63 protein-coding genes and 2 tRNA genes (2 of these 65 cut by a window edge) are annotated in these 52242 nt (G+C 65.6%); 32 read left to right on the forward strand and 33 right to left on the reverse strand.

What is annotated here, in order from left to right; genetic code table 11:
- Positions 1-731, reverse strand: the 5' portion of a protein-coding gene (locus tag HACJB3_RS04050; protein WP_049934275.1) for a phosphate ABC transporter substrate-binding protein PstS family protein. The gene continues 244 nt to the left of window position 1, outside the view; the window shows 731 of its 975 coding nt (coding positions 1-731); the start codon lies at positions 729-731; its stop codon lies beyond the left edge, outside the window.
- A gap of 237 nt (positions 732-968) precedes the next feature.
- Between HACJB3_RS04050 and HACJB3_RS04055 the strand changes: the two genes are divergently transcribed.
- The gene (locus HACJB3_RS04055; RefSeq protein WP_008414250.1) at positions 969-1967 is read left to right on the forward strand and encodes a phosphate uptake regulator PhoU; all 999 of its coding nucleotides are present in this window, start codon (positions 969-971) and stop codon (positions 1965-1967) included.
- A 40-nt stretch (positions 1968-2007) separates the two neighbouring features.
- Here the strand turns inward: HACJB3_RS04055 and HACJB3_RS04060 are convergent, their stop codons facing one another.
- Complete coding sequence (locus HACJB3_RS04060; protein ID WP_008414251.1) at positions 2008-2379, reverse strand: 30S ribosomal protein S8e; 372 nt, start codon at positions 2377-2379, stop codon at positions 2008-2010.
- 79 nt (positions 2380-2458) lie between these two features.
- Here HACJB3_RS04060 and HACJB3_RS04065 point away from each other — a divergent pair, with 79 nt between their 5' ends.
- Together HACJB3_RS04065 and HACJB3_RS04070 are read left to right on the forward strand one after the other, a co-directional pair.
- On the forward strand, positions 2459-2911 hold the full coding sequence (locus HACJB3_RS04065) for a DUF2240 family protein (RefSeq protein WP_008414252.1): 453 nt from the start codon (positions 2459-2461) through the stop codon (positions 2909-2911).
- Between the two features lie 24 nt (positions 2912-2935).
- Positions 2936-3313 (forward strand): hypothetical protein, encoded by a 378-nt coding sequence (locus HACJB3_RS04070; RefSeq protein WP_008414253.1) that lies wholly within the window; start codon positions 2936-2938, stop codon positions 3311-3313.
- On the opposite strand, the gene HACJB3_RS04075 is transcribed toward HACJB3_RS04070, so the two are convergent.
- Complete coding sequence (locus HACJB3_RS04075; RefSeq protein WP_008414254.1) at positions 3301-3951, reverse strand: HAD family hydrolase; 651 nt, start codon at positions 3949-3951, stop codon at positions 3301-3303. The two genes, HACJB3_RS04070 and HACJB3_RS04075, sit on opposite strands and share 13 nt — an antisense overlap.
- Before the next feature lie 76 nt (positions 3952-4027).
- On the opposite strand from HACJB3_RS04075, the gene pyrF reads away from it, so the two are divergent.
- Positions 4028-4834: an orotidine-5'-phosphate decarboxylase gene (gene pyrF, locus HACJB3_RS04080; RefSeq protein ID WP_008414256.1), complete on the forward strand. Its 807-nt coding sequence runs from the start codon at positions 4028-4030 to the stop codon at positions 4832-4834.
- 43 nt (positions 4835-4877) lie between these two features.
- Positions 4878-5675 (forward strand): inositol monophosphatase family protein, encoded by a 798-nt coding sequence (locus HACJB3_RS04085; RefSeq protein WP_008414258.1) that lies wholly within the window; start codon positions 4878-4880, stop codon positions 5673-5675.
- A gap of 5 nt (positions 5676-5680) precedes the next feature.
- Here the strand turns inward: HACJB3_RS04085 and hisS are convergent, their stop codons facing one another.
- Genes hisS through HACJB3_RS04110 form a run of 5 tightly spaced genes read right to left on the reverse strand, consistent with a single transcriptional unit; the run spans position 5681 to position 9379 of the window.
- The gene (gene hisS, locus HACJB3_RS04090; RefSeq protein ID WP_008414259.1) at positions 5681-6979 is read right to left on the reverse strand and encodes a histidine--tRNA ligase; all 1299 of its coding nucleotides are present in this window, start codon (positions 6977-6979) and stop codon (positions 5681-5683) included.
- 46 nt (positions 6980-7025) lie between these two features.
- Positions 7026-7886, reverse strand: a complete 861-nt coding sequence (locus tag HACJB3_RS04095) for a DMT family transporter (protein ID WP_008414261.1) — start codon at positions 7884-7886, stop codon at positions 7026-7028.
- A gap of 36 nt (positions 7887-7922) precedes the next feature.
- A complete protein-coding gene (locus HACJB3_RS04100) occupies positions 7923-8513 on the reverse strand; it encodes an alpha hydrolase (RefSeq protein WP_008414262.1) in 591 nt (196 codons plus the stop codon).
- 7 nt (positions 8514-8520) lie between these two features.
- On the reverse strand, positions 8521-8874 hold the full coding sequence (locus HACJB3_RS04105) for a DNA-binding protein (RefSeq protein WP_008414264.1): 354 nt from the start codon (positions 8872-8874) through the stop codon (positions 8521-8523).
- A 43-nt stretch (positions 8875-8917) separates the two neighbouring features.
- Entirely contained in the window at positions 8918-9379 is a 462-nt protein-coding gene (locus HACJB3_RS04110) for a 30S ribosomal protein S19e (protein WP_008414265.1), read from the reverse strand.
- An 88-nt stretch (positions 9380-9467) separates the two neighbouring features.
- Here HACJB3_RS04110 and thiL point away from each other — a divergent pair, with 88 nt between their 5' ends.
- Entirely contained in the window at positions 9468-10331 is an 864-nt protein-coding gene (thiL, locus tag HACJB3_RS04115; protein ID WP_008414266.1) for a thiamine-phosphate kinase, read from the forward strand.
- Position 10332: 1 nt separating this feature from the next.
- Here thiL and HACJB3_RS04120 read toward each other — a convergent pair whose 3' ends face one another.
- From HACJB3_RS04120 to HACJB3_RS04130, 3 genes are all read right to left on the reverse strand, one after another.
- The gene (locus HACJB3_RS04120) at positions 10333-11439 is read right to left on the reverse strand and encodes a site-2 protease family protein (protein WP_008414267.1); all 1107 of its coding nucleotides are present in this window, start codon (positions 11437-11439) and stop codon (positions 10333-10335) included.
- 53 nt (positions 11440-11492) lie between these two features.
- Complete coding sequence (locus HACJB3_RS04125) at positions 11493-11738, reverse strand: DUF7123 family protein (protein ID WP_049934280.1); 246 nt, start codon at positions 11736-11738, stop codon at positions 11493-11495.
- Positions 11739-11981: 243 nt separating this feature from the next.
- Positions 11982-12797 (reverse strand): molybdopterin synthase, encoded by an 816-nt coding sequence (locus tag HACJB3_RS04130; protein ID WP_008414269.1) that lies wholly within the window; start codon positions 12795-12797, stop codon positions 11982-11984.
- A 90-nt stretch (positions 12798-12887) separates the two neighbouring features.
- On the opposite strand from HACJB3_RS04130, the gene pyrH reads away from it, so the two are divergent.
- From pyrH to HACJB3_RS04150, 4 genes are read left to right on the forward strand one after another with little or no spacing between them, the layout of a single operon-like run.
- On the forward strand, positions 12888-13613 hold the full coding sequence (gene pyrH / locus HACJB3_RS04135) for a UMP kinase (protein ID WP_008414270.1): 726 nt from the start codon (positions 12888-12890) through the stop codon (positions 13611-13613).
- Positions 13603-15288 (forward strand): lysine--tRNA ligase, encoded by a 1686-nt coding sequence (lysS, locus tag HACJB3_RS04140; RefSeq protein ID WP_008414271.1) that lies wholly within the window; start codon positions 13603-13605, stop codon positions 15286-15288. Before pyrH ends, lysS begins: the two co-directional genes overlap by 11 nt.
- 40 nt (positions 15289-15328) lie before the next feature.
- The gene (locus tag HACJB3_RS04145; protein WP_008414272.1) at positions 15329-15508 is read left to right on the forward strand and encodes a DUF7836 family putative zinc-binding protein; all 180 of its coding nucleotides are present in this window, start codon (positions 15329-15331) and stop codon (positions 15506-15508) included.
- Positions 15509-15550: 42 nt separating this feature from the next.
- A complete protein-coding gene (locus tag HACJB3_RS04150) occupies positions 15551-17299 on the forward strand; it encodes a site-2 protease family protein (protein ID WP_008414273.1) in 1749 nt (582 codons plus the stop codon).
- Here the strand turns inward: HACJB3_RS04150 and HACJB3_RS04155 are convergent.
- Positions 17288-17803, reverse strand: coding sequence for a PadR family transcriptional regulator (locus tag HACJB3_RS04155; protein WP_008414274.1), 516 nt, complete (start codon positions 17801-17803; stop codon positions 17288-17290). The two genes, HACJB3_RS04150 and HACJB3_RS04155, sit on opposite strands and share 12 nt — an antisense overlap.
- A gap of 78 nt (positions 17804-17881) precedes the next feature.
- On the opposite strand from HACJB3_RS04155, the gene HACJB3_RS04160 reads away from it, so the two are divergent.
- The 3 genes from HACJB3_RS04160 to HACJB3_RS04170 are packed head-to-tail and all read left to right on the forward strand — an operon-like array spanning position 17882 to position 20125.
- On the forward strand, positions 17882-18157 hold the full coding sequence (locus tag HACJB3_RS04160; RefSeq protein WP_008414276.1) for a hypothetical protein: 276 nt from the start codon (positions 17882-17884) through the stop codon (positions 18155-18157).
- Positions 18158-18191: 34 nt separating this feature from the next.
- Positions 18192-19931: a heme-binding protein gene (locus tag HACJB3_RS04165; RefSeq protein WP_008414277.1), complete on the forward strand. Its 1740-nt coding sequence runs from the start codon at positions 18192-18194 to the stop codon at positions 19929-19931.
- The gene (locus tag HACJB3_RS04170; protein ID WP_008414281.1) at positions 19928-20125 is read left to right on the forward strand and encodes a hypothetical protein; all 198 of its coding nucleotides are present in this window, start codon (positions 19928-19930) and stop codon (positions 20123-20125) included. The genes HACJB3_RS04165 and HACJB3_RS04170 overlap by 4 nt, the downstream gene beginning before the upstream one ends.
- Positions 20126-20140: 15 nt before the next feature.
- On the opposite strand, the gene HACJB3_RS04175 is transcribed toward HACJB3_RS04170, so the two are convergent.
- A complete protein-coding gene (locus HACJB3_RS04175; RefSeq protein ID WP_008414283.1) occupies positions 20141-21196 on the reverse strand; it encodes an aldo/keto reductase in 1056 nt (351 codons plus the stop codon).
- 137 nt (positions 21197-21333) lie between these two features.
- On the opposite strand from HACJB3_RS04175, the gene HACJB3_RS04180 reads away from it, so the two are divergent.
- The 3 genes from HACJB3_RS04180 to HACJB3_RS04190 all read left to right on the forward strand — a co-directional run bounded on the left by HACJB3_RS04180 (position 21334) and on the right by HACJB3_RS04190 (position 23622).
- Positions 21334-22242: an acyltransferase gene (locus HACJB3_RS04180; protein WP_008414284.1), complete on the forward strand. Its 909-nt coding sequence runs from the start codon at positions 21334-21336 to the stop codon at positions 22240-22242.
- 23 nt (positions 22243-22265) lie between these two features.
- On the forward strand, positions 22266-22973 hold the full coding sequence (locus tag HACJB3_RS04185) for an Nmad3 family putative nucleotide modification protein (RefSeq protein ID WP_008414286.1): 708 nt from the start codon (positions 22266-22268) through the stop codon (positions 22971-22973).
- A gap of 61 nt (positions 22974-23034) precedes the next feature.
- Positions 23035-23622 carry a hypothetical protein gene (locus HACJB3_RS04190; RefSeq protein ID WP_008414288.1) on the forward strand — a complete coding sequence of 196 codons (588 nt, stop codon included), beginning with the start codon at positions 23035-23037 and terminating at the stop codon, positions 23620-23622.
- Positions 23623-23625: 3 nt separating this feature from the next.
- On the opposite strand, the gene HACJB3_RS04195 is transcribed toward HACJB3_RS04190, so the two are convergent.
- Positions 23626-23916 (reverse strand): hypothetical protein, encoded by a 291-nt coding sequence (locus HACJB3_RS04195; protein ID WP_008414290.1) that lies wholly within the window; start codon positions 23914-23916, stop codon positions 23626-23628.
- 125 nt (positions 23917-24041) lie between these two features.
- Positions 24042-24112: transfer RNA gene (locus tag HACJB3_RS04200), tRNA-Gly, on the reverse strand.
- Positions 24113-24404: 292 nt separating this feature from the next.
- Here HACJB3_RS04200 and HACJB3_RS04205 point away from each other — a divergent pair.
- The gene (locus HACJB3_RS04205; protein WP_008414291.1) at positions 24405-25193 is read left to right on the forward strand and encodes an NAD+ synthase; all 789 of its coding nucleotides are present in this window, start codon (positions 24405-24407) and stop codon (positions 25191-25193) included.
- Between the two features lie 3 nt (positions 25194-25196).
- Here the strand turns inward: HACJB3_RS04205 and HACJB3_RS04210 are convergent, their stop codons facing one another.
- Positions 25197-25871: an enoyl-CoA hydratase/isomerase family protein gene (locus HACJB3_RS04210; RefSeq protein ID WP_008414293.1), complete on the reverse strand. Its 675-nt coding sequence runs from the start codon at positions 25869-25871 to the stop codon at positions 25197-25199.
- Positions 25872-25924: 53 nt separating this feature from the next.
- Between HACJB3_RS04210 and HACJB3_RS04215 the strand changes: the two genes are divergently transcribed.
- The 3 genes from HACJB3_RS04215 (at position 25925) to HACJB3_RS18700 (ending at position 28133) form a co-directional block, all read left to right on the forward strand.
- A complete protein-coding gene (locus tag HACJB3_RS04215) occupies positions 25925-26569 on the forward strand; it encodes a DUF7114 family protein (protein WP_008414294.1) in 645 nt (214 codons plus the stop codon).
- Between the two features lie 61 nt (positions 26570-26630).
- Positions 26631-26702, forward strand: a tRNA-Thr gene (locus HACJB3_RS04220).
- Positions 26703-26825: 123 nt separating this feature from the next.
- Entirely contained in the window at positions 26826-28133 is a 1308-nt protein-coding gene (locus tag HACJB3_RS18700) for a phospholipase D-like domain-containing protein (RefSeq protein ID WP_081461301.1), read from the forward strand.
- A gap of 133 nt (positions 28134-28266) precedes the next feature.
- Here the strand turns inward: HACJB3_RS18700 and HACJB3_RS04225 are convergent, their stop codons facing one another.
- From HACJB3_RS04225 to mbhE, 8 genes are read right to left on the reverse strand one after another with little or no spacing between them, the layout of a single operon-like run.
- Positions 28267-28620 (reverse strand): 4a-hydroxytetrahydrobiopterin dehydratase, encoded by a 354-nt coding sequence (locus HACJB3_RS04225; RefSeq protein ID WP_008414298.1) that lies wholly within the window; start codon positions 28618-28620, stop codon positions 28267-28269.
- A 42-nt stretch (positions 28621-28662) separates the two neighbouring features.
- Positions 28663-28995 carry a monovalent cation/H(+) antiporter subunit G gene (gene mnhG, locus HACJB3_RS04230; protein ID WP_049934524.1) on the reverse strand — a complete coding sequence of 111 codons (333 nt, stop codon included), beginning with the start codon at positions 28993-28995 and terminating at the stop codon, positions 28663-28665.
- Between the two features lie 8 nt (positions 28996-29003).
- Complete coding sequence (locus tag HACJB3_RS04235; protein ID WP_008414301.1) at positions 29004-29300, reverse strand: monovalent cation/H+ antiporter complex subunit F; 297 nt, start codon at positions 29298-29300, stop codon at positions 29004-29006.
- Positions 29290-29862 carry a Na+/H+ antiporter subunit E gene (locus tag HACJB3_RS04240; protein WP_049934285.1) on the reverse strand — a complete coding sequence of 191 codons (573 nt, stop codon included), beginning with the start codon at positions 29860-29862 and terminating at the stop codon, positions 29290-29292. Before HACJB3_RS04240 ends, HACJB3_RS04235 begins: the two co-directional genes overlap by 11 nt.
- A complete protein-coding gene (locus HACJB3_RS04245; RefSeq protein ID WP_008414305.1) occupies positions 29859-31442 on the reverse strand; it encodes a Na+/H+ antiporter subunit D in 1584 nt (527 codons plus the stop codon). Before HACJB3_RS04245 ends, HACJB3_RS04240 begins: the two co-directional genes overlap by 4 nt.
- Positions 31439-31792 carry a sodium:proton antiporter gene (locus HACJB3_RS04250; RefSeq protein ID WP_008414307.1) on the reverse strand — a complete coding sequence of 118 codons (354 nt, stop codon included), beginning with the start codon at positions 31790-31792 and terminating at the stop codon, positions 31439-31441. The genes HACJB3_RS04245 and HACJB3_RS04250 overlap by 4 nt, the downstream gene beginning before the upstream one ends.
- Positions 31789-32247 (reverse strand): MnhB domain-containing protein, encoded by a 459-nt coding sequence (locus tag HACJB3_RS04255; protein ID WP_008414308.1) that lies wholly within the window; start codon positions 32245-32247, stop codon positions 31789-31791. The genes HACJB3_RS04250 and HACJB3_RS04255 overlap by 4 nt, the downstream gene beginning before the upstream one ends.
- Positions 32244-34598, reverse strand: coding sequence for a hydrogen gas-evolving membrane-bound hydrogenase subunit E (mbhE, locus tag HACJB3_RS04260; protein ID WP_008414309.1), 2355 nt, complete (start codon positions 34596-34598; stop codon positions 32244-32246). The genes HACJB3_RS04255 and mbhE overlap by 4 nt, the downstream gene beginning before the upstream one ends.
- Before the next feature lie 147 nt (positions 34599-34745).
- Here mbhE and HACJB3_RS04265 point away from each other — a divergent pair, with 147 nt between their 5' ends.
- The 4 genes from HACJB3_RS04265 (at position 34746) to HACJB3_RS19570 (ending at position 37396) form a co-directional block, all read left to right on the forward strand.
- On the forward strand, positions 34746-35777 hold the full coding sequence (locus tag HACJB3_RS04265) for a DNA-methyltransferase (protein WP_008414310.1): 1032 nt from the start codon (positions 34746-34748) through the stop codon (positions 35775-35777).
- Positions 35778-35828: 51 nt separating this feature from the next.
- On the forward strand, positions 35829-36503 hold the full coding sequence (locus HACJB3_RS04270; RefSeq protein ID WP_008414311.1) for a potassium channel family protein: 675 nt from the start codon (positions 35829-35831) through the stop codon (positions 36501-36503).
- Between the two features lie 173 nt (positions 36504-36676).
- Positions 36677-37147, forward strand: a complete 471-nt coding sequence (locus HACJB3_RS04275; protein ID WP_008414313.1) for a DUF7384 family protein — start codon at positions 36677-36679, stop codon at positions 37145-37147.
- 48 nt (positions 37148-37195) lie between these two features.
- Positions 37196-37396, forward strand: a complete 201-nt coding sequence (locus HACJB3_RS19570) for a hypothetical protein (RefSeq protein WP_148258231.1) — start codon at positions 37196-37198, stop codon at positions 37394-37396.
- Here HACJB3_RS19570 and HACJB3_RS04280 read toward each other — a convergent pair whose 3' ends face one another.
- From HACJB3_RS04280 to radB, 6 genes are all read right to left on the reverse strand, one after another.
- Positions 37397-37927, reverse strand: coding sequence for an XTP/dITP diphosphatase (locus HACJB3_RS04280; protein ID WP_008414315.1), 531 nt, complete (start codon positions 37925-37927; stop codon positions 37397-37399). It lies immediately after the preceding gene.
- 37 nt (positions 37928-37964) lie between these two features.
- Complete coding sequence (locus HACJB3_RS04285; protein WP_008414316.1) at positions 37965-38243, reverse strand: DUF5808 domain-containing protein; 279 nt, start codon at positions 38241-38243, stop codon at positions 37965-37967.
- Between the two features lie 39 nt (positions 38244-38282).
- Positions 38283-39848, reverse strand: coding sequence for a bifunctional N(6)-L-threonylcarbamoyladenine synthase/serine/threonine protein kinase (locus HACJB3_RS04290; RefSeq protein ID WP_008414317.1), 1566 nt, complete (start codon positions 39846-39848; stop codon positions 38283-38285).
- Between the two features lie 15 nt (positions 39849-39863).
- The gene (locus HACJB3_RS04295; protein ID WP_008414318.1) at positions 39864-39998 is read right to left on the reverse strand and encodes a 30S ribosomal protein S27ae; all 135 of its coding nucleotides are present in this window, start codon (positions 39996-39998) and stop codon (positions 39864-39866) included.
- Positions 39998-40315: a 30S ribosomal protein S24e gene (locus tag HACJB3_RS04300; protein WP_008414319.1), complete on the reverse strand. Its 318-nt coding sequence runs from the start codon at positions 40313-40315 to the stop codon at positions 39998-40000. The genes HACJB3_RS04295 and HACJB3_RS04300 overlap by 1 nt, the downstream gene beginning before the upstream one ends.
- A gap of 316 nt (positions 40316-40631) precedes the next feature.
- On the reverse strand, positions 40632-41333 hold the full coding sequence (gene radB, locus HACJB3_RS04305; RefSeq protein ID WP_049934525.1) for a DNA repair and recombination protein RadB: 702 nt from the start codon (positions 41331-41333) through the stop codon (positions 40632-40634).
- A 77-nt stretch (positions 41334-41410) separates the two neighbouring features.
- On the opposite strand from radB, the gene HACJB3_RS04310 reads away from it, so the two are divergent.
- Positions 41411-42136: a hypothetical protein gene (locus HACJB3_RS04310; protein WP_169312204.1), complete on the forward strand. Its 726-nt coding sequence runs from the start codon at positions 41411-41413 to the stop codon at positions 42134-42136.
- Position 42137: 1 nt separating this feature from the next.
- On the opposite strand, the gene HACJB3_RS20115 is transcribed toward HACJB3_RS04310, so the two are convergent.
- Both HACJB3_RS20115 and larC read right to left on the reverse strand, forming a co-directional pair.
- A complete protein-coding gene (locus HACJB3_RS20115; RefSeq protein ID WP_008414324.1) occupies positions 42138-42284 on the reverse strand; it encodes a hypothetical protein in 147 nt (48 codons plus the stop codon).
- Positions 42285-42361: 77 nt separating this feature from the next.
- Positions 42362-43627: a nickel pincer cofactor biosynthesis protein LarC gene (gene larC, locus HACJB3_RS04315; RefSeq protein ID WP_008414325.1), complete on the reverse strand. Its 1266-nt coding sequence runs from the start codon at positions 43625-43627 to the stop codon at positions 42362-42364.
- A 198-nt stretch (positions 43628-43825) separates the two neighbouring features.
- Between larC and HACJB3_RS04320 the strand changes: the two genes are divergently transcribed.
- The 7 genes from HACJB3_RS04320 (at position 43826) to HACJB3_RS04350 (ending at position 51517) form a co-directional block, all read left to right on the forward strand.
- Complete coding sequence (locus tag HACJB3_RS04320; RefSeq protein WP_008414326.1) at positions 43826-46051, forward strand: CDC48 family AAA ATPase; 2226 nt, start codon at positions 43826-43828, stop codon at positions 46049-46051.
- A 111-nt stretch (positions 46052-46162) separates the two neighbouring features.
- Complete coding sequence (locus HACJB3_RS04325) at positions 46163-47662, forward strand: ATPase domain-containing protein (RefSeq protein WP_008414327.1); 1500 nt, start codon at positions 46163-46165, stop codon at positions 47660-47662.
- A gap of 62 nt (positions 47663-47724) precedes the next feature.
- Complete coding sequence (locus tag HACJB3_RS04330; protein WP_008414328.1) at positions 47725-49311, forward strand: bacterio-opsin activator domain-containing protein; 1587 nt, start codon at positions 47725-47727, stop codon at positions 49309-49311.
- Between the two features lie 49 nt (positions 49312-49360).
- Entirely contained in the window at positions 49361-49708 is a 348-nt protein-coding gene (locus HACJB3_RS04335; protein ID WP_008414329.1) for a DUF7344 domain-containing protein, read from the forward strand.
- A 40-nt stretch (positions 49709-49748) separates the two neighbouring features.
- Positions 49749-50057 (forward strand): MTH1187 family thiamine-binding protein, encoded by a 309-nt coding sequence (locus HACJB3_RS04340; RefSeq protein ID WP_008414330.1) that lies wholly within the window; start codon positions 49749-49751, stop codon positions 50055-50057.
- A gap of 45 nt (positions 50058-50102) precedes the next feature.
- The gene (gene mch / locus HACJB3_RS04345) at positions 50103-51035 is read left to right on the forward strand and encodes a methenyltetrahydromethanopterin cyclohydrolase (protein WP_008414331.1); all 933 of its coding nucleotides are present in this window, start codon (positions 50103-50105) and stop codon (positions 51033-51035) included.
- Positions 51032-51517 carry a hypothetical protein gene (locus tag HACJB3_RS04350; protein ID WP_008414332.1) on the forward strand — a complete coding sequence of 162 codons (486 nt, stop codon included), beginning with the start codon at positions 51032-51034 and terminating at the stop codon, positions 51515-51517. Before mch ends, HACJB3_RS04350 begins: the two co-directional genes overlap by 4 nt.
- On the opposite strand, the gene HACJB3_RS04355 is transcribed toward HACJB3_RS04350, so the two are convergent.
- On the reverse strand, positions 51486-52242 hold the 3' portion of the coding sequence (locus HACJB3_RS04355; RefSeq protein WP_008414333.1) for a GTPBP1 family GTP-binding protein. The gene runs 866 nt beyond the window's last position; the window shows 757 of its 1623 coding nt (coding positions 867-1623); the start codon falls outside the window, past its right edge; it ends in the stop codon at positions 51486-51488. The genes HACJB3_RS04350 and HACJB3_RS04355 overlap by 32 nt on opposite strands.

The following is a 52242-nucleotide window of genomic DNA, read 5'->3' on the forward strand; positions in this document are numbered from 1 at the left end:
CCGTCGCCGTCGTCGATGGCCAGTGCCTTGATAGAATCGGGATTCTCGCTGTAGTAGGCGAACCCGAAATAGCCGATCGCGTAGGGCGATCCCCGGACACCTCGGACGATGGTCCGGTCTTTCTCGGTCGCCGAGTAATCGTTGCGGTGGTTGGCGTCCTCGCCGATGACGGTCTCGCGGAAGTAATCGAATGTGCCGCTGACCGTCGCCGCCCCGTAGAACTCGAAGGGCTCGTCGGGCCAGTCTTCTCGAACGTCGCTCCAGCGCTCGGCCCCGCCCGTCTGCCAGATCTGTCTGAGCTCGTCGATCGTCACGCAGTCGACCCAGTCGGCCTCGGGGTTGACGACGACCGTCAGCGCGTCCGTCCCGACGGTGAATTCGATCGGCTCGATCCCGTTGTCGCTACACTGGGTCTGTTCGTCCTCGGCGATGGATCGGCTGGCGTTGTTCAGATCGGTCATCCCCGGACAGAAGAAGTTCGAGAACCCCCCGCCGCTGCCGGTCTGGCTGACAGAGACGTTGATGTCCGGGTTCTCTTGGACGAAGTCCGAGGCGACCGCCTCCGCGATGGGAAAGACGGTGCTGCTTCCGGCGATGTTCACTTCCTTCGGTTCGCTACTGGCCGCCCGCGTACAGCCGGCGAGACCGATCGCGCCCGTCACCCCGGTCGCGGCCAAGAAATCGCGCCTGGATACGGAGCGGGGCGCCCACCCCGATGAGTCTCTCGACATCATCCGTCTCTGGCCGTCTCCACACTAAATATCCTACTATTACTACTATATATTGCTAAATACCGAGGGCGGGCTGGCGGGACTTCGGCGGTCGGTTCCCCATCCAGTCGTCGACCCGACGGTGAGAGACCCGCTAGGCGACCCCACCGGTCCCGCCCGATTAGCGTTATTGGCGTCCACCGACACGAGCTATATATTCATAGCCAGATTTACCTTCCTCGATGGAGACGAGAGGATATGGACACCAGGAAGGTGCAGGTGACCGGCGGGTCGACTTTCACCGTCTCGATCCCCAAGGAGTGGGCGACCGACAGCGGCGTCGAGGCCGGCACGGAAGTCGCCTTCTACCCGGATGGCGATTCGTTGTTGCTCTCGCCACGCGGGGACGACGAGGTCGTCGAGGGGACCCTCGACATCGGCGATCTCCACGGACGGGACCTCACGCGGGCGGTCGTGACGATGTACGTCAGCGGCTTCGACGTCATCCGCCTCGAGACGGGACAGGTCACCGCCGAACAGCGCCGCAGCGTCCGGGATGCCACACAAGGGCTCGTGGGACTGGAGGTCGTCGAGGAGACGGGCGAACACGTCGTCCTCCAGGACCTGCTGGATTCGGGCCAGCTCTCGGTTCACAACGCGGTCACACGGATGCGCCTGATCGCGACCACGATGCTCGCGGACGCGGTACGCGCGCTGATCGAGGACGACGACGACCTGGCCGCGGACGTCATCGAGCGCGACGACGACGTCGACCGGCTGTGGTTCATGGTCTCACGGGTTTTCCGTTCCACGCTGCGAAACCCCGGCGCCGCAGCCGAGATCGGGCTCGGTCGCGAGGCGTGTTTCGACTATCACTCGAGCGCGCGCCAACTAGAACGGATCGCCGATCACTCCGCGAAGATCGCCACCATCGCGCTCGACCTCGGGACGGTCCCCGAGGACGTCGGGGCGGGACTCGACGCGCTCCACGAGGACGCGATTGCGGTCGTCGAGCGGTCGATGGACGCCTTCCTGGAGGAGGACAGTTCGCGGGCGACCCGGCTTGCGAACCAGGCCCGCGAGGACGTCGAGGCGATCGACGAACACACCAGAAACGCCGACGAACGCATCAGGAACCTCGACGACGCCCATCAGGCGCAGTTTCTCGGGCTCGTCATCGATTCGCTCTCACGAACCGCCGACTACGGGGGCAACATCGCCGAGACGGCGCTCCAGAAGGCCGCGCCACGGCCGTAGTCGGTCCCGATAGGTCGGCGGAGAAACGTACTGCGGTCGACTACTCCTCGAGGACGGCGTTGACCTGCCCGTCCTGACCGGGTCGGGAGGTGACGCGGGCACGCCCCTCGCTCGTCTCGATGAGCGCACCCTTCGTGATGATGTTCCGACGGACGTAGTTGGGATTTGCGGGGTTCTCGACGACGTCCTGGATCTCCGCGCTCGTGACCTCGCCGCCGACCGAAACGCTCGCGACGTCCGTCGCGATCGCCCTGACCTTCCGGGTGTTCCCGCGGGCATCGACGGTCTTGAACTTCTGTTCACCCACTTGGGTCTCGGTCGGCCCGCGCCCGAGCTGGTGTTTCTTTCGCTTTGCCATCGGGCGCAGTCGCCCGCCGGTTCGCTTGCGCGTCGAACGGCCGTGATCGTTCATACCTGGGAGGAGCGCCGGTGGCTACTAAAAGGGATCGCATCCGAACCGTTTAGGGTTCCGCCGCGAGCACTCTCTGGACATGAGTCTGCGGGTCGCCGTTGCCGCGCCGTTCCGGGAAGCGGGCACGCGCTCGATGGAGGAGAGTCGGTTCGTCGTGGCGCTCTCGCTGGATCGGGACTGGTTCTCGCCGGATCAGGCAAAACGCCTGATCGACGTGGCCGTCGGCGAGGGACTCCTCGAACGGACCGAGGCCGGCATCGAAGCGACCTTTCCGGTCGACTCGGTCGGGATCCCCGAGGACTTCTCGCCCGCAGAGGACCTCCTCGCACAGCGCTCGCCCTTCGAACGCGTCCTCGAACGGGTCGTCGCGGACGGGATCGACAAACGGACCGCCGTCGGCCGGATCAACGAACTCCAGCGGGAAATCGGGATCTCCATCGAGGTGGCAGCAGTCGTCTTCGCGCGCCGGGAAGGGATCGACGTGAGCGGGGAACTGTCGGCGGTCCGCGGAACGCTGAACCGGGAGGGCTAACTCCGCGGCGCGGGTAGCGTCCCCATGGTCGAGGAGCACCTCGCGGACGGACGACGGATCGCCCAGTTGCTCGCAAGCGAGATCGACGGCCGGACCGACGGGTCCCTCGATACACTCTCGGTGACGGAAGCCAACCCCGACGTCGAACCGACCGCAAACGGCGCGTTCGCCTACGCGGTCGCGGCCGACGGCGAGCGTCTGGCGGGCGTCTACGTCCATCCCGACCGGGTACACCTCGAGTTCGACGCGGGCCACGAAGCCGCCCTCACCGCGGCCGAATCCGCAACACTGCGGGTGCGCCCGAAAGCGACCCACCCCCCGAAAACGCTCGTGTTCGTCGAGGACGGTGCGGCGGTGAAACGTGCAGTCGCCGTGATCGAGAGCGCGGCTCAGTCGAACTGAGTGATCAGATCGGGCAGGTCCTCTACGATCGTCTCGCGTTCGACGTGGGCGTTCGCTCGCGGGTCGGGATCGGGACCGCCCGGATACAGCACCTGGACGACGGCCATCCCGATTCCGGCCGCGCCCGCGATGTCCGTCTCGACGCTGTCGCCGACGTAGACCGCCTCCTCGGGGCTGACCTCGAGCGCGCCCAGGATCGCCTCGAACGCCTCCGGGTGGGGTTTGCCCCGCTTCAGTTCGCCGGTGATGACCGCCGCATCGAACAGTCCCTCCCAGCCGAGCGTGCGCAGTTTGTCGCGCTGGGCGACGACCGGCCCGTTGGTCAGCAGGCCGACGGCGTAGCGCTCCTCTAGGGTTCGGACCAGGGACTCGGCGCCCCCGATGGGTTCGAGGTTCGCCGCGATCGCGTTCCGGTAGGCCTCCGCGAGCGCCTCGCCGTCGCCCTCTTCGAGCAAGTCCGCGAAGATCGGTCCCCGCGTCTCGTGGGCGTGGGCGCGCTGATGGGCCTCGCCGTAGGTCTCCCGGGAGACCGTCGGCACGCCAACGGTCTCGGAGGCCTCCGCAAGCAGGGTCGACCGGTCGCGTGAAACCACCGCGAGGGTGTAATCGAGATCGAACACGACCGCTCTGAGTGCCATACCTCCCTTTAGTGGCCCCGGCATTTGAGCGTATCCGAACGGGAACGTTGTAGTTCCCGCTCGCCGAGGTGAGTATATGCAGTTCTTCGAGCGTCTCGACGAGCGCATCCGGGAGCGCGACTCGGTCCTCTGTGTCGGTCTCGATCCCGACCCCGACCGGCTTCCCGATCACATGGCCGAATACGACCTCCCGCGGTGGGCGTTCAACCGCCGGATCATCGACGCGACCCACGAACACGCCGCCGCCTACAAACCAAACGCCGCCTTCTACGAGGACCCCGACGGCTGGCGCGCGCTCGTCGAGACGATGGCCTACGCCCACGGGAAGGACGTTCCCGTCGTTCTGGACGCCAAGCGCGCCGACATCGGAAACACCGCCCGCCAGTACGCGAAGCTGCTCGATCGGGCCGACGCCATCACCGTCAATCCCTACATGGGACGCGATTCGCTCGAACCGTTCCTCTCGAAGCCCGAAACGGGCGTGTTCGTGCTCTGTCGGACCTCCAATCCCGGTGGTGCGGACCTGCAGGACCTCGAACTCGCCTCCGGCGAGGCCGTCTACGAGCGGGTCGCCGCCCTTGCGGACCTCTGGAATACGAACGGGAACGTCGGCTTGGTGGTCGGTGCGACCGCGCCCGAGGAGCTCGAATCGCTGCGCGAGCAGGTCCCCGACCTCCCCTTTCTGGTGCCCGGCGTCGGCTCGCAGGGTGGGGACGCAGAAGCCGCCGTCGAGTTCGGGCTCGCCGGCGGAGTCGGGCTGATCAACTCCTCGCGGGGAATCATCTTCGCGGGCGTCGGCGGTCCGGAGGGCGGCGAGAACTTCGCGAGCGCCGCTGGCGAGGCGGCAAAGCGCCTCAAACGTCGGTTGAACCGGTATCGGTAGCCCCGACTCCCACCCTTATGTGACTCGGCGGTCGCGTATGCCCATGGACGACCTGACGAGACGGGCCGCGGTCGCAGAACGGGCCGCCCGCGCCGGGAGCGACCTCGCGATGGCCGAGTTCCGGACCGGCATCGCCGTCGAGACCAAAGAGGGCAAGACCGACGTCGTGACGCAGGCGGACCGCGACGCCCAGAACCGGGTGATCGAGGTCATCCGCGAGGAATTTCCCGACGACGCTATCGTCGGCGAGGAAGAGGACGCGCTCAAGGAGGTCCCCGAGGCGGGTCCCGCGTGGGTGATCGACCCAATCGACGGGACGAGCAACTTCGTTCGGGACGTCCCGATCTGGGCGACCAGCGTCGCCGCCGTGATCGACGGCGAACCCGTCGCCGCGACCAACGCGATGCCCGCCATCGGGGACTACTACGTGGCCGACGACGAGGAGACGCGGCTGAACGGCGATCCAGTGCAGGTAAGCGACCGGACCGATCCCGAGGCCTGTACGGTCGCGCCGACGCTGTGGTGGGACTTCGACCAGCGCGAGGTGTTCGCCCGCGTCGTCCGGGCGGTCGTCGAGCGCTTCGGCGACGTGCGTCGCTTGGGCTGTGCGCAGGCCACCCTCTCGCTCGTGGCCGACGGCGGTCTCGACGGGGCGCTGAGCGACGTCCGCCCGAACCCGTGGGATACCGTCGCGGGCGTTCACCTCCTGCGGAACGCTGGCGGCGAGGCGACGGACGTCGAGGGCGAGCGCTGGCGCCACGACAGTACGGGACTCGTCGTCTCGAACGGCCGCGTCCACGGGACGATCCTTGAGGCGGTCCGGGCCGCGACGGAGCGATAGACGGGTTACGCGAGGTCGTCGTAGGTCGGTCGCTCGGATTCGCCGGGGAACGACTCGACGGGCGTCGTCGTCTGGTCCCCTGAGTACATGTCCTTGACGGTGACCTCGCCCGATTCCAGGTCGCGCTCGCCGACGATCACGACCGTCTCGGCACCGATCGAATCGGCGTAGTTCATCTGTGCGCCGAAACTCCGGTCGGCCAGATCGGTTTCGACGCGGTGGCCCCGCTCGCGCAACTCGCGGGCGATACGGGCGGCCACAGGTCGGGTCTCGCCCACCGAGAGGACATAGTAATCGGTGCCGAACGTTCCGGCGGACCGGGCCTCGGCCCGTTCGAGAAGAAGCGAGAGCGTCTCGTGGCCGACGGCGAACCCTACTGCGGGGGTCGGCTGGCCGCCAAAGCCCTCAATCAGGTCGTCGTAGCGCCCGCCGCCGAAGACCGACCTGCTGACCTCACCCGCGGAGTCGAAACACTCGAAGACCACGCCCGTGTAGTAATCGAGCCCGCGGGCGGTTTCGAGCGAGATGGTACAGTGTTCGCGCGCGCCGAAGTCCTCGGCCGCCGCGAGGACGTTTTCGAGGTTTTCGACTGCCGACTGGACCCGGTCGGTGCCCGCGAACTCGACCAGTTCTCCGAGGTCGTCCGTCGAGAGCAGCGAATCGAACTGCTCGGCCTGCGAGCCGGTCAATCCCGCGTCGGTCAGCAGGCCGTAGTACTCGCCGTCCTCGATCTTCTCGCGCTTATCGACCGCGCGGATCGCCTCGCGGGTGTCGACCTCGTCGCCGACCGCGTCGAGAAGCCCCCCGAGGATATCGCGGTGCGAGACGCGAAACTCGAAGTCCTCGCCCGTGAGCCCCAGTCCGGTTAGCGCGTCCGCACAGTACGCGAGGACCTCGGCGTCGGCTTCGGGCTCCGAGGACCCGAAGACGTCGACGTTGGTCTGGTAGAACTCGCGAAAGCGGCCCTGCTGGACCTGCTCGTAGCGCCAGAACGGTCTGGTCGAGAACCACTTGATCGGCTTCGAGAGCTCCTGTTGTTTGGCGACGACCATCCGTGCGACCGTCGGGGTGAGTTCGGGCGTCATCGCCACCTCCCGGCCGCCCTGATCGGTGAAGTGATAGAGTTCGTCGGTGATCTCTTCGCCGCTCTTCTCGACGTACATCTCCGTCCGTTCCAGGGCGGGCGTCCCGATCTCCCGAAACCCATAGCGCCGGGCGGCCTCCTCCAGTCCGTCGATCACGGCCCGCCGCGACCGCATCTCCTCGGGGTAGAAGTCCCGAAAGCCCTTGATCCGCTCGTACATGGACGTGGGTTCGGGGGAGGGGCGCTTCAATCCTCTCACTCGCGGTTCACAGCGCGATCAGGCCCACCCCGAAGACCGCAAGCACCGCGGCGACCAGCCGCGTGCGAAACGCCGTCTCCCCGAGGAACAGTCCCCCGATGACGACGGCGACGATCGCCTGCGTGTTGATGATCGGCGAGGCGATGCTCGCGGGCACGAGTGAGAACGCGAGTGCGGTGAGGTGTTCCGCAGCCGCGACCAGCGTGCCGGCCGCGAGGAACGCCGGCCAGTCGTCGCCGACCCTGTCCCAGGTCCGGGCGGCGTGTGGCGAGAGGACCAGCGCCATCCCGCTCAGGAGACCGATCACGAGCAGTTCCGGGGGCAGCGCGAGTTCCTGGAGCGTGACCCGCCGACCCACGTCGCCGACGGCGTACAGCGCCGCGCTGAGCAGCGCGAATCCGGCGGCCGGCGAGCCAAGCGCGTGGCGGATCGGATCGAGCAGCGAGCCGCCGGTGAAGTTCGCGACGTAGACCGCGACTGTCGCCAGCACGACCCCCACGATCTGGAGCGGCGTGAGATACGCCCCGAGGAAGACGACCTCGATGGGCAGGACGAACACGGGGACGATCTTGCTGATCGGCGCGACGTAGGAGATCTCGCCGGTCCCGATCGCCCGGATGAACGCCATGAACGCCAGCGCGTTGGCGACGACGACGACCGCCAGTCCCGGCGCGCCGGCGGCGAGCGCCCCGATCGACCCCGGAGGAACGCGCACGAGTGCGACCGGTGCGTACACCGCGATGGCGACCGCGTGGACCACGACGATGATGACGCTCGCCGAGTACGACGAGAAGTACCGCTTGAGCGCGACGAGATACCCGCCCCAGAGGAGGGCGGCAAGAACGCTTGCGAGTAATCCGAGGTCCATACGGGCGGGTCGCCGCTGGCCGCCATGAACGGTTCGTTATCGAAAGCCGGTGACGTAGCTCTGTTCGTGGTCCGGAAAGACCTCCTCGACGGCCGCCCGTCCCTCGCGTTTTGCGAGCAGCGCGCGGAGTTCAGCCTCGTAGTCGGCCCGAGTGATCGCCTCGCTAGGACCGGACTCGACGACGAGGCGAGCGTCGACGAGCCGGTCGATCGCCCCGCGGCCGAACCCCGTGAGGGGTGCGACGTAGTCGATGCCGTGGCGGTCCTCTAGGCTCTGGGCCTGTGCCCGCGAGACCGCCGGCACCCGGTCGTCCCGGCGGGTCCCGTCCCCGATCGCGTCGAAGTCCCCCGCAGCGAGCCGCTCCAGGGCGTGCGTGTGGACCTGCTGGATGGCGTTCCGTGGAAAGCCGTCCGCGATCATCCGGTCGACGGCCGCCTCCGCGACGGCCGGATCGAGATCGAGGGTCCGAAAGTCGAAGTCGGCGGTTTCGGCCGCCTTCCGGGCGTGTTCCCAGTCGTCTGTGATCCCGAAGGTCGCCGTGACGAGGGTGACGGTGTAGAAGGGATCGAGTGCCAGCGCCGCAAGCGAGGAGTCCTTGCCGGCGCTGTACAGCAACCCGAGGTCCATGCCGGCCTCAGCGCCGCTTGATGTCGAAGCTCTGCTGATCCGGCGTGAGTTCCTGGAGCAGCGCCTTCATCTTCTCCTCGTCGATCTTGCCCTGGATGCGCCCGCTCTGGGCGAGCGCGAGCACCTGGCGCTCGACCTGGTCGGCGAAGTCGGGCTTGCTCATGCGCACGGAGTTGAGCCGCTTTCGCGCGCCGTCGGTGAGGTGCTGGCGCAACATTGCCTTCTTCTGGGCGTCGGCCTGCTGTTGGGCCTGTTGCTGGGCCTCCTCGGCTTCCCCGCCGCCCTGTTGTTGGTCCTGTAGCTGTTCGAGTTTCTTCTGTCTGAGCTCCTCCAGTCGCTCGTCGTCGGGGCTATCGCTCATGAGTAGTCGTTCCGACGCGGGCGACAAAACGATTACGGAGCGATCAGGCGTAGCGTTCGAGTTCGGGACGCTCCGCTGTGATCTCGGCGAGCACCTCGCCGGCGGTCTCGTCGAGCAGGCTGCGGCCATCGGCGCTCAGCACGCGGCCCGCGTCGCCCTGCTGGGTGACGAGGTCTTCTTCTTCGAGCTGCTGGAGGATCGTCCGGATGAGGTTGTCGCTGCCGTCGGTCTGTTTCGGCGGGGCGACCGTATATCGGTTCGAGCCGCGCTTTGCGCTCCCGTAGTGGGTCGCGAGGCGCTCGACGCCGACGGGACCGTCGATGGCGACGCGTCGCAGCAGGCTCGCCGCACGGACCGTCCAGAAGTCCTCGCGCTCGGGCGGGAGTTCGCGGCTCGCGCCGGTCTTGACGTAGGCTGCCCAGTCGGGCGCCTCGAGTCGGTCGGCCAGGCGCTCCGAGAGCGCCTCGATCAGCTCGTCGGCCGGAACGTCGTAGAGCGTCGTCATTGCCCGAAGTTCGGCGCTGGCGTGTTTAAAAGCATCGTTGTCACGATTCGACCGGGCCGTTTTTGCGTTTCTCGGCGGATGGTCTGGTATGGACGAACGGGCCGCCCTCCGGATGCTCTCGGGGGCGCTTTCACACGCCGGCGACGACGCCGCCGTCGTCGAGGACCTGCTGGTCACAACGGACATGCTTCACGAGACGACCGACTTCCCCGAGGGGACGACGCGCTACACCGCCGGGTGGCGGGCCGTCGGGGCCTCGCTGTCGGACGTCGCGGCGATGGGCGGGGCGGCCACGGCGGCGGTCGCGGTCTACGCCGCCCCCGCCTTCGAGGACGAACAGCTCCGGAAGTTCGTCGCGGGCGCGAGCGAGGTCTGCGAGGCCGTCGACGGAGCGTACGTCGGCGGCGATCTCGACACCCACGAGGAGTTCACCGTCGCGACGACGGTCGTCGGCCGGGCCGCCGATCCCGTCTACCGTTCGGGGGCGCGACCCGGCGAGGCGGTCTGTGTCACCGGGTCGCTCGGACGCAGCGCCGCAGCCCTCGAACTGTTTCACGACGGTGAGTACACCCGGGCGAACGACCTGTTCCGGTTCGAGCCCCGGGTCGGCGCCGGGCGCGCGCTCGCGTCCCACGCGAGTTCGATGATGGATTCGAGCGACGGGTTGGCCCGCTCGCTGCATCAACTCGCCGAGGCGAGCGACTGTGGCTTTGCGATCGAGAGCGGTGTGGTTCCGGTTGCCGGAGCGCTACGGGAGGTGGTCGAGGACCCCTTCGAGCGGGGCGTGTTCTTCGGCGAGGACTTCGAACTCGTGTTCACGCTCCCGAAGACCGCGGTTTCGACGGTCGAAGGGAGCTCGCCGACGCCGATCACGGTCATTGGGGAGGTAACCGAGGGGGGCGTCGAGATGGACGGCAACGCGCTCGCAGACCGGGGGTACACCCACGGCTGAGTCAGCCGATAACCTGGATCGGTACCGGCGTGAAACACAGCAGCCCGAGGACGATCGCGAGCACGCCGATCGCGATCCGGCCGGTCCCGAGCTTCCGGTCGTCGATCGGTGTCGCAGAGCCCACGAAGGAGAACACGAGCGCGAGGACGCCCCAGAACACCCAGATGAACGCGGTGTCGCCGGGGATCTCCCGGACGTAGTAGAGGTAGGCCGCAAGCGAAAAGAGGATCGCGGGAACGAAGGCGGCGACCCGATCCTGCTCCTCGCCGAGGATCGCTCGCAGGATATGCCCGCCGTCGAGCTGCCCGACCGGGATCATGTTCAGGAAGGTGACGAACATCCCCACCCAGCCCCCGATCACGACCGGGTTGACGGAGGTCGCGGGGTCGTCGTAGCGAAGGGGCTGGTCGACGAGCCACGCCAGCCCTTCGAGCAACGGCGGGTAGCCAAGTTCGATTTGGACGGCGTTGGGATCCCCGAGCAGACCGGCGGGCGCGGTCACCGGCGGGAGATGCAACCCGACGACGGTGACGACGATCGTGGCTATCAGCCCGGCAAGCGGACCCGCGACCCCGATGTCGAACAGCGCCTTTCGGCTCGGGATCTGCCCTTTCATCTTGATGACCGCTCCCATCGTCCCGATGAGGGTCGGAATCGGGATGAAATACGGCAGCGAAGCGTTCACCCGGTGGTACCGGCTCAACACATAGTGGCCGAATTCGTGGACGCCGAGGACGCCCATGATCGCCAGGGTAAAGGGCCACGCCCGGAGGACTTCCGAGGAGAAGGGATCGAGGTGGTACCACAGCGACCCCGCAAACAGCGTCGAGACGACCGTGGCGGCGAACAGGACGACGTTCGTCCACGGGACGCCGTCGATTCCGATCTCGATCGGCTCGGCGACCAGCACCCACTCGCCGTACTCGCGGGTCAGGCGGACCTCGTAACCACGCTCGCGAAACGCCGGCCAGAGCTCTTCGAGTACGGTTTGGCCGGATGTCCGTGGCGTCCCGTAGTATCGGAGGGCGCCATCGTCCGCGTCGGTCTCATAGACCTCGAAAACCCTCTCGATTCGCGAGACCGGCGGGCCCGTCTGGGGCTCACTCATCACTCCGCGTTCGGCCTCGAGAAATATAAGGGTTCGACGGACGCCCGCTTCGCTCAGACCGGACTGACGCGCCAGGTCGTCGCACTCGTATAGGACCACTTCTCGATCTCTAGGTCCTCGGCGGAGTCGCTGAGTTTGACCATCAGCGCGCCGATCTCTTTCGCGGAGAGGCCGACGTCGTCGGCGATGAACTTGCTCTTGAAGTAGAGTTCGCCGTCGGCTGCGCGGCTATTAAGGTACTGTTTAAGTCGCGCTTCCTTCGATTCCTGGGTCATGGAGGGCTGGGTAGTGGTGCTCATCGCCTTTCTCGTCCGTCCCTTAACCTGGTGATAATGTTATAAGGGCAGGATGTTTGTCGAGATTTCCTACTACTTCTAGAAAAATTATAGTGAAAGCAACGTTTCAAAACGCTTCAAACGAGCCGTAGACGGTTTATCCGACGTTCTCCTTCGCTTATATCTAACTACGGGTTACTCGCATACATACCTGTCGTTTCCTACCCGATAGCAGGCACGTTTCGTTCAGTTCCGAGTGTGTTCGCCTCAAACGCGGGTGTGGACCCAGAACTCCTCGTCGGCCGTCACTTCCTTTTTGAAGATCGGGACCTCGTCCTTGAGCCGGTCGATTCCGTCCTCGACCGCCCGAAACGCCTCCTTGCGGTGGCCCGCGAGCACGACCACGAAAACGATGTCCGCGCCCGCCTCGATCACGCCCGTCCGGTGGTGCATCAGGACCTCGTAGATGCCCTCGCGCGCTTCGAGTTCCTCGCGGATCGTCGTGAAGCGCTGTTGTGCAACCCCTTCGTAGGTCTCGAACTCCAGGAACTCGGTGGGTGCGTCGTCGGCCGAGTCCTTCTTCCGTACCCTCCCAGTGAACGTCGCGATCGCACCCGCACGGTCGGCCCGTGGAGAACCCTTCGCGCGCCGAACTAGTGACTCGAGGGTGACGTACGGTTCGGACGCTTCGAGGGCGTCGATGGCACCCTCGGGATCGATAGCGTCCCCGCGGTCACCCATCGCGATCGCCTCGCCGGCGTACTCGGCGTCACCCAGCACGACCTGCGGAATCGCCGCCTCGGGAAACCCCTCGACGAGGGCGTACTCGTGGGTCGGCGCGAGGTCATCGAGCGTCTCGGCGAGGGTTCGGTTCTCGCCGGCGCCGGTCCAACCGTCCTCGGACAGTTCGTAGCTACTCGTGGCCCCGGATTCGCGGTAGGTGGGGCCCGTCGCCTTGCTCATCTCCGAGCGGGTGCTGGCGATCGTGGCGACGCGGCCGCGGTCGGCGAGACGGTCGGTAAGCGTTTCGACGAGTCGCGTCGTTTCCACGTCGGCGGTGCCGACGATCCCGAGGACGTGCATACCTCGAAAAAGTGGGGTTCGGCCTTGTACGTGTCGCCGACCGGGAGTTGACAATCCTTAAGCCGGGGACGGGGCTACCCGGGTGCAAGCATGAACGTGGTCGTCTCTATCGGCGGCAGCGTCCTCGCACCGGACCTCGGCGCGAACCGGGTCGAGGACCACGCCGACGTTATCCGAGAACTCGCCGATGAGGGCTGTTCGATCGGAACGGTCGTCGGTGGCGGCGGGGTCGCACGCGAGTACATCTCCACCGCCCGGAACCTCGGAGCCAACGAGATCGAACTCGATCAGTTGGGGATCGACGTCACCCGGCTCAACGCCAGACTGTTGATCGCGGCGCTGGGCGAGGCAGTCGTCCCCGCACCGGTCAAGGACTACGAACAGGCGGGCGAGGTCCTGCGGGACGGCGACGTCTGTGTGATGGGTGGGGTCGCGCCGGCCCAGACCACCGACGCCGTCAGCGCCGCCCTCGCCGAATACACGAACGCCGACTTGCTGGTGTACGCGACGAGCGTCCCGGGCGTGTTCAGCGCCGACCCGAACGAGGACCCCGATGCCGAGCGCTTCGAGGAGATTACTGCCACCGAACTGGTCGACACGATCGCGGACATCGAGATGAGCGCGGGCTCGTCCGCACCCGTCGACCTGCTCGCGGCGAAGATCATCGAGCGCTCGGGGATGCGCACGATCGTCCTCGACGGCACCGAACCCGAGCGGATCGCCTCGGCCGTTCGCTACGGCGACCACGAGGGGACCGACGTCGTTCCGGAAGGAGTGGGCGACGAGCCGACCTACTGGGCCGAGGATGAGCGCTGAGGACGCCCCGGACGCCGATCCCTACACGCTTCACGACGACGGTGAGGACGGTAAGGGAGAGAACGGAGATCGCGGCTTCGTCTTCTGGGCCGACGAAATGGCCGACGAGGTCGAAGCTCGGGAGCCCGACGAGCCGATCGTCATCAAGGGCGGGATCTCCCCCTCCGGTGTGCCTCACATCGGCAACGTCAACGAGATCATGCGCGGGTATTTCGTCGCGGAAGTCCTTCGCGAGCGGGGCCACGAGGTCCGACAGGTATTCACTGCCGACGACAAGGACCGCCTCAGAGGGCTCCCCCGAAAGTTGGCGGATCTGGAAGGGAACATCGTCGATCTCGGCGAGGTCGACGCCGGCGCGCTCGGACGCAATCTGGGCAAACCGTATACCGCGATCCCGGACCCCTTCGGCTGCTGTGAGTCGTATGGCGCGCACTTCTCGACGCTGATCGGGCGCAGCGCCGAGCTGCTCGGAGTCCCTATCGACGTCGTGTCGAACACCGCGATGTACGCCGACGGCGAGTTCGAGGGCAGTACGCGAACCCTCCTCGAACGCCGCGAGCGCGCCCGCGAGGTGCTCGGCGAGTACCAGGACGGCGTCGACGACTCGTATATCCCGTTTCTCGCCGAATGCGAGAACTGCGGGCACCTGACCGACCGGATCACCGGTGTCGACCTCGAATCGGGGACGGTCGAGTACGAGTGTGTCGACGTCGAGGCCGGCGAGCAGGTCATCGACGGCTGTGGTCACGAAGGGACCGCGAGCCTGCGCGACGGCAAGCTCCCGTGGCGCTTCGAGTGGGTCGCCCAGTGGCGGGCGCTCGGGGTAGATTTCGAGCCCTTCGGTAAGGACCACGCCGAGGGCTCTTGGCCGAGCGGGCAGGACATCGCCCGAAACGTCTTCGACTTCGAGCCACCGGTGCCGATGGTCTACGAGTGGTTCACCCTCGACGGCGAGGCCTTTTCGTCCTCCGCGGGCAACGTCATGCTCGTCTCGGAGGTCCTCGACCTGGTCGAACCAGAAGTCCTCAGGTACTTCTTCGCGAAGGACCCGAGCCGTGCGCGGGACTTCAACGTCGGGCGGATCGACCTCCTCGTCGACGAGTTCGATAGGGTAGAGCGGATCTACTTCGGGGAGGAGGAGGCCGACGAGCGCGAGCGACAGCGAGCCGAGCGGATCTACCCGTTCTGTGTCGAAGACGCCGACACGGACCGGATCCGGCTTCCCTACACTTTCGCCGCCGTGTTGGGCATGACCGACGACCCCGAGCTCCGCGAGGAGATCGCCCGCCGGGAGGGACACATCCCTGAAGACGCTTCGGGAGAGTCCATCGAGAACGCCCTCGCACGCGTCGAACTGGCGCGAAACTGGGCGCGCCAGACCGGAAACGAGTACGACTACGACCTCAAGCGAGCGGAGCTGCCCGCGGTCGCGGTCGACGAGAACACCGAGCGGGCGCTCTCGGAACTCGCCGACTTCATCGAGACGGGCCACACCCCCGAGGAGATCCAGGGCGAGATCTACGAGACCGCCAAGCGAAACGACGTCCCGGTCGGTGACTTCTTCGCGACGGGGTATCGCCTGTTTTTCGATCAGGAACAGGGGCCCAAACTGGGCCAGTTCCTCGGGAAGCTCGACCGGGAGTTCGTCCTCGCGCGACTCCGCCGCGAGCGATAATCGGGACAACACTTTTCTTTCGTGCTATTGTCTCACAGGCATGAACGAGACGTTCGTTCGACTGTTGTGTCCCGACTGCGGGAAATCGTGGGAACGAAAGCCAAAGGAGCTCCCGGCCCACACCGACCAGTTCGCGTGTGACGGCTGTACGGCACAGCGACGCACCGCCGAGTTCGCCCGGACCGATCGGGATCTGGACGTCCTCAAGCAGTTCCAGTAGCGGAACCAAACCCATTTGAGCGCCGGCCGCCGAAAGGGGACAATGAGTACGCTCACGTGGGTCCTCGTGGGTCTCGCGCTCTACTGGGCGATCTTGCTCTCGCTTCGCAACCGAGGGCTGTTGCCCGAGTACGTCGGGACGCAGGGCCCGATCATCACCCTCCATACGAAACGCGGCCGTGTGCTGTTGGATCGACTCGCGCGCCCGAAGCGCTTTTGGCGGGCGTTTGGCAACGTCGGCGTCGGGATCGCGCTCGTGGTCATGGCGCTGTCGTTCGCGTTCGTCCTCTTTGCGGCCGTTCAGGCGCTCTATACGCCCGAAACGACCGCCAGCGTCGTCACCGAGCCTCGCAACGTCGTCGTGATCCCCGGCGTCAACGACTTCCTTCCCCTCTCAGTGGCTCCCGAGATCGTCTTTGGGCTGCTGGTCGCGCTGGTCGTCCACGAGGGCGCCCACGGGCTTCTCTGTCGGGTCGAGGACATCGACATCGAGTCGATGGGGGTCGCGCTGCTCGCGATCGTCCCGATGGGCGCGTTCGTCGAGCCGAACCACGAGAGCCAGGAGAAGGCCGACCGCGGGGGCAGAACGCGGATGTTCGCCGCCGGCGTCACGGCGAACTTCCTCGTGACGATCATCGCCTTCGCGCTGCTGTTCGGGCCCGTCGCCGGGTCGATCGCGGTCGCGCCCGGCGTCGCCGTCGGGGGGACCTTCGCGGGATCGCCGGCCGACGACGCGGGCATCGGCCAGGGCGATCGCATCACCGCCGTCGGGAGCCAGCCGGTCGCGGACGACGGCGAACTCGACGACGCGCTCGCCGGGACCGACGGCGAGGCGACGCTGACCCTCGACGGCGAGCGGGAGGTGACCGTCGACCGGGAAGTGAGCGTCGTCGAGGCCGTCGAGAGCGGTCCCAGCGGGCTCGCGGCCGGCGACCGGATCGCCTCGGTGAACGGCCAGCCGGTGACCACCGAATCCGGGTTCCGCGAGGCGCTCGCCGACCGACCGACCGCGACCGTCGAGACCGCCGCGGGCCAGGAGCGAACGTTCGCCGCGGGCGCCCTCTCGACGGTCGTCGAGGACAGTCCCGCGAGCGAGGCCGGTATGCCCGCCGGTCAGCAGGTGGTGATAACGGCGGTCGACGGCGAACGCGTCGTCGACGGCGGGGAACTAACCACCGTTCTGCAGGGCACCGAGCCCGGCCAGACGGTCGAGATCGAGGCCGTCGTCGACGGCGAGGTCGAGACCTATGGCGTCGAACTCGGCGAACACCCCGAGGGATACGGTCAGGTCGGCATCCAGGTCCAACCCGGCGTGACCGGGCTAGTCGTCGACGACCTGGGCGTCCAGCCTTACCCCGCCGGGACCTACCTCTCGATCCTCGACGGCGAGGGATCAGCGACGTTCGTCGGCGCGATTGCGGGTGCGCTGGTGTTGCCGATCGCGGGGATCGGCGGGCTCGGCTTGCCCTTCAATTTCGCGGGCTTTACCGGTCACGTCACGGAGTTCTACGCCGTTGAGGGGGCGCTCGCGCCGCTCGGTGGCGGCGTCTTCCTGCTCGCGAACCTGCTGTTTTGGACCGGCTGGATCAACCTCAACCTCGGCTTTTTCAACTGCATTCCGGCCTTCCCGCTCGACGGCGGGCACATCCTCCGAACGAGCACCGAGGCGGTCGTCTCGCGTCTGCCGATCCGGGGCAGCTACGAGCTGACCAAGACCGTAACGATCTCCGTGGGGGTGACGATGCTGTTCGGACTGCTCCTCATGGTGTTTGGCCAGGGGTTACTCGTCTAGGCCGTAGCGCTCGGCGAACTCCTCGGGAGTCTCGCTGATCCGTTCGAACGCGCCGAAATCACGCTCGTAGTGACGAATTACCTGTTCGGCGATCCACGCGCTGAACTGCTCGTCGAACCGCCATTGCCTCTCAACCGGCGGAAGCGAGAACCGATCGTCGGTCGCGAGCGCGACGTAGACGTGATAAAAGCCCAGGATAACGTCGGCGAACTCCCGGCCAGTCTCGGCGGTCGATTCGCGCTTTTTTTCGAGTTTCCCCTCGCCCGTCTCCGTGAGCGCGAAGTACTTCCGATCGGGTTCGTCCTCGCGTTCGACCCGCTCGGCCCACCCTTCTTCCTCGAACTTATACAGGATGGGATAGACCGAGCCGTAAGAGGGCTCCCAGTGGCCACCGCTGATCTCGGTGATCTCTTTCAGGATCTCGTAGCCATAGCGGGGCTTTTCGTCGAGGAGTTCGAGAACGAGATACGAGATAACCCCCTTCGGCGGCCCACTCTTTCGCATTGGCCACAGTTCAGACGGGCGAGGTGAAAGCGTTTCGTTTCCGACACCCACATCTGTAGTGCTGACCGTTCTCCATCTATGGCCGACCCCGTTCGTGTCTGGCTGGTCGAACGGACCTACTCCGACGACGAGCAAAACATCATCATCCTCACGTACGCGACGCCCGACGGAAAACGCGACTTCCGGAAGGAACGCGCCCTGCCGAGCTTTTCGGGACCCGGCCGCGAGACGAAGGTCTCGCTGGCGGTCGATCCCGACAACCTCGGTCACGTCAGCGATCCCGAGACCCGCGAGGCCTACGCCGCCGAAGTCGAGCGCGTGCGCGAGCGCCACGACCCCGACGACCCCGTGTAGAAAAGTCCTTCCCGCGCGCCTCCCAACGCCCGATATGGAACGACGCGAACCGCCGAGAACGGAAGAGGGGTTGTACGTACTGCACGACCTCCAGCGGGTCGATTGGGACGCCTGGCGCGGAGCCGCCGAACGCGACCGGGAGGCCGCAATCGAGGAGGGGATCGCGTACCTCGAAGACCACGCCGCCGTCGAGAAGGGCGATACGGCGGTCTTCAGCGTCCTGGGCCACAAGGCCGATCTACTGATACTCCACCTTCGAGAGACGCTCGAAGAGCTCGACCGCGCCGAACGCGAGTTCGAGGGCTGTGCGCTCGCGGCGTTCACCGACCGGACGAGTTCCTATCTCTCGATCACGGAGGCCTCGGGCTACACCGAGGCCGCAGAGGACTACTTCGACCCCGAGGCCGAGGCCGACCCCGGCCTCCAGCGCTACATGGACTCGCGGCTGCATCCCGAACTCCCTGATACGGAGTTCGTCAGCTTCTACCCGATGTCGAAACGCCGGGACCCCGAGTACAACTGGTACGACCTGCCCTTCGACGAGCGCCGGGAGCTCATGGCCTCCCACGGCGATATCGGGCGCGACTACGCCGGCAAGGTCACCCAGATCATCTCCGGCAGCGTCGGCCTCGACGACCACGAGTGGGGCGTCACCCTCTTTTCCGACGACATGACCGACATCAAGCAGCTGCTCTACGAGATGCGCTTTGACCCCTCCTCCTCGAAGTACGCCGAGTTCGGGCGCTTCTATACGGGACGGCGGTTCGCGCCCGCGCAACTAGAGGCGTTTCTCGTCGGCGAGTCGGTCTCGTTCGACGGGGCCGAGGGGAGCGAAGACGAAGGGACCGTCGACACCGAGCTCGCAGAGGAGTTCGGCCGCCTCGGCGTCACCGCCGACGCCCCCGAAGGGGCACACGGGCTCGTCCTCCGGTCGGATGCGGACGTCGAGACGGTGCGAGAGGATGTCGAGGGGCTCCGCGGGAACTTCGAGCACTACGACAGCCACGTGCTGACCGAGGTGAGAGAGGACCGAGGCAAGGCGGTGATCGTCAGTCTCTGGGCGACCGAACGCGCCGCGAGCACGGCACGCGGGTTCCTCGAAGAGCTTCCCGGCGTCGAGGAGGTGACGGCGGGCGCGTTCGCCGACGCGGACGTCGAACCGGCAGAAACCGGCGAGGCCGAGAACGCGGACGACGACATCCGCGGCGAGCTCGCGGATCTCGACATCTACGCCGGCAAACCCCACGGCGAGGACGTCTACGCGATGGTGCTGTACTCCGAGGCCGACCCCGACGAACTGGCCCCGGCCGTCGAGGAGCTATCCGAGGGGTTCGACCGCTACGACACCCACGTCAAGACCGCGACCTATCAGGCGGAGGGTGGGGGTCGATCGGCCATCGTCAGCATCTGGGAGACGGCCGACGCCGCCGACACCGCCGGGGGCTTTCTGGCCGACCTGCCCGGCATCGTCGCCCGCGCGGGCGAGGAGAGCGGCTTCGGCACGATGGGGATGTTCTACACCGTCAAGCCCGACTACCAGGAGGAGTTCGTCGAGAAATTCGATACCGTCGGTGGCCTCCTCGACGGGATGGACGGCCACCACGACACCGACCTGATGGTCAACGTCGCCGACGAGAACGACATGTTCATCGCAAGCCAGTGGCGCTCGAAGGAGGACGCGATGGCATTCTTCCGCTCGGATGCCTTCCGCGACACCGTCCAGTGGGGCCGTGACGTGCTTGCGGACCGGCCCCGACACGTCTTTCTCGCATGAGAAACGCCGAACCGGCCGAGGGACGTTCCGCCGGGGCGCTCCGGATCGCGGTGATCGCGGGGTTTCCCGTCGCCATCGCGCTACTGATCGGCCTCCTCGGGGGGAACGTCCGTTCGGGGCTGGTGATCGGCGCGGGGATCGGTCTCGGGCTGGCGCTCGCGATCGCTACGTACGGCCGGTTCGTGGGTTCCTGAGTCGGTGCCCGGGTTTCAGTCGGCTGGCTGTTTCTCGATGCCCGCCTCACGAAGGTCCTCGCCCTCGACGGAGGAGCGAAGCGAGTCCATCCCGTCGTCGCGCTCGATCCCGAAATTCGTCGCATAGAGCTCGGCGACGCGGTCGACCTCCTCCTCTGAGAGTGCCGGGACGTCGCTCGCGGCGGTCCACTCGTCGATGTCGTCGGTCGTGCGGAAGGTGGGCGTCACGCTCGCGACCGCGTCATGGGCGAGCAGCCAGCGGATCGACGCCTGCCCCATCGTCCGTTCTCCCTCCCGTTCGAGGAATCGCAGCGTCTCCAGTTTCTCCCAGCCCGTCTCGTACCACGCGTCGGGGCGAAAGCCCCGATGATCGCCCTCGCCGAGCTCGGTCTCGGGAGTGACCTGCTCGTTGAGCAGCCCCGACGAATGGGGCACGCGGGGGATGAGGCTCGTCTCGGCGTCGAGTTCCTCGATGGTTTCGAGGAAGTGGTTGCCGACCTCCTGTTCGAAGAGGTTCCAGACCAGCTGGACGGCGTCGAACCCCTCGGCGATGGCCCTGTCGCCCTCGGCGAGCCACCCGATCGAGGGGCCGAGTGCGAGCCCGCGCGCGCGGATTCGCCCCTCGCTTTCGAGCTCGTCGAGCACGTCGAGCACCTCGGGGGTGAGCTCCCCGACGTCGGCGTTGTGCAACTGGAGGACGTCGACGTAGTCGGTATCGAGCCGGCCGAGGCTCTTCTCGACGGCCTCGCGGAGGTACTCGGGATCCATCTCCTTGGGGAGCTCGCCGTGGCCTGCCTGGGGGTTGTTGTAGAAGTCGTAGCCGACCTTGGTGGCGATGGTGACTTCCTCGCGTCGGTCCGAGAAGGCCTCGCCGACCAGTTCCTCCGAGCGGCCGTGGCCGTAGACGTCGCCGGTATCGAAGTAGGTGATCCCCCGTTCGAGGGCGTGGTCGAGCATCGCGAGTGCGTCCTCGTCGGTCCGGTCGCCCCACCAGTCGGTGCCGACGGTCCAGGCGCCGAAGCCGACCTCGCTGACCTCGACGTCCGAGTCGCCGAGCGTGCGGTAGTGCATACCCCGATTTAGGAGTCGGGATACTTAGCGGATGCGGACCGGTCTCGACTGCCGGGAACCGGCTCGGAGTTCACGTGGGCGGTCTGGGTCCTTCCGCAACCGAACCCCATTTGAGTAATCACGCCGAATCGGGTGGCATGACGAAACGCCACGTCTCGCTTCCCGAGGAGGCAGAAAAAGGGGTCGAGGCGTTCATCGCGGCGGTCGACGAGCGGCTGTCGGGCGAGGAGGACACCTGTGACGTCGTCCGCGATACCCTCGTGGATCTCTACGGGGACCGGGAGGCCTACGAGCGCTGGCAGGCCGGCGAGGAGGTATCGCCCGCACAGCGAGTCCGTCTGCAGGGCTACGATCCGTGTAACGCCACCCTCGAGAGCGAGTACTACGCCGAGAAGAACGAAGAGAAATTCAGGCACTCGAAACACCTCCAATGGCTCTGGCGACAGTTCGACGCCACGCCGATGGCCGACAACGTCGAGTTCGCGCTTCGCTTTCGCGCGATGCTCGCGGAGCACCTCTTCTCCGAGTGTGGCGAGGGCTGTCGCTTCTTCAAGGGGATCACGTTTACCTACGGCCACAACATCACGGTCGGTGACAACACGGTGATCCACGACGACGTCCACCTCGACGACCGCGGACGCCTCGAAATCGGGGATCGAGTGTCGATCTCCGACGGCGCGCACCTCTACAGCCACGATCACGACATCGTCGACCAGACGGAGGTGACGAACTTCCTGACGCGGATCGAGGACGACGCGCGCGTGACCTACGACGCGATGGTGCGTGCCGGCTGCGAGATCGGGGAAAACAGCATCGTCGGCGCACGCTCCATCGTTCAGGGCGACGTTCCCGCCCACCACGTCGTCGTCGGGACCCCCGCCAAAAGCGTGCGGGTCAAACCGGGCTTCGAAGACCACGCCCAACCGGTCGGGGAGAAGCTACCGAACTGCCAATCCGAGCGCGAACTCCCCTACGAGCTCCCGGCCGATCTGGATCAGTTCGACGAGTTCGGCCGGGAGCGGGAGCCGAAAGATACAGTCAAGTAGTGCGGTAGCGTTTCTCATGCGAAATGAGCAGAGCCGTCGCTATCAACGTCGGGGCGAACACCTCCCTCCCGGGGTTTCGAGGGCCGATCTATCCCGACGGAACCTTCGAGTATATCCCGATTCCCGAGCGCGAACCCGTCTGTGAGCCAGTTCCGACGTACGCGGATCTCGATCTTCCAGTGGAAATCCCCGATTCGTTGCTGGATCGGGAGGTCCACCTCGACCCCTCGTTCGTGGAGTATCCCCATTGTGAGGCCTACACCTACGGCGACGAACACGCCGTCAAGGCCGGCCCGCTCTCGACGCTGTCGGCGGGCGACGTCGTGCTCTTCTACGCGACGCTCTCGACCGTCGACGGGGACCCAGCACCGTGGATCTCCTCCGAGTGGGGTGCGTACGTTATCGGATCGTTTACCCTCGCGAGCGATCCGATAAGCGGTGAGGAGTATCTCAGCCTACCCGAGGGCGAGCGAGCGCCCTTTTCGAGCAACGCCCACTGCAGGCGTGCGGTGTTCGACGCGGAAGTGTTGCTGGCAGGCGATCCCGAGCGCTCGGGGCTGTGGGAGCACGCCCTCCCGCTGTCGGGCGAACGGGGAAGAGATCCCAACCGGATCGTCACGGGGCTATCAGCGGATTCGGGGCGCGGCCCGTGGTGGCGCAGACCGCTTCGGTTCGACGAGGCGGCGACCGAGGAGCTGCTCGCGCTATCGCCGGCCGATCTGGGCCCATAAGCCCGCCTGATCGCCCCTGCCGGTCGTACTTTTAAGCGTCTGGATCGAGTAGCACCGGACGATGCAACTACAACAGTACGTGCCGCTTGCGATCTCGTCGGGCGGGGAGGACAAACTGCCGGCGGGCGTACGCTCCGCGATCGAGACCCTGCGGCCGATCGTCGTCAAACACGGCCGGATGGGGACGCTGTCGCTACTTGCCGGTGGGTTCACGGTGCTGAAAGGGCTGGCCTCGCTTCGCTCGAACAAGGGGCGAGCGGTTCGTCAGATCGCCGTCGGTGCGGGCTGGATCGCCATCGGGCGTGCCCAGCAGCAGGCCTCCGACGGGGGCGTCGAAGTCAGCGAACCGTGGACCGACGACGGCCCCGAGGAGGAAGAGCCAGGCGTGATCGCCGAGGAAAACACCGAGTCGTCGCGGGACTTTGGAGACCCCGAAACGGGCGAGACCCCCGAGGCAGAAGGCGCAGGCGAGGAAGCCGAGATCGCCGGCCCGACGGAGGGCGACGCGGTGCCCGAGACGGACAAGGAGGGTGGCCCTGCGGGTCACCCCGCCGACGACGTCGAGATGGTCGATCCCGACCCCGACGAGGCCGAAGAGGGCGAACTGCTGGCGGAGGACAGCGACGACGACGACGAAGACGAGGAGTAGTCCTCAGCCGTCGTCTTCGCTTTCGTTCCCGTTTCCTTCACTCCCGTTTTCCCCGCTTTCGTCAGTGTCGCCCCCGTCAGTGCCGTCCTCGCGGAGCTTCTCGACTTCCTCGTAGTCCTTCGCAAGCAAGTGAAGCTGTTTGACGGGTGTGAAGCCGTCGTGTTGTTCGTCCTTCTCGAACTCGACCAGCCGGTAGTTCGGCGGGTAGTCGCTGCCGGTACGACCGTCCCAGCGGATCTCCCAGCCGGCTTCGAGCAGCTCCTTGACGTCGTCCAGTGAGTCGGGTGCTGACATGCGTTATACCGGATGTTTCTGAAGGACCGTTATAATCGTTGATGGTGGATTTCCGAGAGGTCGTACCCACACCGTAGCTGTTGTGAGCCGAGCGAACAGCTGTTCGCGGAGGTGAACGGGGAGAATGCGCCGGCCGGGAGTTGAACCCGGGCTATGAGCTTGGGAAGCTCATGTCCTACCACTAGACCACCGGCGCGCTCAGTCGTGGTCTCCTTCGCGCGCCGTGGATCGCAAATCCGTCGGATTTGCTCACCACCGGGACACGAGCACGCTCGTGTCCCGAGCCCCCGTTCGATTCGTCCTCGCGCGGCAAAGCCGCGCGAGCGGTCGGGGGTGGCAAGGCCACCTCCCTATTCATGGGGGCACCGGCGCTTACCCAAGCGTACCCCGTCGCGTCACTTGAACGTAGCGCTTCGTTTCGCTGGACGGATATCCAGTTTCTCGCTCGCGTAGGTGGCTATTAGACGCTGGGGTCGTTATACGTCTCCATGATCGACCTGCGACTTTCCGAAGCGGAACTCGATACCGCCCACGACCGCATCACCGGCTTCATCGCCGACACGGTCGCAAACGCGGGCGCTGACGGCGCGGTTCTGGGGCTTTCGGGTGGGATCGACAGCACGCTGACCGCGTATCTCGCGGTCGAGGCGCTCGGCAAGGAGAACCTCCGCGGGCTCGTTCTGCCCGGAGAGGTGAGCAGCGAGGCGAACATGAGCGACGCCGAGCGCGTGGCACGAGACCTCGAAATCGAGTACGACGTCATCGAGATCAACCCGATCGTCGAGAGCTTCGTCTCGGCGGTACCGGAAGTCGAGGGCGATCAGGTCGCGGTCGGCAACAGCCGCGCGCGGGTCCGTGCCGTGCTCAACTACCTGCTCGCGAACCACGAGAACCGGATCGTCCTCGGGACGGGCAACCGTGCCGAGGCCGCCGTGGGCTACTACACCAAATACGGCGACGGCGCGGTCGACTGTCTCCCTATCGGCAACCTTTACAAACAGCAGGTCCGCCAGCTCGCCCATCACGTCGGCGTGGCCGAGGATCTCGCGGAAAAGACCCCAACCGCCGAGCTCTGGGAGGACCAGACCGACGAGGGCGAGCTGGGAATCGACTACGATACGCTCGATGCGGTGCTCGCGCTGCATATCGATGGGCCGCTTTCGGTCTCGGCGACCAGTGAGGCCGTCGGCTGCGGCGAGGACGTCGTAAGGGACGTTCGGGCACTATACGAACGGAGCGCCCACAAGCGCGCGATGCCGCCCGCACCCGAACAGTAGGCGCTACGGACGCTCGTACCGGTCGATCAGCTCGGCGAACGCGCTCGCCTCGGCGGCTTCCTGCGTCTCGATCGAGGAGTCATCGTGCAGCCGGTTTTTCGTCAGCGCCAGCGCGTGGTGGTCGTTGCCCGCTGTTTCGCGTGCGATCGTCTCGGGATCGTCGGTGATACGCGAGATCAAACCCATCCGGAGGGCTTCCTCGGCGTCGATCACCCGCCCGGTGAGCGAGAGGTCGCGCGCGTCGGCCCCGCCGACAAGGCGTGGAAGACGGACGGTGCCGCCCCATGCGCCGAAGAGGCCGAAGCTCACGCCGGGCTCGCCGAAGCTGGCTTCGGGAGTCGCGATCCGCAGATCGCAGGCCAACGCCATTTCGAGACCGCCGCCGCGTGCGGGACCATCGATCCCCGCGACGACGACGCTGTCGGCCCGCTCGATGGCGCGGGCGGTACGCTGGCCGCGCTCGGCGAACTCGCGGCCGTCCTCTAAGTCGGCGACGACATCGAGGTCCGCCCCCGCACAGAACGCCGAGCCCGCCCCCGAGAGGTAGACGACGGGCTCGTCGGCCGTTTCGACCGCGTGGGCGAGTTCGTCGAGGCCCTCGGGGGTGAGCGCGTTGCGGCGTTCGGGGCGGTCGAGGGTGACGTACCGAACATCGCCGCGGGCATGGGTCGTGATCATGCGAACGGGTGGTTTCCAAAGGTCTTTGCCTCTTCCATCCCTATCGCAATCAAATGGAACAGGCCGAGTCGGCACGCCGGGGCGCGCGTGAGGCCCTCGCCGACATCGAACCACCGAGGCTGGCCGACCGGATCGACTCGCTCCTCGCGACGGCCTCGATGGCCCCCGGCGCGCTCGTCCTGTTGGTCGCCCAGCGGGCCGACCCCGCAGTCGACCCCGAGGCGCTCGCCGAACGCGCCGCGGGCGTCCAACTCATCTACGAGGGGCTTCGCCTCACCCGCACGCTCGCCCACGAGGAGCCGTGGGCCGATTCGGAGGACCAGACCGCCGCAAATCTCGACGTGCTGGCCGCCGACATCCTCGTTTCCCGTGGCTTTTACCTGCTCGCGATGACCGACGCCGCCGACCGGGCCGTCGAGACCATCCGTGCCTTTGGCCGGGATCAGACCCACCGCCGCGAGTCCGAGGCCGACCGGGCGGCGCTGGACGCCAACCTCGAAGGGGACGTCCTCGAACTGGCGGGCGTCGCCGGCGCGAGCGCGGTCGAACGGTCCGTCTCGCCGCCCGTCCAGGGTGCCCTCGACCGGCTGGCCAGCCGGGCTGAAGCCCCCCTGCCCGACGCCGCGGCGCTGTTTCGCGGGACGGCGCTCCTTTCGGGCCCCGACGGCCACGCCCCGCCCTCCGCGACCGACCCCTAACCGTGCGAGGGAACGCGGATGGAAACCCTTAAAAACGTTCCACGGAAAGGAAGCGATGCGTGCCTGGGTAGCTTAGCGGTAAAGCGCGTCCTTGGTAAGGACGAGACCCCGGGTTCAAATCCCGGCCTAGGCTTCGCACCTAATATTTGTCTTCGCATTTGATCTCACTAAATATTGCGGGTAACGATATGATATAGTGTTATCAACTGAAGTACACACAACAGAATTATATTTTAGCCACAATTGACATTCTATAATGAATCAGCAATTACTAAAATCATGCTCGGGCACTGTTCAGGAGAAATTAGAAGAATTAGAAGAGATATATGTCGATTATTCCAGAGAAGAGATATTAACATTCAAAGATGGTTTGGATCTTTATATTCTCAGTAAAGTTCAGTCCGATGCAGTGAGACCATACCTGAAAGAATATGATTCAGATTCTTTTTGGAACTGGGATGAACTTACTGATGAACCTCACCGGGCTTGGTATGTATTCCGTTTGTTAAATCGATATAATATCGAAGGATGGAGCGAGGTGAATAATATCAAGGAGATTATCGATTGGTTTCGTGATCATCAAACTATTCGGGGGGAAATCAATTGGTCAGAGGGTGAAGACCACTCCGGTCCAATGCGTCTGTTTGTAGAGGCATGCCCTAACGCGCTAATGACTAAGAAAGCCGTAGAATACTTCATAGGAAACCCGCCTGATATGTATCCTGCGTATAATTTACCAATTGGAATATCAGCAATATGTGATTACAATTACTATAATTATGAGGAGGAAATTGAAGATTTATCTGAAGAATTAGTCAGACATCAACATGAGGAAGGGTATTTTACTAACCGTGGCAAACTTTCACAAAATCGGAATTACAATGCCAAAGTAACCTCATTTGCAATACAAGCATTGTCGAAGCAGCCAGGATATGAAAGAGAGATAGCGAATGCGGTGAACTGGCTGGAGAAATCTGGTACTTATTCAGCTACAGTATTAGGTCTCATATTAAGCTACAAAGGCCCGAAAATCCCACAGGCCAAATATGAATGGGAGAATAGATTGTCTGAGCAACGACAAAGTATTGTAGGCTCAGATTTTGTAGAAACATCCCCACCGACCGAGTCCGGTACTCATACTACAACGCTCCGCACTGAAGTTGAGCGGCTAATCCAAGAGACAGAGAATGAATTAAAAATCTGTTCACCTTATATTGATATGCTTCATGAGGATCTTATCGATCTGTCAGAGAATAACGAGTCGATAGAAATCAAAGTATTGGCCAAACCAAAAGGAGATATAAGTGGAAACAGAGCTAGATTAGCAAAAAGTGCTATAGAGCAACTCAACAGAGCAAGTAACCGAGAAGTACGAACAAATTATCTCATTCATTCAAGAATAGTCATATCTGACAACGAATTACTTCTTGTATCTTCTGCTGACTTCACACGAGATCAATTGGTAGATGAATTTAACGCGGGTCTTACAACAGGTGATGAAGATGCCATTGCATCGGCAACAAACTATTTTGATAACCTCTGGGCATCTTCAGATCCCTTGTGAATAGTAGAATTTATACAAATCATAATCTAATCTATTTTCCTTCTTCTCTGATGCTCCTCCAACCCGTGCTCCACTAACTCGTCCCGCTTCTCGAAGCGCTCGCCACACAACTGGCAGACGAACTGCCGCTCCATCATTCCGGTGCGTAGTCGTCGTGGATGCGGTCCATCCGCGCGGCCATCACGAAGTCGCCCTTGTGGAGGCCGTCGATCTTGTGGGTCCACATCTCGACTCGTACCTCCCCCCACTGGAGATGCAGGTCCGGATGGTGCCACTCCTCTTCTGCGAGTTCGCCGACCTCGTAGGTGAACTCCAAGGCATCTCGGAAGTCCTCGAACGCGTAGGCTCCCTCCAAATGGTGGCCCTCTACTACCTCCCAGACCTCGTCGTCGAGTTCCGTCAGATACTCCGCGTACCCCTCCTCGGAGAGCGGTTCGTCCTCGGAGGTACAGGCCTCACATTCCTGATCCGCGAGTCGCTGTGCCATACTCGATGGTAGATCGCCCCGGTGTTTGTAGCTTCGCCCCGGTCAATCCCCGTCCTCGTCGGCGGGATCGGGCCAGGTCACGCCCTCCATGAACGGCACGCCCATGCGCTGGGCTGCCAGCGCGATCATGTGTGCGCCCGTGGGCACCGTCAGGAACAGAAAGAGGATGCCGATCAGCGAGGCCAGCCCGGCCCCACCGGGGCCAAAGCGGACGAACCCCGCAAGGAAGATCGCGGCGGTGCCCAGCGTCGTGGGCTTGCTGGTGGCGTGCATCCGGTTGTAGACGTTCGGAAACCGGAGTAAGCCGATGGTCCCAACCGTCAGGAAGAAACACCCGACGGCGATCAGTACGGTGATCAGAACCGATTGGAGCATGCTGACCATTATTCGATGATGTCCCCCTCGGTGACGAACTTCGCGACGCTGACGGTGGTGATGAAGCCGATGATCGCGAGCACCAGCGCGCCCGTGATGAAGAGGCTCCGGCCGGTCTGGAGTGCGAACAGCACGGCGATGGCGACCACGTTCGTGACGACGGCGTCGATGGCGACGACCTGGTCGGGGACCGTCGGCCCGGCAATCACCCGGTAGGCACAGAGGATACACAGCGCGCTGACGACCACCAGCCCGGCCCGGACCGCGAGCACCACGAACTCGGGCTCGGCGCCCTCAGCGGCCATCCGTCTCACCCCCGTCGACGACGATCTCCGGGGCCGGTGACCCGGGTTCGAGCTCTTCGTCGAAGATCAACAGCGCGTAGTCCTCCCAGGTGCGAATGGGTGCGACCACGGCTTCGGGATCGCGTCCGTCGATCACGTGGACGTACAGCGCGTTTCGTTCCGCGTCGTAGTCTTGGGTGATCGTCCCCGGAGTGATGGTGATGCTGTTTGCGATGGTCGTCACCCCGAAGTCGCTTTCGACCCGCAGCGGGATCAGGATCACTTCGGGTTCGATAGTCGATCCCGGCGCGAGCACCCGGTAGGCGACGTCGACGTTGGCGACGATCACCTCCCGGGAGAACGTAAGCAGGTACAACAGGGCGTAGGGCACCGCGTGCAGGAGTCGCCGGAGGTCGATACGGTCGTCGTAGAACCGCCGGAACAGGAACGCGATCGGTAGGCCGACCGCTAGGCCTCCGAGGAACTGCCCGAAGAGGGGTGCGAGGGCGAGTTCGGCGTCGCGGACGAACAGCCACAGTACGGCCAGTCCCACACCGACGACGGGCCAAGTTCGTACCCTCACGCGCCCTCACCCCCGCTCAGGCCGACGGCCTCGATGTAGGCACCCCGGTCGGTCGCCGCGCTCGCTGCGGCGTCGGCGAAGCGATAGACCGGATCGAACCCGAGGCCGACCACGAGGATGCAGGCCGAAAGCGCCACGACCACTGCGATTTGGAGCCGGGCGGGGCTGGACGCCGAGACGGCCGGTGTCTCCGTTCCCCAGAACGCCCGGTTCCACATCCGCGTCGTGTAGGCGATGGTCAGGCCGGTCCCGCCGAGCAACAGCGCCAGCCCGAAGGCCGCCTCCGCGCGCAACGCCACGTCGAACACCAGTAGCTTGCCGAAAAAGCCCGTCAGCGGTGGGATCCCGACGAGCGAGAGCGCCGCGACGAACACGACGCCCGCCAGCGCGGGCGAGCGCGCGGCGATCCCGCCCAGATCGTCGAGACGACTCGTCCCGATCGCGCTCCTGACGGTGCCGGCGGCCATAAAGAGGGTGCTCTTGGCCAGCGCGTGATTGAGCGCGTAGACGAGCGCCGCGAGCACCCCGAGGTGCTGGATCGCCGGGACCGAGGAGGCGGCCCCGATCGCCAGTGGGATGACGATGAAGCCGATCTGGCTGATCGAGGAGTACGCGAACACCCCTTCGAGCGAGGCGGCGTCGAGCGCACCCAGTCCTCCCACGAGGACGCTTGCGGTCGCCAGACAGAGCAGAACGATCCCGTAGAAGGCAAGCACCGTGTTCCCGTCCGTGCCGGGGATCGAGACCGTGAGTTCGGTGCCCCCAAAGACGGTGAAGTACAGCCGGACGACGGCGTACAGGCCGACCTTCTTGGTGACGCCCGCAAGCAGCGCCGTGACCGGCAGGGGCGCGGCGCGGTAGGCGGCGGGCACCCAGAACTGGAAGGGGACCAACCCGGCCTTGAGCGCGAAGACAACGAACAACAGCGCCGAGAGACCCACGACGGCCCCGACTTCGATCCCGAAGGTCGCGGGGGCCGCGAGCCGGCGGGCCATGTCAGCCATGTTGAGCGTCCCCGTGACCGCGTACAGGCCGCCGATGGCGACCAGCATGACGACGCTACCGATCAGGTTGAGCACGACGTACCAGAACGCCGCACGGGTGTGTTTCTTCTTGCCGTAGAAGGCGACGAAGACGTAACTCGACAGCAACATCACCTCGAACCAGACGAAGAGGTTGAACAGGTCGCCGGTGAGAAACGCGCCGCTGACGCCCAGCAACAGGCAGTGAAACAGCGGGTGGTAGAACACGCGCTGTTCGTCGGGATTCATGTAGCTCACCGAGAAGACCAGCGCCGCGGGGCCCACGATCGCGACCATGCTCAGCATGAACGCCGAGAGGGCGTCCGCGACCAGCGTGATCCCGAACGGTGCGGGCCAGCCCCCGAGCTGGTAGGTCGCGGGGCTCGCCGTCGCCGAGAAGACGACCCGTCGGACGATCACGAGGACCGTTCCGGCATAGGCGAGCGCGCCTGCGACGCTCAGGGCGATCTGTGCCCCGAGACGCCGACGGGTTCCGAGGGTGGCGACGATGGTGACGAGCGCCACGAGCATCGGCGCGACGACGAACTGGTCGGTCATGGCTCGCCCCCGAGAGTCGTGAGATCGAGCGTGTGGTGCTCCTGGTAGACGCGATAGGTCAACACGAGTGCGAAGGCTGTCATGGCGAAACTGATGACGATCGCCGTTAGGACGAGTGCCTGAACGAGTGGGTCGGTCGTCTGGGGAACGTGTCCGCCGTGACTCGCGAGGACGGGGACGCCCTCGGCCGACGGCTCGACGATGCCGCCCATCGTCACGAGGTAGACGTTGGCGGCCTGACTGAGGATCGTCACCCCCCAGACGACCCGCAGGAGGTCACGGCGAAGGAGGAGGTAGGTGCCCGCCGCAAAGAGCAAACCGAGAACCGTTGCGAGGGCGAAGGCGGTCATTCGGCCCCCACCACCGAGAGGATCGTGAGAAGCCCCCCGACGACCACGAGGAACACGCCCAGATCGAAGACAAGCGCGCTCGCGAGTTCGAGTTCGTGATAGAGAGGGACGTGATGGAGGATCACGTACGTCTGCGAGAGGAAGGACAGATCGAACAGCAGGGGGACGAGCCCGCCCCCGAGCGCGATCACGAGCCCCAGCAGGAACGTCCGTCGGTAGCCGACGACGATGGGGTCCTCGAAGACGCTCTCGGTCGGTTCGATCTCGTGGCCGAGCACGCGGGGGAAATCGAGGCCGTAGGCGATGTAGATCAGCGCGAACGCCGTCGTGGTGAGCACGCCACCGATGAACCCGCCGCCGGGCAGGTTGTGCCCTTGGATAAACAGCGAGATCGAGACGACGAGGATGATCGGGACCACGACCCGCGCGGTCGTCCGCATGATGACCGTCGTCACGTAGCCTCACCTCCCTCGCGCATGGTCATAAGTGCAAGCACGGCGATGGCGGCGATCGCGATCACCGTGATCTCTCCGAGCGTGTCGAACCCGCGAAAGTCGACGAGGATCACGTTCACCACGTTGCTGCCGCCCCCGCCGGGGACCGCCTGCTCGGTGAAGTACCGCGCGATCGAATTGCCCCCGCCCGGTGGTGTACGCGTCGTCAGCAGGACCGTCAGGAAGACGGTCGCGCCGACGACCGCCGAAAGACCCACGTCGCGGATCGCGACCCGTCGGTCGAGGTCGCCGTAGTACTCGGGGACCTGCTCGATGATCAGCAGAAAGACGAGCAGCGCGAGCGTCTCGACGACGAGTTGCGTCAACCCGAGGTCGGGCGCGCTCGCGAGCACGTAGAAGACCGCGATCATGACCCCGAGGACCGAGACCGTGAGCACGCCCGCGATGTGCGAGGGCGCGACCGTGACCGCGACGGCCACCGCGACCCCGACGGTCAGTATCAACAGGATCGAGAGCGGGACGCCGATACCGTCGTAGGCCGGCAGCGAGACCCCGGCCACGGCGTATCCCGCAAGCGTGAGGACGCAGGCCGCGCCGAGAAACCACGTCACGTACGTGCGCAACAGGCCGTTTTGAATCGTCGGGATCACTCGCGCGCTCCCCGAGTCGAGCCCGGCGAACACTGTATCGTACCACCAGTTCGGACGCAGGGCTCGGATCGAGGCGAGCGATCGGACGGCGTCGTGAACACGGGTGTAAAACGGGTAGGTGACTGCCCCGAGCCCGATCGCTGCAATCGACATCACCACCGGCGGGGAGAGCGAGGTGGGCAGGCCGGCGTGCATCTCGTGGGCCTCCAGTGCGGTCGGCTCGACGGCCCAGCCGACGAAGTTGTCGACGGCGAACTGGGGGGCGATTCCGACGAGGGCCGCGACCGCCGCGAGCACGGCCGGCGGAACCAGAAGTGTCTGGGAGGGCCGGTGGACGGTCCCCAGCCCCTCGGGACGGGCCCCGAAAAAGAGCGCGAGGAATCGCAACGAGTACAACACCGTAAAGACGCTCGCGAACACCGCAACGAGGGGATAGAGCCACGCCAGCCCGCCCGCCGCGTGGCCGACTTCGTAGGCGGCCTCGAACAGCAATTCCTTCGAGTAAAAGCCGTTAAAGGGTGGGAATCCGGCCATACCGAGTGCTGCGATGACGGTAATGAGCGCCGTGAACGGCAGATCATGGCGAAGCCCGCCCAACTCGTCGATCCGTCGGGTGCCGACCTCGTGGGAGACGATCCCGGCGACGAGAAAGAGCGGGGCCTTGAACAGCGCGTGGTTCAGCAGGTGAAAGACCCCGGCCTCGCCACCGTAGGGAACCGTAAAGCCGAAGCCGGCGATCATCAACCCGAGATGGCTCGCCGTCGAATAGGCGAGCAGCTCCTTGATGTCGGTCGCGGCGACCGCAAGCATGGCGGTGATGGCCATGGTCGCAAGCCCGAGGGTCGCGAACAACAACATCCACTCGGAACTCTCCAAGAGTGGCCTGAGCCGCCCGACGAGGTAGACGCCGACTTTCACCATCGTCGCCGAGTGGAGGAACGCGGAGACGGGCGTAGGCGCCTCCATCGCGTTGGGCAGCCAGAAGTGAAGCGGGACCTGCGCGGATTTCGAGGCCGCCCCAACTGCGATCAGGGCCAACACGGGAACGAACAGGCCCGCCTCCCGCAGCGCCGCCCGCATCGCTTCGGGCTCTTCGAGCATCGCGGTCAGCGAGAGGGTCTCGGTTCCGAGCGCGCTCCCGGAGACGACGAACAGCGCGAGAAACCCCACGAGGACGAACAGCCCGCCCCCGACCGTGACGACCATCGCCATCCGGGCGGCGTACTGTGAGGACGCCTCCTCGGAGTGGTGGCCGATCAGCAGGAACGAACAGACGCTCGTCAGCTCCCAGAACAGAAAGAGCGCGATCAGATCCCCCGCCAGCGCGACCCCGAGGATCGAACCCATAAAGGCGAGCAGCGCCCCGTAGTACCGGACCAGTCCACTCTCTCCGTGCATATACCCTACCGAGTAGGTAAACACCAGCGCGCCGATCCCACTTGCGAGCAGGGCGAAAAGTAGCGCCCAGCCGTCGACGTGGAGTTCGAACGCGACGCCAAGCGCCGGGATCCACGGGATCGAGACGGTCGCCTCGGTGCCGACAAGCGTCGACAGAAGTCCGAAGCAGACGAGCGCGACACCCACCCCGACGTAGCCCGTTCGCTCCCCGAGCGGCCGGTAGAGGGCGGGAATCAGTGCCGCGCTGAAAAAGGGCAGACAGATCACGAGGAACGCGACCTCGGGTCCCGGGGAGAAAGCCATACAAGTATGCTGGCCGTCGGTCGGCCTTAGCTATTGTCCATTCGTCCGAACCCACCCCCGGCTCACACCGCGCCGGTCGATGTCGACCCCGTTTAATCAAGATACACGATAGGAGCATATAACCCGCTGGGGACGAACGGATCGTGTATGCGGACCGAACACGCCCTCCACGTCGGCGACGCGCGCGACCTCGCGTTACCCGACGAATCGGTCGATCTGGTCGTCACCTCGCCGCCGTATCCGATGATCGAGATGTGGGACGACGTGTTCGCCGGCCTCGATCCCGGGATCGAGGAGATGCTCGCCGCCGGGGAGGGCGAGCGGGCCTTCGAGTCGATGCACGCGATCCTCGATGCGGTTTGGGACGAACTCGAGCGCGTACTCCGGGAGGGTGCGATCGCCTGCATCAACGTCGGGGACGCGACCCGCACCGTCGAAAACACCTTTCAGACGTACCCGAACCACGTCCGGATTACCGAGGCGTTTCGCGACCGGGGGTTCGTCTCGCTTCCGGGAATCCTCTGGCGGAAACCCACGAACAGCACGGCGAAGTTCATGGGCTCGGGGATGGTCCCGACCAACGCCTATCCGACCCTCGAACACGAACACGTGCTGATCTTTCGGAAGGGTGGCCCCCGCCGTTTCGAACCCCACTTGGAGTCCCGCTACGAGAGTGCGTACTTCTGGGAGGAGCGAAACCGGTGGTTCTCGGATCTCTGGAGCGATATCAAGGGGGTCGACCAGCGTCTCGACGGCGAGGCACGCGAGCGCTCGGGGGCGTTCCCCTTCGAACTACCCTACCGGCTGATCAACATGTTCTCGATCCACGAGGATACGGTCTGTGACCCGTTTTGGGGGACCGGAACGACGACGCTGGCGGCGATGGTCGCCGGGCGCGAGTCGGTGGGCCACGAACTCGATCCCGGGCTGGTCGAGGCGTTCGACGGGCGACTCGCGGACCTCCCCGCGTTCTCCCGGGAGGTGATCGAGAACCGCCTCGCGGACCACAGGGCCTTCGTCGAGCGGGTGGGTGCGGAGGAACTCGGCTACGACGCCGTCCACTACGAGTTCCCAGTCCGGACGAAACAGGAACGAACCCTCCGACTGTACGCCGTCGAGACGATCGAGGAAACCGACGCGGGCTACGAGATCACTCATCGACCCGCCGACGCCGAGTGAGGGACGAAAACGGGGGCCAACGTTTTTCTAGCGGGTCGTCATAGAAGAGTCATGAAGTTCGTTATCGTCGGCTACGGACGGGTCGGAATGCGGACGGCGCGAATCCTCGACGAAGAGGGTCACGAGGTCTTCATCGTCGACAACGACCACGACAAGGTCGAGCGCGCCCGGAAGGCCGGATTCGACGTCGTCGAGGGCGACGGCAGCAACGAGACGATCCTCGAGGAGGTCGGTGTCGAGAGTGCGGACGCGCTGGCGGGACTGACGGGCGACCTCAATACCAACTTCGCGGCCTGCATGGTCGGCAAGCACCACGACTGTCGGACGGTCATGCGGATCGACCACGACTACCGCGAGGAGATCTACCAGAAGTACGCGGACGACGTCGACGAGATCGTCTACCCCGAGCGACTGGGCGCGGCGGGCGCGAAAACCGCGCTGCTCGGGGGCGATTTCAACCTCGTGGCCGACCTGACCGAACGCCTCCAGCTTATCACCATCTCCGTGCCCGAGGAGTCGCCTGCGATCGGAAAACGCGTCAGCGAGATCGATCTCCCGGACGGGGCGCGAATCTACGCACACGGAACGAACCATGGAGCGATGACGATCCCGCTGCCACGAACGTCGATCGATGAGGGCGATAGCGTCGCCGTCATCGTCGAGCAAGAGAGTGTGGAGGGTGTCAGGACGGCGCTCCTCGGAACCGAGGAGCCCGTGGGCGCGTGACGTGTGGGTGGGTGGGGGAGTGATCTCGCGCCCTATAGAGGCAATCGACCCGTTGAGACTTAAGGTTATGTCAGACGATCGCACGACGCATATCAGCTGGTGGGAGTTGTTCGAGCGCGCCGACCCGACCGTCGAGCGCGAGACGATCCGGCGACGACTTGCCGACCTCCGCGATGAACGAGCCTGATCTCACCCGCGTGGTCGTCGACGCCGACGTCCTCGTTGCCGATCTCGCGGGCGACGGGGCCGCCCGCGAGGCGATGGACTGCATCAGGCGCCACTCGTGGCTCACGCTCGTCGTCACGGAGCGACTGCTCGAGGACGCCCAGACGGTGATCCGCGACCTGTGGGACGCCGACCTCGCACTCGCGTGGCGCGACCGAATCGAGGACCTCGCACGGACCGTCGAGCAGCCCCCGGGCGACCACCCCGCACTCGCGGCGGCCTACCACGGCGACGCCGCCCAGATCCTCTCCTTCGACGAGGAACTCCGGAGCGTGCGGACGGGTGCTCGACTCAAGGCCCGCCTCTCGACGACCGTTCGCTCCCCCGATGCCTTTCTGACGGTCTTCGACCCCGAACGGCTCTATCCGGTGGTGGCGGACGAACCCTATCCAGGGCCCGATCTGGACCCCCGAGACTAGCCACAACAAATATATATTCTTATTTCTATATTCAATATTATGTTAAGTGTGGTAGGTAAAGAACGAACCGGAGCAGCGATATTCGGCGGCGTGGCGATCAGCGGGCTGATGGTCGTCCTCGTCGCGGTCGGTCTGGCCGGGGTCGTCGGACCGGCACTCGGGACCGGAACGACGACCGCCGACGCCGGGCCGCCGATCGCCGCCGTCGGCGTCCTGCTCTCGACGGTCGCACTCGCTCGCTCGGGCTGATCAGCGTTCGGCCAGCCAGTCGCCGAACGCCGCGAGCGCGCGCCCGCGGTGAGAAACGGCGTTTTTCTCCTCGGGGCTCATCTCGGCGAACGTCTGCCCGCGGTGTTCGAAAATCGGATCGTAGCCAAAGCCGCCCGATCCCCGAGGCGCGACGATTCGGCCCCGCACTGTCCCCTCGAATGTCTCGACGCCGTCGTCGTCGGCGTACGCGACGACGGTCCGAAAGCGCGCCCGGTCGTTCTCCTCGCGGGCGGCCAGTGCCTGGACGCGCTCGATTCCGAGCTTCTCGTCGACGTACGAGGAGTACGGCCCCGGAAAGCCGCCGAGTGCGTCGATGAACAGCCCCGAATCGTCGACGAACACCGGCTCCCCGATCTCGCGGTAGGCGTCGCGCGCACCCGCGGTGGCGATCGCTTCCAAACTGTCCGATTGGATCTCGGGGTAGTCGTAGTCGACCCGTTCGACGGCCTCGGGGAGGTACTGGCTGGCTTCGCGGGCTTTGCCGGCGTTGCTCGTCACGAACCTGAGCATACCGAAGGCGGGTAGCGAGAACTGAAAGCGGCGTCGATCAGTCGTCGACGATGACTTCGACGGGTTCTTCGTCCTCGTCGGTCTCCTCACCCTCGGCGGTGCCGCTTCGCTCGTTGTAGAGCAGGCCCGCGGCGACGAGCAGCACGATCCACGACCGCCAGCTCGCGAGGTTCAGTGTATAGCCGACGCCGAAGGGCTTCTCGACGAGCATTCCCTTCCCCGGCTGCCAGTACGCCGACAGCAGGCGCCCGACGCTCGGTCGTTCGAAGTTATACGGCATACCGAACAGCGTTCCGGAGTCTGGTTTCTCTGCCATACCTCCACAGACGCTCGCCCGCATTATAAACCCTCAGGACTACCGGTACCGGCCCCGCCCCTCGATCTCGCGGAGCTGGTCGAGAACCCCCGAATCGCCGGTCTCGCGGTAACCCGCCTCGAACGCCTCCCGGCAGGCCTCGAAATCGCCGGCCGTCCCCGCGAGCGAGCGCTCGAAGACGTGGAGGTCCATCGCGTAATCCTCGATCTCGTCGGTGTGATAGCCCAGCCCGAAGTCGATACAGTAGAGGCGATCGCCCGAACGGCGGGCGTTGCGGGGCGTCGGATCGCCGTGAACGAGCCCCCGTTCGTGTAACGTCGCGAGGTGCGCGCCGAACTCCCGAACGCGCTCGGGGACGAGCTCGGCGCTCAGATCCGTCTCCCCGACGTGTTCGAGAACCAGCGTTCCCTCCCGAGGGTCGACGTCCCGAACGACGGGTGTCGGCACTCCCGCCCGCCGGGCGAGGCTCGTCAGGCGCGCCTCGCTTGCGGTGCGCTCGCGACGCAGGCGCCTGTCGAGTGTGGGGTGGCGATAGGCCTTCGCGAGCCGGCGTTTCTCGACCTGCGAGCCGAGCGCCACGGCGGCTTCGGCTCCGACTACCTCCGACTCGTCGCCCGTCGCCCGGGAGACGGATTCGGCCCCGCGCCAGGTGACGTCGACCTGATCGGGCCGGAAGTTCGAATCCACACGAGAGTCCTCGATCGCGAGGGTGTCACCCGCCGCGGCCATCGTCGCACCGAGGACGGCAATCATGCCCGCGTTATCCCGCAAGAAACGGGGCTCTGGTGCGTAAAACGACGCGCCGCGGGCCTCGCACATCGCTTCGAGCATCTCGCGCAGCCGGGCGTTCTGTCCGACCCCGCCCCCCAAAACGAGCTCGTCGCTACCAGTGAGTGAAAGGGCGCGCTCGCTCACCTCGGTGAGCATCGCGAAGACGTGCTCCTGTAAGGAGAAACAGACGTCCTCGATACGCTCGCCGGAAGCGACGGCGGCCTTCGCAGCGCTCATGATCCCCGAAAACGAGAAGTCCATCCCCTTGACGACGTACGGCAGGTCGACGTACTCGCCCTCGCGGGCCGCCGCCTCGATCTTCGGCCCGCCCGGATGGCCCCAGTCGAGGTGGCGTGCGAACTTATCGAGTGCGTTGCCCACGCCCGTATCCATCGTCTCGCCGAGCACCTGATACCGGTCGTTGTGATACCCCAGTACGTGGGCGTTCGCGCCGCTTGCGTTCAAACAGACGGGGTTCGCGAACCCCGAGCGGTGGCGCCCGATCTCGAGATGGGCGACCATGTGATTGACCCCGACGAGGGGCACGTCGAGGCGCTGGGCGAGCGCGCGGGCGGCGCTGGCGACGATCCGCAAGCAGGGCCCGAGTCCGGGACCTTGCGAGAACGCGACCGCATCAACGCCGTCGGCCGCAGAAAGCGCCCGCTCGATCACCCGTGGGATCGCCTCGCTCATGTGTTCGGCCGCCTCGCGGGGATGAATACCGCCGCTATCGGGTTGGTAGGGGTCCGATTCGATGAAAACGTCGTCGGTCTCGGAATCGAAGGACGCGGCGCTCGCGGCCCACGCGGTGCCTTCGATCCCCAAAACGCGCATTTTCTCGTGGTAGTCCTACTGCCACTCGGTGTAGCTACAGCGCCCACAGTGCATGCGGTCGCCGTAGTCGCCGAGGTACGTATCGCCACAGCGGGGACACTGCTCGCGATCGGCCGACCCGTCCTCGCCGTAGATCTCGTGGCGGGCCATTATGCCTCCTCGCCCTCGTCTGCGCCCTCGCCCTCGCCGGCGCTGATCTTGTTGCGCTCAAGCATGTGGTCCTGCTCGACGTCGCGCGCGAAGTCGGGGCTCTCGTAGACCTTCGCGTAGCCGACGGTCGTTCGCATCCCGAACTTCGTGTTCATCTCGCGGATGACGACCTCCTTTGCGTCCTTGTTGAGCTTCGCCGCAAGGCTGTCGCGCACGGAGAGGCGCTCGGGGGTCGCCTCCTCGTGGGTGATTTCGAAGGTGACGTCCGTTCGGTGCAACATCGGGTTTTCCTCCTCGGAAACGATCGAGATGTCCATGGTACTCAGTTGCTCGTATATCCCCTTGAGACGCGTAAAAGGATTTCGGGACGCAGCTTTTGCGCTGTCGTTCGAAAGATGCTCAGCATCTTTCGTGATGACGAGATGGCTTCGCCATCTCGAACCACGTTCGCGGTCCGGAGGACCGCTCCTCGGCAAAAGCTGTCTTGCGGGAGCGAAGCTCCCGCGTGTGCCGCAGAACGCGAAGCGTCCTGCAAGCCACCAAAAGCGCGCATAGCTCCTTACAGTCGCTCTGTGCTACCGCTCGCAGCTTCGCTGCTCGCGGCCCGCAGCCGCCTACACTGACTCCGTAGCGCTACGCGCCAGCCAGTTCGTCGATACTCTCCAATCCCTCGTCGGTGATCCGAAACTGGACGCTCTCGCCGGCGGGTTTCGAGCGGTGTTTCTCGAGGGTCGCCCGGCGCTTACCCCCCCGAAACCGATCGATCCGCATCACCGTGCCGGTCCAGTGTTCGAGCGTGTTGCCCCCCAGGGCACGCACCGTCTCCGAGTCGGGATCCGAGAAGACCTGGTTGGTGAGCAACACGGCGAGATCGTGCTTTCGCGCGAGCGCGAGCAGGTGGGTGACCTGTCGAGCGACCGAGCGAAGCGCATCGCCCTCGCGTTCGTCTTCGGTGCGTTGTAACCTGTAGAACCCCGTCGCGCTGTCCAGAACGATCAGGGAGACCTCCTCGGCGAGGTCCTCGGCGTCCCGCACCGCTTGCTCCTGTTCCTCGAAGGTGTGGGCCTCGCTGACGACGATCCGCGAGGAGAGGGTCTCGACGTCTGCCTCGCCGTGGGCTCGGAGGAGTCGTTCGAACCGATCGGGCGAGAGCCCCTCGGTGTCGATGTAGGCGACGCGCTCGCCGGCCGCGGCGCACTCGACGGCCGCACACAACGCGACGTTCGTCTTGCCGGCGGCGGGCGGGCCGTAGACCTGTGTGACGGTCCCGCGCTCGACGCCGCCGCCCAGCAGGTCGTCGATCGGTGGGCAACCGACGGAAATGGCGTCGTTCACACCGGAAATCAGGTCGATGGGGGCAAAAACGCCCCGGTCCACGAAAGGGTTTACCCGCCGTGGATCGAACCTCGGGCGTGATCGTCGTCGCCACCGCGGATTTCGAGGTCTATCACGGTGTCGTGGGCGAACTCCGCGAGCGCGGGGTCGAGTTCACCACGATCGAACCCGACCGGACACCCCCCGAGCGCACCCGGGTGCTCATCACTGGCCCCGACGACGCCCCGCCCGACGGCGTCGAGACGGTTCGCGCCGACCCGGACGATCCCCGAACAGCGGTCGAAACCGCACTCTCGGCGCTCAGAACGGGCGACGGACGGACGATAATCGGCGTCGACCCCGGCGACCGGCCGGGCGTCGCCGTCCTCTCGGGTGAGACGGTCGTCGCGGCGTTTCACGTCCCGCTCGCGGACGCTCCGCGGATCGTCAGCGACGAAGTCGAGGGAGCGGTCGATCCCCTCGTTCGTATCGGTGATGGGGCGCGCCTCCAGGGTGCGACGATCGTCAACGCCCTCGACGGCGTTCGAGTGGAACTCGTCGACGAGACGGGGACGACCCCGTCGCTTGGCACTGGCGCCCGCGGCATGGGTGACGTGCTCGCGGCGGTCAATATCGCCCGTCTGGAGGGCGAACCGATCGAGAGCCGTGAGATCGAACCCACCGAGGGCGAACTCACGGCGATCAAACACCGCTCCCGGGAGCGCTCGCCGGAAAACAGGGCGATCGACGAGGCGCTGGCAAAGCGGGTCGCCCACGGCGAACTCTCCGTCGAAGAGGCCTTAGAGGAACACCGCGAGGGATGATTCAGAACCCGCAGTTCGGACAGTCGAGCAGGCCCTGAACGTTGATCGCGCGCTTTCCACAGTCGGGGCAGGTCGCGCTCTCTGCACGGGTCGTGTCGGTCGGAGTCGGCTTCGATTCTGCTTTCGTGGCTGTGAGCGTCGGCGTCATTACTCGTCTCCAGTCGCGCATCCGATATAACCGTACCCCTGATACAGATTTAAAAGTAATATGTGTATAATTCAGTATTATTGCCTGTCTGCCCGCCACGCCGACTCCGCGCGGGCCATGACCTCCCGGATCGTCGCGCCGGTCTCGCGGGCGATCGCCGCGGCGTCGTCGTACTCCGGGCTGGCATCGTAGACCACCCCCGCGTCGTCGCTGGCGATTTTGACGTCGATCTCGTGTTCGTCGTCGTCGATCGCGACGGTGACGGATTCGATCTCCCGCCGGGCGGTCCACCGGTGGGTCCCGGGGGTCGCGCGCACGCCGAGCGTTCCCGTCTCCTCTGCGAGCCGTCTGGCGACCTCTCGGGCGTTCTCGGGCCGGCAGATCACCTTCACGAGGTGACCGGGTCGGGACTTCTTCATCGTCGTCGGGAGGAGCGTAACGTCGCGCGCACCCGCGTCTGTGAGCGTCTCCTGGAGCCCGCCGAGGATTTCGGGCGAGACGTCGTCGACGTTGGTCTCGAGAACCGTGATCCCCTCGTGGCCCGCGTGGTCCGCGTGGTCCGCACGCGACGTGCCGACGGTCGCACGCAGGACGTTCGGGTGCTCATCGAGGTCGGCGGTGCCCGCACCGTACCCGACATCTTCGACGTGGAGGTCGGGAACCGACCCGACGCCGTCGGCGACGACCGCGAGGATCGCCGCACCCGTCGGCGTCAGCAGTTCGCGCTCGACGGGACCGCCGCGCAGCGACCAGTCGGCCGACCGGGCGATCTCGACGACCGCCGGCCCGGGGACGGGGTAGGTGCCGTGGCTCATCTCGACCGTGCCCCCGCCCGCCGACAGCGGCGTCGTCACCACCCGGTCGGGCCCGAGGTCCGAGAGCAGGAGGGTCGCGCCGACCACGTCCGCGATGGCGTCGTCCGCACCCACCTCGTGGAAGTGGATCGACTCCAGGTCCTCGCCGTGGACGCTGGCCTCGGCCTCCCCGAGGACCGCGAAGACCGCGAGCGCGCGCTCCTCGACGGCGGAATCGAGATCCATCGACTCGACGAGCGCACACACCTCGCGGTACGAGCGGTGGGGACCGTGGCCCTCGACGTGATCGTGTGCGTGATCATCGCCGTCCTCGTGTCGGTGATCGTCCTCGGCGTGTCCGCGATCACGGCTCACGGTCACCCCGGTCGCACTGATGCCGTTTTTCATCACCCCGTCCACCTCGTAGCGCACGCCGAGGGCGGTCTCGACCGGAGCGAGGACGGCGGGGTCCGCCCCGGCCGCGAGAAGGGCCCCGAGGATCATATCGCCGCTCGCACCGGTCCGCCCGTCGAACGCAACCGTTCTCATACCGTAGTCCTCGCGCTCGCGGGCAAAGTATCACGTCATCCGGACCCGTCGAAACGTCCCTCCAAGCAGTAGGGTTTTGTACCCCCTCGTCCGTAGGGTATCGTGCGAAGGACTGACACGCGAGGCCGGTAGCGAGCGGCCGCAACACAAGACCTATCGGCGCCGCAACCAGACACCCACCATCCCCGCAGCCCCATCATGAACGAAGTACAACTCGAGGTCGCGAAAGCCTACCCGAACGACTCGGGCAGGGGCATCGCCCGCCTCGATCCGGACACGTTGTTGCACCTGAAGCTGAGCCCCGGAGACATCATCGAGATCGAAGGCGGCGACACGACCGCCGCGAAGGTCTGGCGCGCCGATCGCCAGGACTGGAACACCGACACCGTCAGGATCGACGGGTTCACCCGCCAGAACGCCGACGTCGGTATCGGCGAGCGCGTCACCATCCGCAAGGCCGACGCGACGAAGGCCGAGAAGCTGGTGTTGGCCCCGCCCGAGGAGGCGTCGGTCCAGTTCGGTTCGGACGCCGCCGGCATGGTCAAACGCCAGATCCTCAAGCGCCCGGTCGTCGAGCGCGACATCGTCCCCGTCATGTCCTCGACGAACCATCCCTTCATGCGCTCGCCCGGCCAGGCCATTCCGCTGATCGCCGTCGAGACCGAGCCCGAGGGCGTCTGTCTGATCACCGAGGACACGGACGTCGAACTGCGCGAAGAGCCCATTTCCGGCTTCGAGAAGGCTGGTTCAGGGATCACCTACGAGGACATCGGCGGCCTCCAAAACGAGATCCAGCGGGTGCGCGAGATGGTCGAGCTGCCGATGAAACACCCCCAGATCTTCAAGAAGCTGGGGATCGAGCCGCCCCAAGGCGTCCTGCTGCACGGTCCGCCCGGCACCGGCAAGACCCTGCTCGCGAAGGCGGTCGCAAACGAGACGTCGGCGAGCTTCTTCTCGATCGCGGGTCCCGAAATCATCTCGAAGTACTACGGGGAGAGTGAACAGCAACTGAGAGAGATCTTCGAGGACGCAAGCGAGGAGTCCCCGGCGATCATCTTCATCGACGAGCTCGACTCGATCGCGCCCAAACGCGAGGACGTCACCGGCGAGGTCGAACGCCGCGTGGTCGCCCAGCTGCTGACGATGATGGACGGCCTCGAAAGTCGGGGGCAGGTCATTGTCATCGCCGCGACCAACCGCGTCGATAGCGTCGACCCCGCGCTGCGTCGGCCGGGTCGGTTCGATCGGGAGATCTCGATCGACGTCCCCGACGAGGTCGGACGCGAGGAGATCCTCCAGATCCACACTCGGGGAATGCCCCTTTCCGACGACGTGAGCCTCTCGGAGCTCGCCGACGACACCCACGGGTTCGTCGGGGCGGACATCGAGAGTCTGACGAAGGAGGCGGCGATGCGCGCGCTGCGTCGGTACCTCCCCGAGATCAACCTCGACGAGGAGGAGGTCCCCCCCGAACTGATCGACCGGATGATCGTCAAGCGCGGGGACTTCCGGGGCGCGCTCGGCGAGGTCGAGCCAAGCGCCATGCGCGAGGTGCTCGTCGAGCTGCCGAAGATCTCCTGGAACGACGTCGGCGGGCTCGAAGACGCCATCGGCGACATCAAGGAGAGCGTCGAGTGGCCCCTGACCAACCCGGAGCGCTTCGACAGGCTGGGCATCGACCCGCCGGCGGGCGTTCTCCTCTACGGTCCGCCGGGCACCGGCAAGACGCTGATGGCGAAAGCCGTCGCCAACGAGACGAACGCGAACTTCATCTCGATCCGCGGGCCCCAACTACTCAGCAAGTGGGTCGGCGAGAGCGAGAAGGCGATCCGCCAGACCTTCCGCAAGGCACGGCAGGTCAGTCCCACAGTGATCTTCTTCGACGAACTCGACAGCCTCGCGCCCGCACGGGGCGGGGAAGTCGGCTCGAACGTCTCCGAACGCGTCGTCAACCAGCTCCTGACGGAGCTCGACGGGCTCGAGGAGATGGAGAACGTCATGGTGATCGCCGCGACCAACCGCCCGGACATGATCGACCCGGCGCTCATCCGCTCGGGGCGGTTCGACCGACTCGTGATGGTCGGCCAGCCCGGCGAGGAAGGCCGCAAGGAGATCCTCGAGATCCACACCCAGGACATCCCGCTCGCAGCCGACGTCAGCCTCCGGGAGCTCGCGGAGATCACCGACGGGTTCGTCGGCAGCGATCTGGCGAGCATCGCCCGCGAGGCCGCGATGACCGCGCTGCGAGAGGACAGGGACGCCGACGTCGTCGAGATGCGCCACTTCCGGGGGGCGATGGAGTCGGTCCGGCCGACGATCACCGACGACATCCTCGGGTACTACGAGCAGATCAAAGACGAGTTCGCGGGCGGCACCGCAGAGCCCGGCCGGAACAGACAGGGCAGTCGGATCGGCTTCCAGTAGGCTCGCGAGCCGTCTCGATCGGAACCGGCCGTCCTCGAGTCCAACTTGTCGCCGGATATATTATTTCTACAAATAAGTAAATTATATCCACTTCAAGAGATTAAAAAACGTATGCAGACCCAGGAGACGACCGGTGAGCGAGTGTCGACGGGTGTCGAGGGCGTTGATTCGATTCTCCACGGCGGATTCATTCCCGAGCGAACGTACATGGTCCGGGGCGATCCGGGAACCGGAAAGAGTCTGTTGGGACTTCACTTCCTCCTGAACGGCGCCGAGAACGGCGAGGAGGTCCTCTATATCAATCCGGAGGAATCGGCGGCGAACATCCGACAGAACGCTGCCTCCTTCGGGTTCGACGTCGAGGATCTCGAGTTCCTCGATCTGAGCCCGGACTCGGAGTTCTTCTCGAAGGACCTCTCCTATGACATCTTCAGCCCGGACGAGGTCGAACAGGAGTCGTTGACCGCCGAGATCGCAGACCGCGTCGAGACGCTGACGCCCGATCGGGTGTTCGTCGACCCGCTGACCCAGCTTCGCTACCTCGCGCCCGACGACTACCAGTTCCGCAAGCAGGTGCTCTCCTTTATGGATTTCCTCCACGGCGAGGGCGCGACGGTGCTGTTTACCTCCCAGGACACGACCCCCCAGCCCGACGACGACCTCCAGTTCATGAGCGATGGGACGATCACGCTCACGCGTCACTTGCGCGAGCGCCTCCTCGAGGTGACCAAGTTTCGCGGCTCGAATTTCGAGGACGGGCGCCACTCCTTTCGGATCAGACACGGCGGGCTGCACGTCTTTCCCGATCTCATCCCGCGCCAGCACGGTCGGGAGTTCGCCAACGAGACGATCCCGTCGGGGGTGCCCGAGCTCGATCAGTTGCTGTACGGCGGCCTCGAACGGGGGACCGCGACGATCATCACCGGGCCGACCGGGGTGGGAAAGACGACGACGGGAGTTCAGTTCATGAAGGAGGCCGCCGGACGGGGCGAGCGCTCGGTCGTCTATACGTTCGAGGAAGGGAGGGAAACGTTGATCCACCGGTGTGAGTCGATCAACATGCCGATACGGGAGATGCTTGACCGGGGGACATTGCGGATCGAGGAGATCGAACCGCTCGAACTCTCGGCCGACGAGTTCGCCTACCGCGTGCGCCGAGAGATAGAGGACCACGACACCGAGATCGTGATGCTCGATGGGATCGTCGGCTATCGCCTCTCGGTCCACGGGGATCGCGACGACCTGACGCGCGAGATCCACAAGCTCGGCAAGTACATGAAGAACATGGGTGCAACGTTGTTGTTGATCAACGAGACCAACTCCATCGCGGCCGATTTCGAGGTGACCGACGACGGCGTGAGCTATCTGGCCGACAACATCCTCTTTTTGCGCCATCTGGAGATCGGCGGCGAGATGCGAAAGGCCATTGGCGTGCTGAAAAAGCGCACGAGCGACTTCGAGCGCTCGGTCCGGGAGTTCGAACTCGACGAGTACGGCATCCGGATCGGCGAGCCGATGACGGATCTTCGGGGCATTCTGAACGGCACCCCCGAGTGGGTCGACGAACCGAACGAACTGCTACGCGACGGCGGTTCGGAGTCCGAGTCATGAGTCGCTATCGAACGCCCCGTCACCGGGAGCGCCGGACCGAGACGCTCACTGAGGCCGGTTGAATGGCGGAGATACTCCTCCTGATCGATCGCGACGAGAACCGCCGCCTGCTCGCCGAGTGGCTCTCGAACCGACACGAGGTCGTGGGGTCGCTCGACGAAGGTAATCCCAAGCGCTCGCCGGACCTCTGTATCCTGGATCGTGCATCACTCGAACGCCACGCGAGTCGGCTTGCGAAGCGAAAACGGGCCGCCGAGCCGGTGTTTCTCCCCTACCTGCTCGTCGTCTCCCAGCAACACCTCACGGAGATCAGCTCCGAGATCTGGTCGCAGATCGACGCCGTCGTCCAGGAGGGTGTCGACGAACTCATCACCGCCCCGGTCAAGAAGACCGAACTCCACGGCCGGATCGAGAACTTGCTTCGGACCCGGGAGCTCTCGGTGGACCTGCGGGACCGAAACGACGAACTCCGGACGCTCAACCATATCAACGCGGTGATACGGACGGTAAACGGCGCGCTCGTGACCGCGGTTACCCGCGAGGAGATCGAACGCGAGGTCTGCGAGCAGCTCGCCGACGCCCCGCCGTATCGCTTCGCCTGGATCGGCGAGCCGGCGGTAACGGGACGGACCGTCGAGCCGCGGACGGCCGCCGGCGTCGAGGAGGGGTACCTCGACGCGAAGATCCCCGTCGAGGCAAACGGCGAGCCGACCGGGGAAGCCCTCTCGATGGGCGAGGCGCGGTTCGTTCGGTCCGACGAGCACGACCGCGAGTGGACCAAGCGAGCCCTCGAAAGGGAGTACCCCTCGATAGCGGCCGTCCCACTTGTCTACGGCGAGACCGTCTACGGCGTTCTCGGGGTCTACTCCGACCGGTCGGAGGCCTTCGGCGGGGACGAACGGGCAGTCCTCGAAGAGCTCGGCCGGACGATCGGGCACGCGATCAACGCCGCCGAGAGCAAGAAGGCCCTCTTTGCCGACACCGTCACCGAACTGCGCTTGATCTTCGAGGACACGCCGGCCCCGCTGGTCGCGCTCTCGCGCTCGGGTTACGAGGTTTCGCTCGAAGGAGCCGTATCGGACGACGATGGCAACCTCCTCGAATTCTACGCGATCGATGGCCCGTCACCGAGCGAGGCCCTCGAGGAACTCACGGAGTCCCCGGCGATCACGAGCGCCCGCCTCATCACCGAGCACGACGGGGAGGCGCTGTTCGAACTCCGGTTCGGCGAGTCGCTGCTTGAAGCCTTCGCCGATCAGGGCGCGACCGTCGAGTCCCTCACCGGCGCCGACGGGCGCTGTTCGGTCGTGGCGACGCTCCCCCAGTCGGTCGCGGTCAAGGCGGTCGTCGAGGGGATCCTCTCGCGGTATCCCGACGGGGAGTTGCGCGCACAGCGCCAGACCGAACGCTCCACGACCGACCGTGGAGCCTTCCGGGCCGCCCTCGAAGCCGACCTCACCGAGCGCCAGCGTGAGGTGTTGCAGGCGGCGTACCTCTCGGGGTTCTTCGGCTGGCCCCGCGAGAGCACCGGCGAGGAGATCGCCCAGTCGCTCGGTATCACACCCTCGACGCTCCACCAGCACCTCCGGGTCGGGGAGCGTAAACTGCTCGATGCCTTCTTCGAGCGCGACGGCCGATCGGATACCTAATTGATGGGGGCCTACTCTCTTTATATACTATGACAATAGTTGCGTATCAATGGGCGCGAAGACAGGCAGTTCGACGACTGGATCGGATGAGGCGTTCGGCGACATGGACATCGCACTTCGGACGCTCGCAAAACCCCAGCGACGGCTCGTTCTCGAACGGATGTGCGAGCACGGCGGTCCGATCACCGCGCCCGACCTCGCGGCAGCGATCGCACTCGAGTCCGCCGGACGGGCCAGCCCAGCGGACTCGACGGAGGCTCTCAGGACGCTCCGACACGTCCACCTCCCGAAGCTGACCGAGGCGGGGCTGATCGAGTACGACCGGGCGAACGAGACCGCCACCGTGACCGAGGTGGGCAGTCGGGTGCTCGCCTCGCTTCCGAACTCCCTTCGATAGCACCGGTCGGCTTTAGGTGGGTGGATCGCCATCCAGTCATATGACAGTCGTCGCGCTACTGAGCGTCGCGCCCGTTACCGAGGGGAGCATGGCCGGCGAAGTGGCAAAAGCCGTCGACGCCCTCGAGGAGTTCGACGTCAGCTACGAGACCAATCCGATGGGAACGGTCATCGAGGCCCGGAGCACGGAGGAACTGTTCGCCGCCGCGCGGGCCGCCCACGAGGCCGTCGACGGCGACCGGGTGAGCACGGTGTTGAAGATCGACGACAAACGCGCGAGCGACGAAGGCGCAGGCGAGAAGGTCACGGCCGTCGAGCGCGAACTCGGACGCGAGCCCCGGAGCGACTGACCGCGCGACCGATATTTCCAAGACGGCCCATCTCTCAATCGGGGTATGGATAGTCTCAATCGCATGGCGCTCGAACTCGTCGACGAGGCGATCGACTTCGCCGACGAGCTCAACATCCGTGTCTCCGAACTCGACGGCGAAACGACGGTTCTTGACTTCGGTGTGGCGGCCGACGGCGGCCTCGAAGCCGGCCTGTTGCTCGTCGAGATCCAGACGGCGGGGCTGGCGACCGTCCAGACCCGCATGGACGCGGTCGCCGGCGTCCCCATGCCCTTCGTCGAGTTCTCGACCGACCAGCCCGCGCTGGCCGTACTCTGCTCACAGAAGGCCGGCTGGGAGCTCGCCGCCGAGGACTTCGAGGGGCTCGGATCGGGGCCGGCCCGCGCGCTGGTCGCCGAGGAGGAGGAGTACGCTCGCGTGGGCTACGAGGACGTCTTCGAGTTCGCGGTACTCGCCGTCGAGAGCGAGGGGCTACCTACTGAGGCGGCCGCACAGCAGGTCGCCGATCTGACCGATGTGGAGCCGAGTGCGGTCTTCCTCCCCGCGTTCTCGACGGCGAGTCTCGCCGGCAGCGTCAATATGGCCGCCCGCGCCGCCGAACTCGCGGTCTTTCGCCTTTCGGAACTCGGCTACGACCCGCTGGACATCGTCACCGCGAGTGCGAGCGCGCCCGTCGCGCCCGTCGCGGACAGCGAGGAGGCCGCCATCGGCCGGACCAACGATGCGCTGGCCTACGGCGGACGGGCCCACGTCGTCGTCCGCGAGGAGTTCGACCGGTTCGACGAGGTGGCCTCGACGGCAAGCGAGGAGTACGGCCGCCCGTTCGCCGAGATCTTCGAGGACGTCGACTGGGAACTGTACGACGTCCCCGAATCGATCTTCGCGCCCGCGGAGGTGACTATCGACGTCCTCGGCGGAGAGACCTACCACTACGGACAGCGAAACGAGACGTTACTCGAATCCAGCTTCGGTCTATGAGGGTCAAGCCGGTCCCCGAAGCGCCCGACTCGGTCGAGGCGGTCGCGGCGATTCGGGCGGCGGTGCCACTGGTCCCCGAGCCCGAGGCGAGTTGCTGTGACCGGCTGGTTGCCCGGACCGACGTCGATCCCGATACGGCGAGCGACTGGCTGACGTTCCTCCGGGGGCTGGGGCTGGTCCGAGAAGGGTCCTCTGGCTTCCATCGCACGCGCGAGGAGCCCGAACTGGGCGAGGCGCTGCTCGCGGGCGTCTACGGCGCTCGCGAAGTCGAGGGGATCCTCTCGGAGCACCCGCGTACCGCCGACGAGGTCTTCGAGCGCTTCGAGGCGGTGCCCCGGTGGGAGCGCCACCGCACCCCCGACTGGGAGACGCTCTGGAGCCAGCGCATCGGGCGCCTCCTGGAGTGGTTCGTCCTGTTGGGCCTCGCCGAACGCCGGACGGAGGGCTACGTCAGTCTCGATCGCTCGGGTTCACGTCCGTGACGGTGCCGACGCCCTTGCTCCGCCCCTCGCGAAAGACGAACCGTTGGCCCTCCTCGACGAGGTAGGGCCGGAACTTGAACCGAACGCGGGTCCGGCCCGTATCGCCCGGGAGGAGCCGTTCGTCCGTCGGTGTGAACACGCCCGCCTCGCTGATCGTCTCGAGGTGAACGACCGGTTCGTAGCCCGTGCCGATCCGCGTGGGGTGATTGAGCACCATCACCTCGGCGTCGAACTCCCGGACGGGTTCGGGCTCGGCCTCGCGGGGAAGCAACACCATCCCGCGCTCGATATCGGCCTCCCGGACGCCCTTGAGCGCGATGCCGACGATTCGGCCCGCTTGGGCCGTATCCACCCGGTGATAGTGCATCTCGATCGAACGGACCTCGACCTCGGCGAAGGTGCCGTCCGCGAGCGGGCCCAACAGGAGTTCGTCGCCGGCCTCGACGACGCCCGATTTCACGGTGCCCGAGGCGACCGCCCCGACGCCGGTGATCGAGTAGGTGCGGTCGACGTACATCCGGAACTCGCCCGCGTCGTTCGTGCGTTTGGGGAGGCCCTTGAACAGCGCGTCAAGCGTCTCCAGTCCCCGCCCGGTGACGGCACTCGTCCGCAGGATCGGGACGACCGTCTCGTCGATCTCCTCGATCGCGGCGGCCACGCCGTGGCGCGCGACCGGAAGCGGCGTGCGCCCCACATCACGAAGGAGGCGCTCGACCTCGCGGGTG

This window comes from Halalkalicoccus jeotgali B3 (genome assembly GCF_000196895.1).
Taxonomy (GTDB): domain Archaea; phylum Halobacteriota; class Halobacteria; order Halobacteriales; family Halalkalicoccaceae; genus Halalkalicoccus; species Halalkalicoccus jeotgali.

What these genes read in the sequence shown, in the direction of transcription:
- HACJB3_RS04055 (WP_008414250.1), top strand. Translation starts at nt 969, where the DNA reads ATGGACACCAGGAAGGTGCAGGTGACCGGCGGGTCGACTTTCACCGTC.
- HACJB3_RS04060 (WP_008414251.1), bottom strand. Translation starts at nt 2,379, where the DNA reads ATGAACGATCACGGCCGTTCGACGCGCAAGCGAACCGGCGGGCGACTG.
- HACJB3_RS04065 (WP_008414252.1), top strand. Translation starts at nt 2,459, where the DNA reads ATGAGTCTGCGGGTCGCCGTTGCCGCGCCGTTCCGGGAAGCGGGCACG.
- HACJB3_RS04070 (WP_008414253.1), top strand. Translation starts at nt 2,936, where the DNA reads ATGGTCGAGGAGCACCTCGCGGACGGACGACGGATCGCCCAGTTGCTC.
- HACJB3_RS04075 (WP_008414254.1), bottom strand. Translation starts at nt 3,951, where the DNA reads ATGGCACTCAGAGCGGTCGTGTTCGATCTCGATTACACCCTCGCGGTG.
- pyrF (WP_008414256.1), top strand. Translation starts at nt 4,028, where the DNA reads ATGCAGTTCTTCGAGCGTCTCGACGAGCGCATCCGGGAGCGCGACTCG.
- HACJB3_RS04085 (WP_008414258.1), top strand. Translation starts at nt 4,878, where the DNA reads ATGGACGACCTGACGAGACGGGCCGCGGTCGCAGAACGGGCCGCCCGC.
- hisS (WP_008414259.1), bottom strand. Translation starts at nt 6,979, where the DNA reads ATGTACGAGCGGATCAAGGGCTTTCGGGACTTCTACCCCGAGGAGATG.
- HACJB3_RS04095 (WP_008414261.1), bottom strand. Translation starts at nt 7,886, where the DNA reads ATGGACCTCGGATTACTCGCAAGCGTTCTTGCCGCCCTCCTCTGGGGC.
- HACJB3_RS04100 (WP_008414262.1), bottom strand. Translation starts at nt 8,513, where the DNA reads ATGGACCTCGGGTTGCTGTACAGCGCCGGCAAGGACTCCTCGCTTGCG.
- HACJB3_RS04105 (WP_008414264.1), bottom strand. Translation starts at nt 8,874, where the DNA reads ATGAGCGATAGCCCCGACGACGAGCGACTGGAGGAGCTCAGACAGAAG.
- HACJB3_RS04110 (WP_008414265.1), bottom strand. Translation starts at nt 9,379, where the DNA reads ATGACGACGCTCTACGACGTTCCGGCCGACGAGCTGATCGAGGCGCTC.
- thiL (WP_008414266.1), top strand. Translation starts at nt 9,468, where the DNA reads ATGGACGAACGGGCCGCCCTCCGGATGCTCTCGGGGGCGCTTTCACAC.
- HACJB3_RS04120 (WP_008414267.1), bottom strand. Translation starts at nt 11,439, where the DNA reads ATGAGTGAGCCCCAGACGGGCCCGCCGGTCTCGCGAATCGAGAGGGTT.
- HACJB3_RS04125 (WP_049934280.1), bottom strand. Translation starts at nt 11,738, where the DNA reads ATGAGCACCACTACCCAGCCCTCCATGACCCAGGAATCGAAGGAAGCG.
- HACJB3_RS04130 (WP_008414269.1), bottom strand. Translation starts at nt 12,797, where the DNA reads ATGCACGTCCTCGGGATCGTCGGCACCGCCGACGTGGAAACGACGCGA.
- pyrH (WP_008414270.1), top strand. Translation starts at nt 12,888, where the DNA reads ATGAACGTGGTCGTCTCTATCGGCGGCAGCGTCCTCGCACCGGACCTC.
- lysS (WP_008414271.1), top strand. Translation starts at nt 13,603, where the DNA reads ATGAGCGCTGAGGACGCCCCGGACGCCGATCCCTACACGCTTCACGAC.
- HACJB3_RS04145 (WP_008414272.1), top strand. Translation starts at nt 15,329, where the DNA reads ATGAACGAGACGTTCGTTCGACTGTTGTGTCCCGACTGCGGGAAATCG.
- HACJB3_RS04150 (WP_008414273.1), top strand. Translation starts at nt 15,551, where the DNA reads ATGAGTACGCTCACGTGGGTCCTCGTGGGTCTCGCGCTCTACTGGGCG.
- HACJB3_RS04155 (WP_008414274.1), bottom strand. Translation starts at nt 17,803, where the DNA reads ATGCGAAAGAGTGGGCCGCCGAAGGGGGTTATCTCGTATCTCGTTCTC.
- HACJB3_RS04160 (WP_008414276.1), top strand. Translation starts at nt 17,882, where the DNA reads ATGGCCGACCCCGTTCGTGTCTGGCTGGTCGAACGGACCTACTCCGAC.
- HACJB3_RS04165 (WP_008414277.1), top strand. Translation starts at nt 18,192, where the DNA reads ATGGAACGACGCGAACCGCCGAGAACGGAAGAGGGGTTGTACGTACTG.
- HACJB3_RS04170 (WP_008414281.1), top strand. Translation starts at nt 19,928, where the DNA reads ATGAGAAACGCCGAACCGGCCGAGGGACGTTCCGCCGGGGCGCTCCGG.
- HACJB3_RS04175 (WP_008414283.1), bottom strand. Translation starts at nt 21,196, where the DNA reads ATGCACTACCGCACGCTCGGCGACTCGGACGTCGAGGTCAGCGAGGTC.
- HACJB3_RS04180 (WP_008414284.1), top strand. Translation starts at nt 21,334, where the DNA reads ATGACGAAACGCCACGTCTCGCTTCCCGAGGAGGCAGAAAAAGGGGTC.
- HACJB3_RS04185 (WP_008414286.1), top strand. Translation starts at nt 22,266, where the DNA reads ATGAGCAGAGCCGTCGCTATCAACGTCGGGGCGAACACCTCCCTCCCG.
- HACJB3_RS04190 (WP_008414288.1), top strand. Translation starts at nt 23,035, where the DNA reads ATGCAACTACAACAGTACGTGCCGCTTGCGATCTCGTCGGGCGGGGAG.
- HACJB3_RS04195 (WP_008414290.1), bottom strand. Translation starts at nt 23,916, where the DNA reads ATGTCAGCACCCGACTCACTGGACGACGTCAAGGAGCTGCTCGAAGCC.
- HACJB3_RS04205 (WP_008414291.1), top strand. Translation starts at nt 24,405, where the DNA reads ATGATCGACCTGCGACTTTCCGAAGCGGAACTCGATACCGCCCACGAC.
- HACJB3_RS04210 (WP_008414293.1), bottom strand. Translation starts at nt 25,871, where the DNA reads ATGATCACGACCCATGCCCGCGGCGATGTTCGGTACGTCACCCTCGAC.
- HACJB3_RS04215 (WP_008414294.1), top strand. Translation starts at nt 25,925, where the DNA reads ATGGAACAGGCCGAGTCGGCACGCCGGGGCGCGCGTGAGGCCCTCGCC.
- HACJB3_RS18700 (WP_081461301.1), top strand. Translation starts at nt 26,826, where the DNA reads ATGAATCAGCAATTACTAAAATCATGCTCGGGCACTGTTCAGGAGAAA.
- HACJB3_RS04225 (WP_008414298.1), bottom strand. Translation starts at nt 28,620, where the DNA reads ATGGCACAGCGACTCGCGGATCAGGAATGTGAGGCCTGTACCTCCGAG.
- mnhG (WP_049934524.1), bottom strand. Translation starts at nt 28,995, where the DNA reads ATGCTCCAATCGGTTCTGATCACCGTACTGATCGCCGTCGGGTGTTTC.
- HACJB3_RS04235 (WP_008414301.1), bottom strand. Translation starts at nt 29,300, where the DNA reads ATGGCCGCTGAGGGCGCCGAGCCCGAGTTCGTGGTGCTCGCGGTCCGG.
- HACJB3_RS04245 (WP_008414305.1), bottom strand. Translation starts at nt 31,442, where the DNA reads ATGACCGACCAGTTCGTCGTCGCGCCGATGCTCGTGGCGCTCGTCACC.
- HACJB3_RS04250 (WP_008414307.1), bottom strand. Translation starts at nt 31,792, where the DNA reads ATGACCGCCTTCGCCCTCGCAACGGTTCTCGGTTTGCTCTTTGCGGCG.
- mbhE (WP_008414309.1), bottom strand. Translation starts at nt 34,598, where the DNA reads ATGGCTTTCTCCCCGGGACCCGAGGTCGCGTTCCTCGTGATCTGTCTG.
- HACJB3_RS04265 (WP_008414310.1), top strand. Translation starts at nt 34,746, where the DNA reads ATGCGGACCGAACACGCCCTCCACGTCGGCGACGCGCGCGACCTCGCG.
- HACJB3_RS04270 (WP_008414311.1), top strand. Translation starts at nt 35,829, where the DNA reads ATGAAGTTCGTTATCGTCGGCTACGGACGGGTCGGAATGCGGACGGCG.
- HACJB3_RS04275 (WP_008414313.1), top strand. Translation starts at nt 36,677, where the DNA reads ATGAACGAGCCTGATCTCACCCGCGTGGTCGTCGACGCCGACGTCCTC.
- HACJB3_RS04280 (WP_008414315.1), bottom strand. Translation starts at nt 37,927, where the DNA reads ATGCTCAGGTTCGTGACGAGCAACGCCGGCAAAGCCCGCGAAGCCAGC.
- HACJB3_RS04285 (WP_008414316.1), bottom strand. Translation starts at nt 38,243, where the DNA reads ATGGCAGAGAAACCAGACTCCGGAACGCTGTTCGGTATGCCGTATAAC.
- HACJB3_RS04290 (WP_008414317.1), bottom strand. Translation starts at nt 39,848, where the DNA reads ATGCGCGTTTTGGGGATCGAAGGCACCGCGTGGGCCGCGAGCGCCGCG.
- HACJB3_RS04295 (WP_008414318.1), bottom strand. Translation starts at nt 39,998, where the DNA reads ATGGCCCGCCACGAGATCTACGGCGAGGACGGGTCGGCCGATCGCGAG.
- HACJB3_RS04300 (WP_008414319.1), bottom strand. Translation starts at nt 40,315, where the DNA reads ATGGACATCTCGATCGTTTCCGAGGAGGAAAACCCGATGTTGCACCGA.
- HACJB3_RS20115 (WP_008414324.1), bottom strand. Translation starts at nt 42,284, where the DNA reads ATGACGCCGACGCTCACAGCCACGAAAGCAGAATCGAAGCCGACTCCG.
- larC (WP_008414325.1), bottom strand. Translation starts at nt 43,627, where the DNA reads ATGAGAACGGTTGCGTTCGACGGGCGGACCGGTGCGAGCGGCGATATG.
- HACJB3_RS04320 (WP_008414326.1), top strand. Translation starts at nt 43,826, where the DNA reads ATGAACGAAGTACAACTCGAGGTCGCGAAAGCCTACCCGAACGACTCG.
- HACJB3_RS04325 (WP_008414327.1), top strand. Translation starts at nt 46,163, where the DNA reads ATGCAGACCCAGGAGACGACCGGTGAGCGAGTGTCGACGGGTGTCGAG.
- HACJB3_RS04330 (WP_008414328.1), top strand. Translation starts at nt 47,725, where the DNA reads ATGGCGGAGATACTCCTCCTGATCGATCGCGACGAGAACCGCCGCCTG.
- HACJB3_RS04335 (WP_008414329.1), top strand. Translation starts at nt 49,361, where the DNA reads ATGGGCGCGAAGACAGGCAGTTCGACGACTGGATCGGATGAGGCGTTC.
- HACJB3_RS04340 (WP_008414330.1), top strand. Translation starts at nt 49,749, where the DNA reads ATGACAGTCGTCGCGCTACTGAGCGTCGCGCCCGTTACCGAGGGGAGC.
- mch (WP_008414331.1), top strand. Translation starts at nt 50,103, where the DNA reads ATGGATAGTCTCAATCGCATGGCGCTCGAACTCGTCGACGAGGCGATC.
- HACJB3_RS04350 (WP_008414332.1), top strand. Translation starts at nt 51,032, where the DNA reads ATGAGGGTCAAGCCGGTCCCCGAAGCGCCCGACTCGGTCGAGGCGGTC.